The organism is Pseudoalteromonas sp. T1lg88 (genome assembly GCF_002964765.1).
Taxonomy (GTDB): Bacteria; Pseudomonadota; Gammaproteobacteria; order Enterobacterales; family Alteromonadaceae; genus Pseudoalteromonas.
This window is the reverse complement of record NZ_PQCF01000007.1, coordinates 1-55881: the sequence shown is the minus strand read 5'-3', so window position 1 is coordinate 55881 and position 55881 is coordinate 1. Positions and strand designations below refer to the sequence as shown.

Below are 55881 nucleotides of genomic sequence, written 5' to 3'. Positions count from 1 at the left end.
AATGAGGATTAAACTAAAATTTCTCACTTTTATCGTCCTCCATTAAAGCGGTCTTTAGCGAAACGGTCATTACCTGAATTCACCTGGCTGTTTTGCGATGAATTGGTGCCTAGCTTGTTACGTAAATCCTGGATGGTATTGGCATTTGGTAAAGTTACTTTTTTACCTGACGAATGCTGCTCCATGATTTTATCCAAAGGCAGATACATCATGTTGTTGCCGCCTTTCACGTCAACCAAGACTTTAGAGCTGCTGCCAAGCACCTGCTCCATGGCATCAATATACAAACGCTGGCGTGTTACCTGCTTAGCACTTTGATACTCAGGTAGCAGCTTTTCAAAACGCGCCACCTCACCCTGAGCTTCCAAAGTTACACGCTCACGGTAGGCTTCCGCTTCCTGGGTCATACGCGTAACGCGACCACGGGCACGAGGCTCGATTTCACGGGCATAGGCTTCCGCTTCACGGATAAAGCGCTCTTCATCTTCTTGCGCGGCAATGGCGTCATCGAAGGCGTCTTTTACTTCCGAAGGCGGGCGAGAGTCTTTAAAGTTCACGTCGGTAACAACCAGACCCAATTTATAAGGCTCGATAATACCGTTCAACTCTTCCCAAGTCTGCTGACGTACCACCTCACGGCCAGTGGTCAGTACCTGATCCATCTTCGCATGACCAACCACATAACGCAGGGCGCTATCCAGGGCTTGCTGAAGACTGTGATCCGCATCGGTAACACTGTACTTGTAAAGATAAGGGTCAAGCACACGATACTGAACTTCAAACTCAACGCTAACCACGTTCTCGTCTTCGGTCAGCATAAAGCCAGACGCCGACAGTGAACGTACCGCTTCGATATCCACGGGAATAACGTTTTCGATAAAGGTGGCTTTCCAACGCAGACCTGGCTCGGCGATACGGGCAAACTTACCAAACTGTAAGACCACACCACGTTCCGCTTCTTTTACGGTGTAAAAACCGCTCAAGGCCCAAATGATCAGCGCGATGATCACCACGATAAAGATGCCGGCGCCACCGACACCACCGCCTTTATTTCCGCCCTTGTTGCCGCCAAACAGACCGCCAAATTTATCGGAATACTTTTTCAGTACCTCGTCTAAATCAGGTGGGCCTTGGTCGCGACCGCCTTTATTGTCCCAAGGGTCTTTGCCGTTGCCATTGTTACCCGGCTCGTTCCAGGCCATAGCTCTACTCCATAGTTATCAATATTCGTTATTCGGGGTAATGCTAGCTTAGCATTACCTGCGTTGTCACAACGAGGCGTTAAACGCCCAGCTGTAAACAAAGAAAATCTTTAATGGTGCTACTTTAGCGTATTTTCCCATGCTAAGTAAGGTAGCTATCGATTTGTTCACCGATTTCCTTTTTCAACTTATTCCACTCGCTCATGGGTACATTCACCTGCAGCAACCAGTTGCCATCTTCGTCATGGTCTTCCTTGTTGATGCTGTTGAGGTTGTACAAGGCACCACGTAAACGCCCCTGACTCGGCGGCACACACAACAAGGTGTTGAGCATTTGCTTAGCCAGCAATTCGCTGATCGCCTGCTTTAGCAGTTCAACCCCTTGACCCTGCTGCGCCGACAACCACACTCGACGTGGCTTGCCTTCGTCGTCTCTGTCAATACGCGGCTCAACATCTTCGAGTTGGTCAATTTTGTTGTACACCAGCAATTGCGGGATCTCGTTGGCCTCAATCTCCTCCAGCACTTCCTGTACCTGCTCGATGTTTTCTTTACGGCGAGGATCTGCCGCATCGATCACATGTAACTGAAGGTCCGCTTCACGGGTCTCGGTCAGTGTGGCTTTAAAGGCCGCCACCAGGTCATGGGGCAAATGGCGAATAAAGCCCACGGTATCGGCGAGGATCACACTGCCAATATCCGGCACTTCAAGCTTACGCAAAGTGGGGTCCAGGGTCGCAAACAGCTGATCCGCTGCATACACATCCGACTCGGTCAGGCGATTAAACAGGGTCGACTTTCCGGCGTTGGTATAGCCCACCAGAGAAACACCGGGAATTTCATTTCGATTTCGCGCACGACGCCCTTGTTCACGTTGTTTCGCTACTTTATCAAGACGTTTAAGGATGTTTTTAATACGTGCACGTAATAAACGGCGGTCGGTCTCAAGCTGGGTCTCACCAGGACCCCGTAAACCTATACCACCTTTTTGTCGCTCCAAGTGTGTCCAACCGCGGATCAAACGGGTGGAAATATGGCGTAGCTGCGCCAGTTCAACCTGGAGTTTACCTTCATGGGTACGCGCCCTTTGGGCGAAAATATCTAAAATCAACGCGGTTCTATCGAGCACGCGGCATTTGCACACTCGCTCTAGGTTGCGCTCTTGTGATGGGCTTAATTCGTGATTGAATATAATGACATCTGCGTTGTGGGATTGGACAATCTCAGCGATTTCTTCTGCTTTACCCGTGCCGACGAATAGCTTGGGATGTGGTGCCTGACGGCTGCCTTGCACAACCATCAGACTACTAACACCTGCAGAAGACACCAGCATTTCCAACTCTTGAAGGTCTTCTCTATCACCTTCATGGGGAAACTCTATGTGTACTAAGACTGCCTGTTCGCCGGCTTCATAACGGTCAAACAAGCACACTGCTCCTACTGATTAAAATTCCCTTCTTCTGACTCTGGCGCGTCTGTTCCTTGCGCACCGTGGAAATTAACTGAACGGGCCGGCACTACGGTCGAAATCGCGTGCTTATACACCATTTGGTTTACTGTGTTTTCAAGCAAGATCACAAATTGGTCAAATGACTGAATTTTACCTTGCAGTTTAATGCCGTTAACTAAAAAGATAGAAACAGGAACACGTTCACGACGTAACGCATTCAAAAATGGGTCTTGTAACGATTGGCCTTTTGCCATTGTTATTTTCCTTAGTTTATAGATGTTATTATGTAACTATATCTGGAACATACTTAAAACAAAAATCGTTCCAATAATACTAGCTTAGCGAACTTACTATACGTTGCAAGTTTTCACTATCCCCACTTTCAAGCCAGGTGAGGTCCGACCAACCGCGTAACCAGGTCAGCTGACGTTTTGCTAACTGACGGGTTGCCGCAATGCCGCGAAAAACCATCTCATCATAGTCAATTTCACCGGCGATGTAATCCCACATTTGTCTATAGCCGACACAACGTATCGATGGCAAATCTGGATGCAAATCATCCCTGTTATATAAGGACAAAACTTCATTTTCAAACCCCTGCTCCAGCATTATTTTGAATCTTTTCTCAATACGCTGGTGCAGCACCTTGCGATCGCTTGGCGCAATGGCAAACTGATAAACAGGAAAATCAAGAGCTTGTGCCTTGTTTTGCTGTAACTCCGTCATGGTCTTGCCGCTAATGCGATACACCTCTAGGGCACGGTTAATACGCTGCGAATCATTGGCATTGATTTTCGCCGCGGCCTGCGGGTCTATCTGCTGCAGCTTCTGATGCAAGGCTGGCCAACCTTGCTCCTTGGCTTCTTTTTCCAACTCGGCCCGCACCGCTTCATCCGCCTCGGGCAAAGGCGACAAGCCCTCAAGCAAGCCTTTGAAATACATCATGGTACCACCCACCAACAGGGGCACCTTGCCCTGAGCGTGCAGCTCCTTGATATGCGCCAGAGCATCGCTGCGAAAATCCGCCATGGAGTAACTTTCGGCCGGGTCGATAATATCGATTAATCGATGCGGCGCTTTTGCCAGCTCTTCGGCATTAGGTTTGGCCGTACCTATGTCCATGCCCTTATATACCAGGGCCGAGTCGACACTGATCACTTCGGTATCGAAGTGCTTGCAGAGCTCAATGGCTAGATCGGTTTTACCCGAGGCCGTTGGCCCCATTAAAAATATAACTGGCAGTGTACTCACGGAACTTTAGACGCTTATTTGGTTGAGGTACTGGGATACGTCTATTTTAACGGCTTTTTGCTGTAAGTGCTGCATAATCTCGGGGCATTTTTGCAGCTGCAAGCGCCAGTTAAGAAAGTCCTGACCGTCAAAGTAAGTCTCCGGCACCTGACTTGCCAGCCATTGCAGCCAGGGCTGTTCGCCATCTTTTTCACTGAGCGGCGCCGCCAATACACACTCGATCACCTGTTTGGCGTCCACACTGTACAAACAGCTGGGTAAACGTTTGACCATCACATGCTGTTTTACCAGCTCCAGATCAAAGCCCAGCACCGCCAGCCAGGACTGGCTTGCCTCCAGCCAGATAAACTCTTCGCTATTGATAGCCACCCGCACCGGCAGTAACAGAGCCCTTCCAGGCAACTGTGCATCTTCTTCAAGCCCTTGCTGCCAAGCCGGTAATAACACACTGCGCCAATGGCCCAGGTAAAGCTCCCCTTCCTGGCTTAGGGCGCAGCGCCCCTGATTTAAAGGGAGAATGTCGACGTTTTGCCCTAAAGCTGTCGCTCCTGCCACTGGCGCGACCTGCTGCGCGGCCTGAGTAAAGCTATGCGCCTGCACCTCGCTAATGCCCTGATAATAGCGATTAGCCTGTTCAATTTGTGCCGCTTTGGGCGCTGAGCCGGGTGCTTTAGCACCATAGCCCGCACTCGCATTGCCGCCACCCGATGACGCCCTAGCTGAAGCTGATAAAGCGCTTGCCCAAGTTTGAGATTCATTCTGCGGCTGCATAAGCTGGGGCTGTAAATGGGATTTCGGATAATCACCATACTCAATCGGCGTCGCGGCTTGTGTTGGCAGCTGCGCTTCCTGGTGACCAAACAGACTTTGCTCTGTGGTGATTAACTGCTGTACCGCCTGCAAAATAAAGTCATGCACCAGGCGCGCCTGATGAAAACGCACCTCGTGTTTAGCCGGATGCACATTCACATCCACCTGGCGCGGGTCGATTTCCAAATACAGTACAAAGGCCGGCACATGGGTGGCGCCCACATGCTCTTCAAAGGCCTGGCGAATTGCATGCAAGATCAGCTTATCGCGCATCATGCGGCCATTTACATAGGTGTATTGCGGCTCGGTTTGGGTTTCCTGAGGCATGATCCAGCCGTGCAAATACAGGCCCTGTTCGCCACTTTGCAGGTGCATGCCCTGCTCGGCAAAGCCCTTTCCGGCGACCTGCGCAATACGCTTCACCGCCTGCTGTTCGGACACAGGGCGATACTGACGTACCACCTTGCCGTTGTGCGTTAAGGTCAGAGCGATATCGAGGCGGCTGAGGGCTATACGCTTAAGCAGTTCATCGATATGGCTAAACTCGGTCTTTTCGGTACGTAAAAATTTGCGCCGCGCCGGGGTATTAAAAAACAAATCTTTTACTTCGATACTGGTGCCGTCCGGATGCGCCGTCGGCTGTACCTGCACCGCCATATCCCGCCCCTCGGCAAAGGCCTGCCAGGCTTCTGCTTGCGCTGCGGGCTTGGATTTAAGCGTCAGTCGAGAGACCGAGCTAATCGACGCCAGGGCTTCACCACGAAAGCCCAAAGAGCAAATATTTTCCAGATCATCGAGACTTTTCAGCTTACTGGTGGCATGACGCGATAGCGCCAGGGTGAGCTCGTCTTTGGCAATACCGCTGCCATTATCACTAATACGAATAAGCTTATGGCCGCCGCGCTCAATGTCGACGCGAATGCGGGTAGCACCAGCATCCAGGCTGTTTTCAACCAGCTCTTTAACCACGGATGCAGGACGCTCAACAACCTCACCGGCGGCGATTTGGTTAGCCAAACGCGCCGGTAATATCTCTATACTCATAAGCTCACTTAGGTGCTGGGAATGGTCAGTACCTGGCCGATATAGACCCGATCTGATTTGAGTTTGTTAGCCCGCTTCAGGTCGCTCACCGACACACCGTAACGGCTGGCAACCACGCTTAACGACTCACCACGGGAGATCTTGTGGCGGGTTGGATTCTGCGCCTTAAGGGTGGCGAACAGGGAATCATCCGGCGGATTTTGCTGATAATAGCCGCGGATCGATTTAAACACAGCCTGCGCCAGCTTTTCCTGATGCCCCGCCGAAAGTAATAAACGCTCTTCCTGTGGGTTGGAAATAAAGCCGGTTTCAACCAGGATGGATGGAATATCCGGTGATTTCAATACCCCAAAACTCGCCGCTTGAGGCTGGCGCTTATGCATTTTCGCGACCTTGCTCAACTCTTTAACCGCTGCCTCGGCAATCTTAAATCCGGTTTTCATGGAATGATCCATGGACATATCGAGCAGCGTCTGCGCCAGGTATTTTTCACTGGCGGTATCGCGAATCACATCCGCAGCACCACCAAGAAGTTCGGAATGCTTTTCCCTGTCTTCCAGCCATTTACCGATTTCCGAGTTAGCCCGACGCAGCGACAACACCCACACCGAAGCCCCTCTTGGCTGCGGACTGGTGAAAGCATCCGCGTGAATGGAAACCAGGAAGTCAGCCTTGCTTTCACGGGCCTTGGCGCTACGTGAGTTGACCTTGATAAAGTAATCGCCACTGCGCACCAAATGCGCCTTCATGCCACGCTCGGCATTAATCAAACGCTCCAGGCGCTTGGCGATTTTCAAGGTGATGTCTTTTTCAAAGGTGCCGCTGGGGCCGACAGAACCGGGATCTTCACCGCCATGACCGGCATCTATGGCAATCACTATGTCACGATTGGTTTCAAGCAGGCGATTCTTAGGTGTTTTCTCGGCGCTTTGGTTATCGCTTTTATCGTACAGGTCGATCACCAAGCGGTCTTTATAGGGACCGGTTGGCGCCAGTGCAAAGAGCACGGGCTTTGTCGGTTTAAGTAATTCAAACACCACTCGGGTAGAGCCGGCTTTTTTTGGCTTGCTGGCGCGGATCACATCAACGAGTTGATGCTTTTTTTCTATGTTCGGAAAGTCGCTGTGTCGGGCGGTGTTATTAATATCCACCACCAGGCGCCGCGGATTACTGAGCATAAAAAAGCTGTAATCCGGCTTTTCGGCCATATCGAATACGATGCGGGTACTATCCGGCGACGGCCAAACCCGCACCCCTTCAATTTTATTCTGTGCCGATGCGGCCGCAGCCCACAGCACTAGTATGCAACTTAAGGTAATCTTGCTCGCGGTTATAATTGTTTTAAGCATTGCCTTTTAACTTCGTTACTATGTCAGCGCCTCGCTCGGTGTCGGCAAGAATGCTGATCTCACGCGCTTCGCCGTTATACTCTAAGGTGATTTTTAAATCGGCGCGAGGGACCATCCCGGCACCCTTACTTGGCCACTCTAGAATACATACGGCACTATTATCAAAATAATCCCGGATCCCCATAAACTCCAGTTCTTCGGGATCGGCTAATCGATATAAATCAAAATGATATATATTGACCTCGGGCAGTTCGTAAGGTTCCACCAAGGTATAGGTGGGACTCTTAACCTTGCCTTTATGGCCCAGCCCTTGCACTAGACCGCGACTCAAGGTGGTTTTACCCGCCCCCAGATCGCCATAAAGATAAATCACCACACCGCCCGCCACAAATTTGGCGAGAGTGTTGCCAAAGGCCACGGTGGCCGCTTCATCGGCTAAATACTGGTGAAATTCATGACTCATCTATTGCTTATCCTACTAATGCTCTTAAAACTGGGAATAAATCGCTGGCTAATAGCCCCTTGCCGCCTTGTGCCGCCGCCTGCTCGGCAGCAAACCCATGCAAGTAGGCACCAAGGCATGTCGCATCCTGAGCACTCAGGCCCTGGGCTAATAAAGCAGCTATAATACCAGATAATACATCACCCATCCCAGCACTCGCTAGTACCTCGCTGCCACTGCTGTTGATCCACAGCCTTTGCTCACAAGCAATCAAGGTACCCGGCCCTTTTAACAGCGCGGTTGCCCGATAATGCTTTACCAGCTCGGTTAGCGCCGCAAAGCGGTTGGCTTCAACTTCAACCACCGAGATATTCAATAGCCTGGCCGCCTCTTTTGGGTGCGGCGTCAGCACGGCTTTCTCTAATTCCTGAGGGTTTTGCGCCAGCAGGTTAAGGGCATCGGCATCAAGCACCTTTACTTTATCCTTCCCCTGCTTTAGCACCTGCTGCAGTAAGGTTTGAGCCCATTGGCACTGCCCCAGTCCGGGCCCTACCACCAGCACCGACGCCTTGTCGATCAGTGGCATCAATTGCTCCTGCGTCTCAACCCCATGCACCATGAGTTCAAAACGCCCCTGCAAAACCGCCATGACATTTTCCGGGTGAGTCGCCACGCTGACCAGGCCGGCACCGCAACGAAGCGCTGCCTCACTGGCCAGACGCGCGGCTCCGGCCATGCCTGGGCCACCACCTATCACCAGCACATGGCCGGCATTATTTTTATGGGCACAGGGCTGGCGCTGCGGGCGTTTTCTCATCATCTCATCATGAATTAGGCGACGCGCCTTGGGCATACAGATATGAGCAAAGGCCTGATCTACGCCCAAAGGCGCGAACCAGAGTAAGCCACATTGCGCCTTGGCTCGCCCGGTGAGCATCCCCTGTTTTAAGCCGATAAAGGTCAAGGTATGGTGCGCGGCAAAAGCGCCGGGGTAAACCTCACCGCTTGTGGCATTTACGCCGCTGGGAACATCGATGGCAATACGCACCGCACGCAATTCATTAAGATGTGTAAAGGTGTCTTGCAGCTCCGGGCTCAAAGGGCGATCCAGACCAATGCCAAAGACACCGTCTATGATCAACTCAAACTGGTGCAAATTGGGCTTGGCCACGCACTCACCACCGCCATTTTTATAGCGCTGCATCATTTCTTTGGCGTCGCTTCCCAAGTGAGCTAAGGATAACAGGGGCCACACCTGCACAGAGTAACCGGCACGTCTTAGTTGCTCGGCAACAACGAAACCATCGCCGCCATTATTGCCGCTGCCCACCAGCACCAACACTCGCTGGTTATTGGCATAATGGGCCTGCACCCAGGCGGCTACAGCGCCACCAGCGGTTGCCATCAGCTCCGTCATGCTAATGCCGCAGTGCTTGGCCGCATGCGCCTCGTTTTCTCTTAACTGTTGGGGGCTATAAGCCTGCTGTGGTAAATTAGTACTGTAGTTAAGATACATGGTTGTTTACTTTTGCCTCAAGACACTATCAATTATCCTGAACTAGCCCAGCAAATTAAGCAATGGGCAAGCGAACTGGGTTTTGCCGACGCAGCGATCTGCGATATCGATTTGCGTCAGCATGAAGCTCAGCTGCAACGCTGGCTCGATTTAGGGTATCACGGCGAAATGAACTTTATGGCCGAGCATGGCACCAAACGCTCTCGCCCGGACGAGCTGGTACCGGGCACGCAGCGGGTGATCTCCCTGAAAATGCATTATCTGCCCCCCGATGCAGGCTTTGCCAAAACCTTAAAGGACCCAAATCTGGCTTATATCAGTCGCTACGCCCTGGGACGCGATTACCATAAGCTTATGCGCAACCGCATTAAGAAACTAGGAGAGCGCATCAGCGAGCAGGTAGAAAGTCTTGGCTTTCGCCCCTTTGTCGACTCGGCTCCTGTATTAGAGCGCCAGCTGGCCGCCAAGGCCGGGCTTGGTTTTACCGGCAAACACAGCTTAATTATCGATAAGCAGGCCGGCTCCTGGTTCTTCTTGGGGGAATTGTTTGTCGATATTCCCCTGCCCGTGGATGACCCCACCGAGCGCTTAGCCAGCCAAGGGGACTGTGGCAACTGCGTGGCCTGCATGACCATGTGCCCTACCGGCGCCATAGTAGAACCTTTTGTGGTCGATGCCCGCAAATGTATTTCCTACCTGACCATAGAGCTTAAAGGCGCTATCCCCGAGCAGTACCGTCAGGCCATGGGCAACCGTATTTATGGCTGTGATGATTGCCAGCTGATCTGCCCCTGGAATCGCTATGGCCAAATCACCGCCGAGCAAGACTTTCATGCCCGAGCGCAATTACGTGACAAAAGTCTGCTTGACCTCTTTGCTTGGGACGAAGCCACCTTTTTAAAGAATACCGAAGGCAGCCCGATACGCCGCATCGGCCATCAACGCTGGCTTCGCAATATTGCCGTAGCTCTGGGTAACGCCCCTTATGATCAAGCCATAGTGCAAACCCTTGAGGAGCAGCTAGATGAAGTCGATGATTTGGTCGGCGAGCATATTCAATGGGCATTAGCGCAGCAACAACGAAAAGCACAAGCCATAGAGGTCAAGGTAATTAGCACACAAAAGAAAACTCAGCGACTTGTTCGCGCCGTTGAAAAAGGCTTAGTTCGGGACGCGTAGTTCGAGACGCTTAGTTCGGGACCTCTAGCTAGGACGAGCAATTAAGGATTCGAAGTTATAAATACCACGCACGACAAGGCATTGGTAAATTTTTGCTGTTAAAAAGAGGGATTTTTATTTAATGGGGAAAATTGGAGCGGCACACGAGGTTCGAACTCGTGACCTCAACCTTGGCAAGGTTGCGCTCTACCAGCTGAGCTAGTGCCGCTTCATAGGTCTGAAGCAAAAATATGCTGCTTCATAAGTGCTCTGAGTGAGATTCAAACGTTGAGCTAAACGAGTGAAAATTTGGAGCGGCACACGAGGTTCGAACTCGTGACCTCAACCTTGGCAAGGTTGCGCTCTACCAGCTGAGCTAGTGCCGCTTCATAGGTTGCTCTTTGTTTTATCGCTGGTCGCAACCTGAGGTTGCGGCTTTGCAATTTAGCAGCTGAGCTAGTGCCGCTTCATAAGTGCTCTGAGTGAGATTCAAACGTTGAGCTAAACGAGTGAAAATTTGGAGCGGCACACGAGGTTCGAACTCGTGACCTCAACCTTGGCAAGGTTGCGCTCTACCAGCTGAGCTAGTGCCGCTTCATATATAGCTCAAAATTAACACATTCATGTTCGTCTTAAGCGGGGCAGGATTCTACAAGATTGCCCCTTCTTTGCAAGCCCTTTTTTGGGATTTTTTTAAATTTTGAAGATTTCTGTACGATAAACCTGCAATTCCATGATCGAGTCCTTGATATCGTCCAGTGCCAGGTGCGATCCCTGCTTTTTTACCTTATCAAGTACTTCCGGTTGCCAGCGTCGCGCCAACTCTTTGATGGTACTGACATCAATGCTGCGGTAATGGAAGTAATTATCAAGCTCGGGCATATAACGCACAAGAAAACGGCGGTCCTGGCCGATGGAATTGCCACACAAGGGCGAAGCTCCTTTGGGTACCCACTGCTCTAAAAATGCCAGGGTATCAGCCATGGCCTCTTGCTCAGTTACCTCACTGGCCTTGCATCGCGCCGTTAAACCCGACTTGCCATGTTGGTTGGTGCACCACTGGTCCATGCCATCAAGTAACTCATCACTTTGCTTTATTGCTATAACCGGGCCCTGAGCCAGGATATTGAGTTCGCTGTCGGTGATTATGGTGGCAATTTCCAGGATCCTATCCTGCTCTGGGTCCAACCCCGTCATTTCCAAATCCAACCACACTAAATTCTTATCATTCACAGCCATATCAACCTAACCCTGCTTTACTTTCGGTTTAACGCAATAAGATATATCATATTAGCTTAACTCATAGACCTAAAGCTTTTTTAAAAAGGTTTAGCCCAGCTAAGTACAGAGACCGCGTGGCAAAAAAGCAAAAACTGTCCAAAGGCCAGGCTCGACGCATTCGAGCCAATCATCAAAAGCGCTTACAACGCGCTAAAGAAAGCTCAGCCGACACCCAAACAAGCGAATTCGATAGCGATAACCTCGGCGCTCAGGAGCCCGGGGTTGTGGTCAGTCGTTTTGGCCAACATGCCGACATAGAAACGCCCGACGGCGATGTACTTCGCTGTAATATTCGCCGCACAGTAACCAGCCTAGTCTGTGGCGATGAGGTGCTGTTTCGCCGCGCCAACGTCAGCGACGGCGATATTGCCGGCGTGGTGGAACTGGTTGAAGAGCGCCGCTCTCAGCTTACCCGCCCGGACTTTTATGATGGCGTTAAGGTGGTGGCCGCCAACATCGACCAGATCCTTATGGTATCGGCCGTGGTGCCCGAGTTCAGCACGCAAATTATCGACCGTTATATCGTTGCCTGCGAAGACATGGGCATAGCCCCTGTATTGCTGTTAAATAAGGTCGACATGCTTGAGGATGAAGACCGCGATATGTTTATGGAAATACTCGCCGAATATCATGAGCTGGGCTACGACATTCATCTGGTCAGTAGCCACAGCGGTGAAGGCATAGAGCACCTTAAAGCCGAGCTGGTCGATAAAAACAGTATTTTCGTGGGGCAAAGTGGCGTCGGTAAATCAAGCCTAGTTAATACCCTGCTGCCCGATGCCGAGATCCTCACTCAGGAAGTCTCCTCTAACAGCGGCCTAGGACAACATACCACCACTGTCTCGCGCCTGCATCACCTGCCCAGCGGCGGTAATCTAATTGACTCACCGGGAATTCGTGAATTCGGTTTATGGCATTTAGAGCCTGAGCGTGTGGCTTGGTGTTTTAAAGAGTTTCGCCAGTTCTTAGGCGGCTGTAAGTTCAGGGACTGCAAACATCTGGACGATCCGGGCTGTTTATTACGCGAAGCCGTGGAAAATGGTGATATTGCCGAGTTTCGTTTTGAGAACTACCACAGGATTATCGAATCCATGGCAGATGGCCGCGCCGGGGCACGTAATCCAAGAGTGTAAGCCGAGCGCTAACCCGCGGCGGCAAGAAACGGCCGCCAACGCCTTGCCTGTTTATTAGGCTATGGTTTTTACTCCTTGATTTAGCTACCATTCGTAAAAATATTTTGAGAATTAAACAGTGAACTTAGATAAAGTAAAAATTGCTTTTCAATATGCATTGCCAAAACACGGCGTATCCCGTTTGGTTGGTAAACTGGCTGCTGCCAAAGCGGGTAAACTAACCACAGCCCTTATCAAGTTGTTTATTAAACAATATAAAATTGATATGAGCGAAGCATTGCATGAAGCTCCCGAGCATTACCAAACCTTTAATGAGTTCTTCACCCGTCCTCTTAAGCCGGGTATTCGCCCCTTGGCTGAAGATGCAAACATTGTCGCCCACCCGGTGGACGGCGCCATTAGCCAACTCGGTGATATTCTTGATGGTCAATTAGTGCAGGCCAAGGGCCACTACTACAGCCTTGAAGCCCTGCTTGGCGGTAAGGCCGAGGATGCCCAGCCGTTTTTAGGCGGTAAGTTTGCTACCATCTACCTGGCGCCCAAGGATTATCACCGTATTCATATGCCTGTCGATGGTACGCTAAAACGCATGATTTACGTGCCGGGCGATTTATTCTCGGTTAACCCGTTAACGGCGCAAAACGTGCCTAACCTGTTCGCCCGTAACGAGCGTGTGGTAGCCATATTCGACACCGAGATCGGCCCCCTTGCCATGGTCTTGGTCGGCGCCACCATAGTCGCCAGCATAGAAACCATTTGGGCCGGCACGGTAACACCACCAGCAGGTAAAGACGTGTTCAGTTGGGATTACCCGAGCACAGGAGACCGCGCCGTGCACCTGAAAAAAGGTGAAGAAATGGGCCGCTTTAAACTGGGCTCCACAGTAGTAATGGCTTGGGGTGCTAATCAGGCCGACTTTATCAGCACTCAAGTGCCTGAAGCCGTCACCCGCATGGGCACGCCTTTTGCGAAATTAGTCGACTAGACACTTCCCCAGGATGGTCAGGTTGTAACTCTGACCATCCATAATCGCCACCTTAGGCAACTCGCCCCACTGGCTAAAACCAGCCTGTTTAAACAAGCGCATGCTCGGTATGTTATGGCTGAATATAAAGGCCAACAAATTGGTCACCCCCAAACGATGCGCCTGCTGCTCGGCAAATGCCAGGCTCAGTTTGCCTAATCCGCGACCGCGCACCGATTCACAAAGGTAAATTGCGATCTCCACGGTTTGCTCGTAGGCAGGACGACCATAGAAGGATTTAAAGCTCAACCAGCCCACCACCTTATCACCTTCTTTGTAAACATAGATGGGGCGTTTATCGTTATGGGATAGAAACCACTCTCGACGCGACTCAACGCTCACCAACTCGGTGTCGGCGGTCACCATGCGACTGGGGATGGTTTGATTATAAATGGCGACTATACTGGGTAAGTCTTCAATCTGTGCAGGTACAAACATATTTCAGCCACAAGCTGGGTGATCTAATGTGCCGATACTAACCTATATATTAAAACTAACAATAACTTGAGAACGAACATGTTTAAATTATTTCTCGCCAGCTTATTCTTATTGGCTACGAGCCTGGCTTATGCCAGTGACAACCAGGAATGTGGCGACTTTACCGATATCCAAGTGCGCAAACTGCGCTCCGAGCAAAGCATCAACCTTTGTGAGTTTAAAGACTCGCCCTTGCTGATAGTCAACACCGCCAGTAATTGCGGCTTTACGCCCCAATTTAAAGAGCTCGAACAGCTGCATCAAAAATACAAAGACCAGGGGCTGGTGATTTTGGGTTTCCCTTCCGATGATTTTTTCCAAGAAGAAGATGAGGAAAAAGACACTGCCAAGGTCTGCTTTATCAATTATGGCGTGACCTTTACCATGATGGCGCCGGTGTCGGTGCGTGGCTCAGATGCCCATCCGGTATTTCAATACCTCAACAAGAAAACCAGCTCGCCCAATTGGAACTTTTACAAATATCTGGTGAGCAAGGATAGACAGCAGGTACAACGCTTTAACAGCCGTACCAAGCCGCTGTCGAGCGAACTTACCAAGGCAATTGAACAAGCTCTCGCTCACAAAGACTAAACTTTAACACAATTACGGTGGCCAACTCAGGGCTAGCGAGCTAGTCTTGTCTCATTGATTATAAAGAAGATATGGAGAGTAAATATGACATTGGCAAGTGCGCGTCACATACTGGTAGACAACGAGGCCCTGTGTCTTGATCTGAAGGAACAAATTGAGCAAGGCGCTGATTTTGCAGAATTAGCAAAGTTGCATTCCATGTGTCCAAGTTCGCAAGATGGCGGTGCCCTCGGTGAATTTGGCCCGGGTATGATGGTGCCAGAATTTGATAAAGTGGTATTTTCGGCCCCTCTTAATGTAGTTCAGGGCCCGGTGCAAACCCAGTTCGGCTATCACCTTCTTGAGGTTACCAGTCGTAGCGATTAATTCCTTTAAATTTCAGTTGCATTGACCGCCAAGCCTGTTATGTTTGAGCTCTCGAACACAGACTCACGCTTACGGCAGGTTTGGCAATGCAACTGTATGGCTCCAACACGTCTCCTTTCGCTCGTCGCTTACGCATCTGGTGTAAACAGCACAATCTAGCGGTTTCTTTTCAACACCTTGATATTTTTTCGCCCGATGGCAGAAAATTCCTTTTGGCTCACAGTCCAGTGGCTAAAATTCCCTTTTTGGTCGATGGCGAACAGGTCATTTACGACTCCAATGTGGTGTACGAATACCTAAGTGCGCACTTTAAACTGCCCAGCATGAGTTGGGATGAGCGCAATCAACTCACGGTTATCAATGCCGCCAATGACTCGGCCATAGAGCTGCTGTTAAGCCAGCGCTCCGGCTTTGACACCAATGAAGAACACTTATTTTTCGACTTGCAAAAACAGCGTATCGCCCTGTGCCTTGATGCCCTAGAGCAACAGGTAGCGGCTATACAGCATAGCTACGTATGCGCCAGCCTGTTTTGTCTACTTGATTGGCTACAATTTAGAGAGCTGCATGATGTAACGCCTTACCCGGCACTCATGGCTTTTTGGCAAGCCCAGAAAACATCACCACACGCACAAGCAACCGATCCAAGACAGGGGTAATTAAGATGGCACATGACGACATTGAAATTGAATCGCAGTGGGAATTATTCTGCGACCAAGTGCAACAAAGTAAAGAGATCTGGTTGCTCGGCAGTGATGACGGCGGTATCGCCTCGGTCAGCTCCGCCTATGACGACAACCAGGATGTATTGCTTATGTGGCACAGCGAAGAGCTGGCTCAGGCGCAATGCACAGGTGACTGGCAAGGGTTTAGCCCTTTCTCATTGCCCCTCGAGGAAGTGCTTGAGGACTTCGCCCCTCAGTTAATCGATGATAATGTCATGGTGGGTATCAACTGGGATAATCAGGTCTGCACCGAGCTGTCGGCCAAGTCCTTGGTGAGCGCGCTAACCGATTAATACCTAGTGAAGAGCCATTTAGGCCGGCGGCCATTTACCAGTATGGAGTTGCATACCCTGTTTTCCGGGTATGTTTATGGTGATGACAAACAAGCGCGCGAACAGCCCAAGCATTGGCATTTTTGGCTGCCGCTGCTGGCCTATTACAGCGGTGGTTTTAGCGATGAACTCGCTTCCTTAGAACTGGGTGATGTCGATATCACCAGCACCATCCCCGTGCTACACCTGCACACCCATGGCAAGATCAAGGCCCGTAAAATTCCCATCCACCCGCATTTGTTTGCCTGTGGTCTGAGTGAATATGTCGATTTCGTCAAAACGCAACAGCACAGCCGCTTATTATTCGACTTACCATCAAAGTCAGGGCGTTACAGTGAAAAGGCCCGTATTTGGTTCTCTGGTGAAGGCGAGCGCACCGGGTATATGCAAAAATGCCATCTGCCGACCGTGGATCAACAAGGTCATAAAACCGCGCTCAGCAGTTTGCGCCTTAACTTTGAGCAAAGCATTCGCATCAGCGCCATGCAGCTTGGCTGCAAACCCGGCTTTTATTATCTGATGGGGCTAAAAGACTACCCCGAAGATGATTTTACCGATCTGCGCACCCTGCAAAAGATTGTCCGCGGGGTACGCATAGTTAATGCTCATAGCCATTGGCAGCGCTTCTGCGCCCGCAGCTAACTAGGGCGCCTTATCCTCACAGACAAAAGCCAGCTTATCGCCCTCGGGCAAATAGCTCAGTCGAGTGATATTTCCTGCACAGTATTCGCTTAAATCATGCCACAGGCTGGCCGCTTTGGCGCTCTGTAACTGCTTTTGATATACCCGCCCGCCGTAGGCATAAGCTATGCTCTTATCCGTCACCCAAGTATAGTCCTGCACTCCTTGTGGCAAACGAAACAGCTGGGTCACGGTTTTCGTGTCCGCAGCAAAGGTGCTAAACCAGTTTTGCAGGTCCTGTTGCTGGGTAAAGGTGAAGACACCCAGCGCCGCGTTATAGCTAAAGCCACGACCCGGATTATCCGCCACATGATGAATTTTTTCCGGCTCGGCCAGATTAAAGTATTTGGCGCTGTGCGGCTCACCAAGGGCAAAAACCAGCAAGTCCTGTTGAGGACCCCAGGCGTGATAACCTATGGTCAGGCTGTTATCCAGGATGCGCTCGCTGGACGCCGATTCAGCCAAGGGGTAATACCAGAGTTTTTGGCTGGCATCGGGTTCAACCACCACGGCCGATAAGGCGTTTAAACCCGGCACCAAGGTTGGTGAATATTCGCTGTAAGCCGGGGTGTTACTGATATTACGGCGGCCTTGGGTGGCGAAGTCGTAAAAGAAGATCTCCTTCTGTGCCTGCTTATCGGTGCCGATTTCATAACTGTAGTAGACGCCAGCCTTACTTATCGCAGGTTGATTACTGTAAGTTCCTCGTTCGCTTACCGCCAGCACTTCGGGTTGTCCCTGCTCATCGTGTTGCAACAGCAGGATTTGGCTCTGGGCCAAGGCCAGCGGGCTGCAACACAGCAAGCTTAATACCTTTAAAGTCGTTAATTTCATTATTGTTTTCGTTCTTATTTTTGCTCTTAAATTTGCCCTTCTATACTAGCGTGAAATCCCTTTAGGGCAAACCGCGCCTTGATTTAACATGGAAGCCCCTTTATAAAGGGTATTTGAGTTAACAAACGATTAATCTTATGTCGGCCAAACATCCCATTGTCGCGATTACCGGTTCTTCAGGTGCGGGCACTACCACCACCACCAATGCCATTAAGCATATTTTCCGCAGCCTGGACGTCAACGCCGCGTTTATCGAAGGCGATAGCTTCCACCGCTATACCCGCCCCGAGATGGATAAGAAAATACGCGAAGCAGAGCAACAAGGTCGTCATATCAGTTATTTTGGTCGTGAAGCCAATGATTTTGCCGCCCTAGAACAGCTGTTTACCAACTATGGCGAAACCGGCAGCGGCAAGGTGCGTCGTTATCTACATACCTTTGATGAAGCCGTGCCCTACAACCAACTTCCGGGTACCTTCACACCCTGGCAGGATTTAGAAAGCGGTACAGATTTGATGTTCTACGAAGGCTTACACGGTGGTGTGGTTGACGAAGAGCATGATGTGGCCAAGCATGTCGACCTCCTGATTGGCATGGTGCCCATCATCAACCTTGAGTGGATACAAAAACTGATCCGCGATACCTCGGAGCGTGGACACTCCCGAGAGGCGGTGATGGACTCCATACTGCGCAGCATGGATGATTACGTAAACCATATCACCCCGCAGTTCTCGCGCACTCATATTAACTTTCAGCGCGTGCCTACTGTGGATACTTCCAACCCTTTTAGTGCCAAGGACATTCCCTCACTGGACGAAAGCTTTGTGGTGATCCGTTTTCGTGGCATCGACAGCGTCGACTTCCCCTACTTTTTGCAGATGATAGATGGCAGCTTTATGTCGCGAATGAACACACTTGTGGTGCCCGGCGGTAAAATGGGTTTGGCAATGGAGTTGTTGTTAACGCCGCTGATCAAAGAATTATTAGTGAAAAAGCGGGCTTTAGAACATTTAGCGCCAGCAGATTTACCCATCTAGCCGGCGCTAATAAAGCTTAAAGGATTAAGCTTCTGGTAGGTTGCGACCGTAGAAGATCTCTTGGATCTCGCGGTTTAAACGCTCACGGATTTCTTCCTGCTCGCTTTCTTCAAGCTCATCGGTGGTTACACCGAACAGGTAAGTATTTAAATCCGTTTCTTTAAGCATCATCTTGGTGTGGAACAGGTTCTCCTGGTACACATTCACGTCCATCATCTGATACAGCTCTTTGGTATCATCAGTCATGTAATTCTGAATCGAATTAATAGCATGGTCGATATAATGCTTAACACCGTTAACGTCACGGGTAAAACCACGCACACGGTAGTCAATAGTTACCACGTCCGATTCCAACGAGTGGATCAGGAAGTTCAACGCTTTTAGTGGCGAAATAATGCCACAGGTTGATACTTCGATATCGGCACGGAAGGTACAAATACCATCATGCGGGTGCGACTCTGGGTAGGTGTGCACACAAATATGGCTTTTATCCAGGTGCGCAACCACAGACTCGGGTAATGGCCCCGGCGTTTCTTCGCTGTCAAAGCTCTGTTCGTCTACCGGCTCTTCCGAGATCAGAATAGTTACACTGGCCCCTTGAGGGTCATAATCCTGACGGGCAACATTAAGGATATTGGCGCCAATAATGTCAACGACTTCACCAAGAATGTCCGTAAGACGATCAGCACTGTATTGCTCATCAATATATTCAATGTATTCTTTACGTTGTTGCTCTGTTTTCGCATAGCAAATATCGTAAATACTAAAACTTAAGCTTTTGGTTAAGTTATTGAAACCATGAAGCTTAATTTTATCAAAGGGCTTGTTCACTATAAACCAACCTCAAACCTAGTCACAAAAGTCACTCAGGGACTCAAAAAAGAGGGCGGATTTTAGCCCAATTTGGCTCCCTTAAAAAGTACTTTTTAAACGATTTCTTGTACTTCAAAACTATGGGTTATTTGCACCGACTTTTCCAGCATAATCGCCACCGAGCAATATTTATCCGCAGACAGGGCTACGGCACGCTCAACATGCTTCTCGCTCACCTCGGTACCGGTAACGATAAAGTGCAAATTAATCTTTGTAAACACGCGAGGTGTTGTCTCGGCACGCTCACCGCTTAGCTGCACCTGCACACCACTTACCTGCTGACGCGCCTTTTTTAGAATGCTAACCACGTCCACCGATGAACATGCACCCGCCGACATTAACACCATTTCCATCGGCGACGGCGCCTTAGGATCACTGCCAGTATCAAACACCACGTTATGGCCAGAATGTGAAGTACCGATAAAGGTGTCGCCCTCAACCCACTTTACGTTTGCTTGCATGTAAACCTCGTTGTTTAAATTAAAATCTCAGCGATTGTAAAGCAGCACGCCGATGATGCAAACCTGCATTTATCCCCGCTGCGATAATTGCGCTCATGCGCAGGACGAGCTGTTATTGAGCCACTGATGCCATGGCGTTATCGAATAGTTTTTTACCAAACTGGCAACTTCATCGATAAAAATGCGCAGCTCCTCAGTCACCTAAAGACAAAAAGCAGCCTAAGCTGCTTTTTTATCCACAAGAGCTGATCAGTCCAGGCTTAAGCCTGGGCTAAGCGTGTCCGGCAGGGTCAGCTGCTCCAGCTCTACCGAGGCTACCGGGTAAGCGCAATAGTCCGCGGCATAGTAGGCGCTGGCTCTGTGGTTACCAGAGGCGCCAATACCACCAAATGGCGCCGCACTTGACGCACCTGTGATAGGACGGTTCCAGTTGACGATACCGGCACGAATACGACGCAGGAAGTATTCATAGTCCGCTTCGTTATCACCCAGTAGGCCGGCAGACAGACCATAAGCGGTTTCATTGGCTTTCTCGATGGCGCTATCGAAGTCGCTGTAACGGAATACCTTAAGCAGCGGGCCAAAATGCTCGTCATCCGGGAAGTCTTGTACCGAGGTACACTCGATAATACCCGGAGTAACAAAACCTGTGCCTGCAGTGTGCGTCAGTTCCAGCAATGGCTGAGCACCTAGCTCAACAAGCTGTTGCTGCGCCGCCACCATGCCCTTGGCTGCTGCTTCGGAGATCATAGAACCCATAAACGGCTGCTCGGCGGCATCATAGTCGCCAACCTTGATGTTTTTAGTGGCCGTTAGCAGTTGCGCCAAAATAGCATCACCCAACTCGCCTTCAGGCAAGAAAAGCTTACGCGCACAGGTACAACGCTGGCCGCTGGAAATAAAGGCCGACTGAATAATATCGTGCACCGCCGCCTTGATATCGCTGACATCTTTAACGATAAGCGGGTTGTTACCACCCATTTCCAAAGCCAGGATTTTACCCGGCTGACCGGCAAACTGCTCATGCAGGATATGACCTGTGCGTGATGAACCGGTAAAGAATAGACCGTCGATACCCGGGTGTGAGGCCAAAGCCTTACCGGTTTCAACTTCACCCTGAACCAGGTTAAGCACACCATCAGGCAGACCCGCTTGTTGCCATAGTTTCAAAGTAAACTCGGCTACTGCCGGAGTCAGCTCAGAAGGTTTAAACACCACGGTATTACCCGCTAAAAGCGCCGGTACTATGTGACCGTTAGGCAGGTGACCTGGGAAGTTATAAGGACCAAACACAGCTACTACACCGTGGGCACGGTGACGAATAACGGCTTTACCCACTGGCATGGCATTTTCTACCGTGCCGGTACGCTCTTGGTAAGCTTTTTCTGAAATCGCTACCTTGCCCACCATGGCGGCGGCTTCAGTGCGCGTTTCCCATAAAGGTTTACCGGTTTCCTGGGCGATAATTACCGCCATTTCTTCGCTGTTCGCCTTCAGTTGCTCGGCGAAGGCCTGAACTACAGCCAGACGCTCGGCAAAGGTTTTATCCGACCAAGGGATAAAAGCGTTGCGCGCCGCTACAACGGCGTCATTTACCTGCTCGGCGGTGGCGCTGCTGGCCTGCCAAAGCTGTTCGTTGTTAGCAGGGTTTACCGAGCTAACTGCATGGCCCTGACCTGCAAGCCATTGACCATTAATAAATTGTGCTGGATGAGACATAAATATGACTCCTTATAATGCTGCCACGCACACCTGGTCGCCGCTCTGTACTTTGAGCGCATCGGCGGTGCTTTGCGTTAAAATAATTTCGGCGTCATCGCCACCATCTAGATCCACCTCAACCACCAGGGCACGGTAATCTTCAATGTTCTGATTGGCCACCATCACCGCGTTGTCGCCCTGGCTCTCACCTATCACTACGGTGCGCAGGCCACTGTTGATAACGGTGCGGATATTGTCGACCTTGGCTTCCACCGTAGGACCGGCATCGAAAATATCGACATAGCCGTTAAAGGTGAAGCCTTCGCTTTTAAGCAATTCAATGGCTGGACGCGTATTGGTATGAACCTGGCCCACAACCTGCTGCGCTTCTTTGCTCAACAGGTTTACGTAAATCGGGTATTTCGGCATCAATTCGGCGATAAAGACCTTCTGGCCTATGCCGGTCAGGTAATCCGCGGTGGGGAAGTCCATGCTGAAAAAGTGCTCTTCAAGCCACTGCCAAAACGGACTGCTGCCCTGCTCGTCGGATACACCACGCATTTCGGCGATCACTGTGTCAGCAAAACGCTCACGGTGCTGGTTAATAAACAAGAAACGCGATTTAGACAGTAACTTGCCATTAAATTTTTGCCGATATTTTTCCTTCAGGAACAGCGTACAAAGTTCGGTGGCGCCGGTGTAATCGTTACACAGGGTAAGAATATCAACCGCCTTGTACACACCTAAGGTGCGAGACGAGTGGATCACTTTGGAAAGGTGGTAGTGATAAAATGCATCATCTAAACCCACCGCAGCTTCAATGCCACAGGTACCGGCGATTTCACCGGTTTCGCTATCTTCAAGAACAAACAAGTAGCCTTCATCACCGGCTTTTGCAGTCGGCTTGGCGAAGGATTCAATAGAACGGGTAATCTTATTCTGCAACAACTCTTCATTCAGTGGCAGCGAGGTAAAACCATGCCCCGACTCCTCGGCGATAACGAGCAGCTCTTGATAATCTTGTTGTCGGATTGGGCGAAGAACCATCATAGATCCGCTTACTCCCTAAAGGTTAAACCATAACAAGCCTGGCGCCGCGCCATGCAGCGCCAAACTTCAAATTGACCGGCGTTCTAGTAGTTAGACAGAACGCCGCGGTGAAGTGCTTAAACTAGGCTGGCAACCGCTTTTTCAAAGCGTGCCATGCCTTCACGAATCTCTTCTTCGCTGATCACCAATGACGGTGTAAAACGTACCACATCGGCACCGGCCACAAGCGACATCAAACCTTGTTCCATGCTGGCAACCAGGAATTCACGGGCACGACCCTTGAACTTATCGTTCACTACTGCACCGATAAGCAAGCCTTTACCACGCACATCACGAAAACATCGTACTTAGCATTGATGTCATTTAGAAGTTGCTTAAATAGCGCTTCTTTTTCTTTTACGCCAGCTAATACCGCAGGGTCATTGATAGTGTCGAAAGCCGCTTCGGCTACCGCACACGCCAGCGGGTTACCGCCGTAGGTTGAACCGTGCGTACCCGGCTTAAGGTGCTTGGCAATCTCTTTAGTGGTCAGCATGGCACCGATAGGGAAGCCGCCGCCCAAGGCTTTAGCCGAGCTCATGATATCTGGAGTTACACCCAGACCCTGATAAGCATAAAGCTCACCGGTACGGCCAACACCTGTTTGTACTTCATCGAAAATAAGCAGTGCATTGTGCTTATCGCACAACTCACGTACGCCCTTAACGAAATCAGCTTCAGGAGCAATGATGCCGCCTTCACCTTGCAGTGGCTCCATCATAACCGCACAGGTGTTGTCATCGATCAATGACTTGAATGCTTCCAAGTCGTTGTAATCACAATGCACGATATCACCCGGCTTAGGACCGAAACCGTCTGAATAAGCAGCCTGGCCACCCACGGTTACGGTAAAGAAGGTACGACCGTGGAAGCCTTGGTTAAAGGCGATGATTTTTGATTTTTGTGCACCGAAGTTATCTAGGGCCCAGCGACGAGCAAGCTTTAGTGCCGCTTCGTTAGCTTCCGCACCCGAGTTGGCAAAATAAACCTGCTCGGCAAAGGTCGCGTCGGTCATTTTCTTCGCCAGGCGCAGTGCCGGCTCATTGGTCCAGATATTCGACAGGTGCCAAAGTTTCTCGCCCTGCTCTTTTAATGCCGTAACTAGCGCTGGATGACAATGACCCAAACAGTTAACCGCAATACCACCGGCAAAGTCGATAAACTCACGGCCTTGCTGGTCCCATACACGAGCACCTTCGCCGCGTACCGGGATCACATCCGATGGGTTGTAGTTAGGAACCATTACTTCATCAAATAAAGCGCGATTAACTGTCATTTTCTTTCCTCATTGAGTCTGGCGTTAAAAGTGGGTACCAAGTACAGGTCTGGGGACCTTAAAGCTAGTGCAACACTCTTAACAAGGCTATGAAATCCGCCATTAAGGCGACGGACAAAGCACTACATGAATAACATCATTATTTCAGAAAAAACCTGTAAAGTCTCATGCAAAGCTTTCATGCAGACCCCGTAAACACAGGCATTGAGGGTAGATTTTCACCTTGAGTGAATAACTATTTTAGCGTCATTAATAAAGAAGCCATATGGCATGAGTTGCCGCCGTCAAAGCACATACTGAACAGTATTTGAATGAATATACGTAAAAAATTTACAAAATATTTTCAGCAACGGCTTATTTTGCATCAGTTTGCTGGGTGAAAGTACCTGAATCGATACCAGATAAAGGGGTAAGTTGAGGATTTTGCACATCAAGATAGCCACAGCATAACCGCCGTTCATCTGCTACAACCAATGGTTCTGACAAGAGCCATTGGCCAGCACCAAAATCTTGGCCACGCCGCTGAACTATGACGGCTTACCTAAGCGAAGTAATAAAGCACAGGCTTAAGCTTCAATGTCTTCTTTAATAAAGAGATGTAAGTTAGTACTCACATTAGCGCTAATAATCTACGCCTTTAGACTTGGACCAAGTGCGCCTGCTGAGGTGCTATATTCTGAGCGTTAATTTCGCTCGATAAAGTGCTTTAGCATGTCCAACCCGTGCTGGGTAAGAATGGCTTCCGGGTGAAACTGAATCCCTTCTAAGGCCTTATCGGTATGCAATATGCCCATGATTTCATCCATCTCACCCTGCTCATTCTCGGTCCAAGCGGTAATTTTCAGCTCGGCTGGTAAGGTTTCCGGGGCCACCACCAAGGAATGATAACGACACACCTCAATGCGCTCGTCTAATCCGGCAAAAACGCCCTGCTGTGTAGTACGTATCACAGAAGTTTTACCATGCATAACCTCTCTGGCACGCACCACTTGAGCGCCTAAGGCCTGGGCTATGGTTTGATGTCCCAAGCAAACACCAAGAATAGGAACACTGCCCTGAAAACGGCGCACCAGATCAAGGGAAATACCCGCCTCATTGGGACTGCATGGTCCGGGCGACAGCACTATATGCTCGGGTTTAAGCGCTTGAATATCGGCCAGGGTCAATTCATCGTTGCGCTTAACCAAGACTTCCTGGTCAAGACGCTGGAAATACTGCACCAAGTTAAAGGTAAATGAGTCGTAGTTGTCGATCATTAATAACATGGAATCTTCCACTAAAAAGCCAAGCATTTACACGCTTGGCTTTGGATTAGTCTATTTCTGCCCTAACGCTTAAGGACGCGGAATAAAGCCAAGTGCGTCGTACACTGCTTTTAATGTCGGCGCTGCCTTCGCTCTGGCTTTCTCAGCGCCGCTGCGCATGATCTGATCCAGCAACGCCTGATCCGCACGGATCTCTTTAAAGCGCTGTTGAATAGGCTCAATCATGGCTACCACGGCATCGGCGGTGTCCTTCTTCAGGTGACCATACATCTTGTCTTCGTACTCAGGCACTAGATCATCGATAGAACGCTTGGTTGCTACCGACAGTAAGGTCAACAAGTTTGATACGCCCGGCTTTTCCTGACGATCAAAGTAAATACGTGCCTGCTCGTCAGAGTCGGTCACCGCTTTTTTCAGCTTTTTCTCGATCTTCTTTGGCTCGTCCAGAAGCATGATGTAACCATTTGGGTTTTCATCCGACTTGGACATCTTCTTCAATGGATCCTGCAAGCTCATTACACGGGCGCCAAACTCAGGAATATAAGGCTCTGGCAGCTTAAACACTTCACCATAAAGGTTGTTAAAGCGCGTGGCGATATCTCGGGTCAGCTCCAGGTGTTGCTTTTGGTCTTCACCTACCGGCACCTGATCCGCCTGATACAGGAGGATATCGGCCGCCTGTAACACAGGATAGGCAAATAGGCCGACATTGACGTTGTTGGCGTGCTTGGCCGACTTATCCTTGAACTGTGTCATGCGGTTAAGTTCGCCCATTTGCGCGTAGCAGTTCAACACCCAGGCCAGCTGCGCATGCTCAGGCACCTGAGATTGCACGAATAACGCTGCTTTTTCCGGGTCGATACCACAAGCAGCATAAAGAGCCACACCATCAAGCACACGCGAGCGCAGTACTTCCGGCTCTTGGCGAATGGTGATGGCATGCAGGTCAACCAGCATAAAGTAACTTTCATGATGCTCTTGCAAGCTAAGCCACTGGTTAATGGCGCCAACATAATTGCCGATTGTCATACCACCTGTTGGCTGAATGCCGCTTAACACTACTGGTTTACTCATGATGTTCCTTTATTGCTTATCGATTAATGGCGGTGATTATATCTAAGAATTGGTCACAGAGGTACTCTGGATTGTACTGGCGCAGGTCTTCACCCTGGTGATAACCGCCGCTCAATGCCAGGGCATCCATGGCCGCTGCTTGTGCCGCCAGCAGATCCGATTTCGAGTCGCCGATCATCAAGGCTTGAGCCGGTTCGACACCAAGCTGCTGGCAAGCCTTTAGCAAGGGCTCGGGCGAAGGTTTTTTCTTGCCATCATCGCCACACACAATCACCTGAAAATGACTGGCAATACCCAGCTGTTGCAATAAAGCCTCGGTAAAACATCGGGCCTTGTTGGTGACCAAAGCCTTGGGCGTAGCCGCAAAGGCCGCCAATACAGTTTCAACATGGGGGTAAAGCTGCGAATACTGGCCCAACACCGCAAGATAATGGTGGCAGAACAGCTCGTTGGCACGGCCAATCTCCTGCTCCGTTAGCAACGGATTGGGCTCCATATCACCACTAAGCGCACGCACCACTAGCTGCTCTATGCCATTACCGACAAACTGGCTGACCATGGCGTGAGAGATCACCGGTCGAGCCAGATCGGTAAGCATCAGGTTCACCGCTATGTACATATCCGGCACGCTGTCGACCAGGGTGCCATCAAGATCAAATATCAGCGCCTGGTATTTCACTGAGCAACCTTGGCGAGTTCGCTGCGCATCTGCTCGATGACTACCTGATAGTCGGGTTGACTAAAAATAGCCGAACCGGCTACAAACATATCGGCACCGGCGGCCGCCACTTCGGCAATATTATCCACCTTCACACCACCGTCGACCTCAAGTCGAATATCACGACCACTGGCATCTATGATGGCACGTACCTGCTTAAGCTTTTCCAAGGTATGAGCAATAAAGCTCTGGCCGCCAAACCCAGGGTTAACTGACATTAATAAGATAACATCCAGCTTATCAATAACATGCTCAATAATATGCAGCGGTGTCGCCGGGTTAAATACCAGACCTGCCTGACAACCATGCTCCTTGATCAGAGCCAGGGTACGATCCACATGCTCGCTGGCCTCAGGGTGGAAGGTAATAATGCTGGCACCAGCCTTGGCAAATTCAGGGATCAGGCTGTCGACCGGCTTCACCATCAGGTGCACATCAATAGGTGCCGTGATGCCATAATCTCTAAGCGCCTTACACACCATGGGACCAAACGTCAGGTTCGGCACATAGTGATTATCCATCACATCAAAATGCACCACATCGGCGCCGGCGGAAATAACTCGCTCTACGTCTTCACCAAGACGGGCAAAGTCGGCGGAAAGGATCGAGGGCGCGATCAGGTAGTCTTTCATAATACTGCTCCTTTGAACGGGGCCTATACTTTAACGAAAAATACGCATAGTTGTTAGCGTATGTTTATTTTTGCGAGGTTTTTCATCGATCCCGACGAATTATTTAGAAACAAAACGTTAAAGCCCAACCGTTAACATAAATTAAACATTACGCCCTTGTTTTTAAAGTAAAAAGTTTAATTATTTTTTAAAGTTCAGTTGTTTTTTTAAACAACTTTGCGTAAGCTCTAGTGACTAGTTAAGGATCGGAGAGGGATATGTTGTTAGTGCTGAAAAAACATGCGTTGTTAGCAGGCGTTGCAACTACTGCTATGATTGTTGGCACTTTTGCTATCCAATCTGGCTCATCTCTTAACTCTGAAACCTATAGTCAATGCGTTTGTGATACCAATGCGTACGGCGAACAAACTCAAGACTGTGCTAATCCTGATGGTGAACAATCCTGGTTTGCCTGGTTTGCCGGCGACAGCCGCAGTGCCCAATTTCATTATTTAGACTTGTTGGAATTGCTTAGCCGTAACGACAACAAGGAAAACGCCCGACAATTCTCTAATACCTCCTACTAGGCAGGAATTCTTATGTGGTCACAAATTCAAACTGTGGTCGCGGCCTTTTTTGGTGTACAAAGCGATGCCAAACGTCAACAAGACTTCAGCAATCATAATCCCAAGATCATTATTGCCCTCGCCATTGCCCTGTTTGTTATTTTTGTCCTAGCCGTGTTTGGCCTGGTTCAACTGGTATTGGCGACCGGATAAATACATAGCCATCAATTCATTGACCTTATTGCGACCATTCCCCTTAGGGCTGATGGTGCGCTTTACCTTGAGCACATCAATATCCGCCTGCTCATAGATCTTTCTGGTCCATAAGGTATCGTGGTTAGAGATCAGTACCGAAGTTTGCTGTTCACCCGCGGCCTGCTCGGCCAAGTTGGCCAGGTTCGCTTGGTCGTCCAGGTTAAAACCGCCTTTGGCGTAGCTGGTAAAGGATGCGGTTTTACTCAGCGGCACATAGGGAGGATCGCAATAAACCACGGCATCTTGCGGTAATGAAGCAAAGACATCGCGATAGCTTAAACAGGTAAAGGTGGCTTGCTGTGCCTTTTCAGCAAAGAAATACATTTCCGCTTCGGGGAAATAAGGCTTTTTATATTTTCCAAAAGGCACATTAAAAATGCCTTTAAGATTATAACGGCACAAGCCATTGTAACCATGACGATTCATATAGAGGAATAGGATGGCGCGTTCGTAGGCATCGCGACTTTCGTTAAAGCGAGCCCGCAAGCCATAATAGACATCGGCGTCATTATTAAGCTCGCAAAACAGCTTACGCGCATCACTGATAAACTCATCAGGCGCATGGGCTAATTCTTTATAGAGGTTGATTAGATCCGCATTGATATCGTTAAGCACGTAATGCTTAAAATTGGTATTTAGAAACACCGAGCCGGCGCCAACAAAGGGTTCAACGAGCGTAGATGCAGAGCTGCCGGTGAGCTCCTGAGCTTGATCTAAACGTTTGGCGATATCTTCGACCAAACTGTATTTGCCGCCCGCCCATTTCAGGAAAGCACGGGTTTTCTTTTGCATCTATTCTACTAGCTCATCTTTAATTATTATCTCACTCCCGGTGCACCACAAGGGTAAATGTAAATACCGGGGTCAACGCCAAATTCTACCGCAATTCAGGGGACTGTTGCGAGTTTATCTCCCCTTTTATCTGCGCTATTTGTTTACCTTAGCGCTGGGCCTCGCCAATTAGTATGCGTATCGCCGCCAACTAAGAGGTTAGTTCATTCTTAGACACGGCCTGAGCCCAGGTAAGCACATGCCGGCCTTTAACGGCACTATGATAAGGCGCACTGCACCTTCTTATTGGTGCTGACCATTATAGGCCACAGGCAGGAGGAGCGATTGTATTAGCGTGTGAGCAGGGTTTCTAGCTCGGCGTCGCTGACATCATCAACCAATTCACAACGTCCAAATTGGCTAGGCAGAATAAAGCGAATGCGTCCCGCTTTGTTTTTTTTGTCCTTGCGCATATGGGCAAGAAACTGCGCTGGGGTCATTTCATCTGGGATTTGCACTGGTAGATCATAGGCTTTGAGCAAGGCAATAATACGCTCAACCTCGGCACTACTTAGCTTGCCTCGGCTGTGTGCCAGTTGTGCTGCCAGCACCATACCGACCGCGACCGCTTCTCCGTGAAGCCAGGCGCCGTAGCCCATTTCAGCTTCGATAGCATGACCAAAAGTATGACCTAAATTAAGCAAGGCCCTAAGCCCGGCTTCTTTTTCGTCCGCCGCTACTATCTCCGCCTTAATGGCACAGCAACGCTGTATCACCCTTGGCAATAGCTGAGCATCCAAGGCCTTGATCTCTTCAACATTACGCTCAAGTAACTCGAACAAATCAAGGTCGTAGATCAAGCCGTATTTAATCACCTCGGCCATACCGGCGGCAAATTCCTTGGCCGGTAAGGTGGCCAGCGCAGCGGTATCGATAAACACTGCCTGAGGCTGATAAAAGGCACCGATCATATTCTTGCCCAAGGGGTGGTTAACCGCGGTTTTACCGCCTACGGATGAATCCACTTGCGACAACAAGGTGGTAGGGATCTGCACAAAAGGTACGCCGCGCTGATAACAGGCAGCAACAAAACCGGTCAGGTCACCAATAACCCCGCCACCCAAGGCCAGCAAAATGGTATCGCGGCCACAGTTGTGCTCTAACAAAAAGGCATTGAGGCGCTCAAACCATTCCAATGTTTTGTATTGCTCACCGTCGGGCATTACGAAGACAAGAAGATCCTTATCTGCCAAGCTGGCAATCAGGGTGTCCAGGTAGAGAGGTGCTATGGTTTCATTGGTAACGATTACCGCGCGTCGCTCGCCTACATATTGCTGCAGGCGCGCACCGTCTTGTATTAACTCGTTACCAATAAAGATGGGATAACTGCGCTCACCGAGTTCAACATTGAGTTCCAGCATGCGCAATTCTCCTTGGGATATTTAGAAGTTAAGCTTCTCGATGATTTGGTTAGCCACAACTTTCGCACTCTGCTCATCGGTACGCACAACAAAGTCGGCGATTTCTTGATACAGCGGGTTGCGCTCTTCGGCTAGACGCTCCAACACATGCTGCGGCGCTTCTTCTGTTTGCAGTAGCGGACGTCGTTTATCACGCTGGGTGCGGGCAACCTGTTTTTCGATTGGGGTCTCAAGGTATACCACAATACCGCGAGCAGACAGTTTGTTGCGTACTTCTTTACTGACTACTGAGCCACCACCTGTTGCCAATACGATACCCTGAAGCTCGGTTAGATCTGTGATCACCGCTTCTTCACGACGACGGAAACCATCTTCGCCTTCGATATCAAATACCCAAGCAATGTCGGCACCGGTGCGGCGCTCGATTTCGTTATCCGAGTCATAAAACTCAAGGTGCAGTTGGTCTGCAATGTGGCGACCAATTGTGCTCTTTCCGGCCCCCATGGGACCTACTAGAAATATATTACGTTTCTCAGCCATATCTTTTAGTACAAACGAACTCTAAAATTTGAAATAAAACCCCGCCTCGCGACTGGCCCCAAAATTCAAGGGGGAGATTATCTCAGTAATTTATGCCTGTTTTCAAGCATAATACTGCAAATAATCACAGTGGGCGGTGGGTCGATTAGAGAAATCCAGCGCACTTTTAGAACTTAGCCCTGCTTACGATGGATTTCTACTTAAGCCGAATCTGAGTAGGCTACTTAATCACTTTTAAGTGATTAGCTTTTTTGCCTTTGCCGTCGTCCTGACTGTTCTCACGGCTTGCTTGTGGGTTTGGATTGTCAATTGCCTCGAACCCGGCCTGCGGTTGTTGCGGCTCAGACTCGGCAGTTGATTGTACTGATTCAGAACGATCCTGCTCTTCGTATAACTCTTCTTGAGTAAATACCGTGCCTTCGCCATTTTCTCGGGCATAGATGGCCAATACAGCTCCCATGGGTACATAAACCTGCATGGGCTGACCACCAAAGCGAGCATTAAAGGTCAATGCTCGGTTATCCATTGAAAATTGCATTACAGCGCTCGGGCTGATGTTCAACACAATTTGTCCGTCTTGAACAAACTGAGTCGGTACCTGTACCTGAGCAAACTCGGCATCGACAACCAAGTGCGGTGTGCACTGGTTGTCGACTATCCAGTCGTAAAAGGCACGTAACAGATAAGGTCTGTTAGGTGTCATTAGAGACGAATCTCACGTTCTGCTTCAGTCAATGACGCTTGGAACGATTCACGCTCAAACAAGCGAATCATGTACTCTTTCAGCTCTTTGCTGCCAGCACCCGCAAGCTCGATACCAAGCTCAGGTAAACGCCATAATAGCGGCGCCAGGTAGCAATCAACTAGGCTGAACTCTTCGCTCATAAAGTATGGTGCTTCATTGAAAATAGGTGCTACCGCAAGCAGTGCTTCGGTCAGCTCTTTGCGTGCTTGCTCAGCATCGCTGCCACCGGCTAGGATCTTCGAAGCAAGCGAATACCAATCGGTGTCAATACGGTGCATCATCAAGCGGCTGCGACCACGCATTACCGGGTACACAGGCATTAATGGAGGGTGCGGGAAGCGCTCATCCAAATATTCCATGATGATGTTTGCTTGGTAAAGACCTAGCTCACGATCGATCAAAGTAGGAACCGTACCGTACGGGTTAATTTCGTGTAATGCTTCTGGCAGGTTATCTTTCTCCGCCAAATGGATATCCACGCTCACGCCTTTCTCAGCCAAGACAATACGAACTTGATGGCTGTACATACAATTCGCGCCGGAAAACAGCGTCATTACAGGGCGTTTATTGGCAGCAACGGCCATGCCTACCTCCATTAAAAAATCACAAAGTACAACATACTTTTTGCGTCATCACAGTGCCTAGCCTGACTAAATTCACAGCAATGATTTTAAACGGCAATAGGGGCATACGCCCCTATTGAGTTAACTGGTTGATTATTCTAATTAATGAACATCACGCCAGTATTCTTTCTTCAGTAAGAAAGCAAAGATAAAGAGGATAAATAGGAAACCAATAACCTTGATACCTAAAGACTCCGAATCTAAACGTGAAGGCTCACCTACATAGGCTAGGAAGTTAGCAATGTCGCGAGCAGCATGATCATACTCGTCAACACTCATTTCACCCTGGCCGTCGGTTTCAACCGCTACCACTTTCTTAACTGTTTTTCCGTGCTCTTCCACTTCCTCGAATACAGGATTTGGTAGACCTTGTAGTTCTTGAAGAACGTGCGGCATACCTACAGAAGGGAACACAATGTTGTTTACGCCAAATGGACGCGACTCATCTTTATAGAACGACTTTAAGTAGGTGTAGATGTAGTCAGGTGATTTAACACGTGAAATCAGTGTTAAATCCGGTGGCGCAGCACCGAACCATTTTGCAGCATCGTCTTTTTCCATCGCATTGGTGATGTGGCTACCTACTTTCGAACCATCGAAAATAAGCGTTTCCTGGCCGATATCGGTAGGAATACCGATATCGCGGAAAGTACGCTCATAACGCTGGTACTGCATTTGGTGACAACCAAGGCAGTAGTTCATAAATAGCTTAGCACCGCGTTGTAATGATGCTTGATCCGTTAGGTCGATGTTTGCTTCTTGCAAAGGCATCGAAGGACCCGCTGCCATTGATAGCGTTGGCAGCAATGCGAATAAACCGATTACTAGTTTTTTCATCACTTAGTCAACCTCTCTGGCAATGGCTTGGTCTTCTCGTTCTTAGAGTAGAAGAACAGTAGCACGAAGAACATAAAGTAAGTAACTGTACAAATCTGCGACAAAATCGTTTTGAAGTCAGTTTGTGGAGTTGCACCTACCCAGCCAAGGATAACGAAGGTTACAACGAACTGAGCAATGTTCAGCTTGTGGAAACCACAACGGTAGCGGATTGATTTAACTTTACCACGGTCAATCCAAGGTAGCAGCGCTAGCACTACAATTGACGCACCCATGGCGATTACACCCATTAGCTTGTCTGGAATCGCACGCAAAATCGCATAGAAAGGCGTGAAGTACCAAACAGGGAAGATGTGCTCAGGCGTTTTCAGCGGGTTTGCCGCTTCAAAGTTTGGCGCTTCTAGGAAGAAACCACCCATAGCCGGCGCAAAGAACACCACGTAGCAGAATAGGATTAAGAAGCCCACAACACCCACAATATCTTTTACCGTGTAGTAAGGGTGGAAAGGAATCGCATCAACGATGTCTTTCTTGTTTGTATAGTATTCGTGGAACTTGAATTTTGGCTTGTCTTCTTCGGCAACCGTGCCTTTCTTACGCTTGATTTCAACACCGTCTGGATTGTTTGAACCCACTTCGTGAAGAGCAACAATGTGCAAGAACACTAGGATAACAAGTACCAGCGGCAGTGCGATTACGTGTAGGGCGAAGAAGCGGTTAAGCGTTGCACCTGAAATTACGTAGTCACCACGGATCCACAGGGTAAGGTCATCACCAATCACCGGAATAGCACCGAATAGTGAGATAATTACCTGAGCACCCCAGAATGACATCTGACCCCAAGGTAGTAGATAACCCATGAAGGCTTCAGCCATTAGCGCTAGGAAGATAAACATACCGAATAGCCACAGTAGTTCACGCGGCTTCTGGTATGAACCGTAGATCATGCCACGGAACATGTGCAAATAAACCACTACGAAGAACGCCGAGGCGCCAGTAGAGTGGAGATAACGCAGCAACCAGCCGTATTCTACGTCACGCATGATGTATTCAACGGAAGCAAACGCACCTTCGGCCGAAGGAACGAAGTTCATGGTTAACCAAATACCAGTAACGATCTGGTTTACTAGTACTAGCATGGCTAGTGAGCCAAAGAAGTACCAGAAGTTAAAGTTTTTCGGTGCGGGATATTGTGCGATGTGCATATTCCAGACGCGAGTCATAGGAATACGTTCATCAATCCAGTTGATAATATTACCAAACATTATGCTACCCCTTCGCCTTGCTCAGCACCAACTAAAATAGTTGTGTCGTCAATGAAGTAATAAGGAGGGATCTCTAGGTTTAGAGGAGCTGGAACCGACTGGAATACTCGACCGGCCATATCAAATTTAGAACCATGACATGGACAGAAGAAACCATCGTCTGTGCCTTCCACTTTCTCACCAAAGCCACCTTGTAGGAAGCTAGGAGAACAACCCAGGTGAGTACAAATACCCACGGCCACAAAGATAGTTTCTTTGATTGAACGGAATTCGTTCTTGGCAAACCCAGGCTGTTGCGGTTCATCAGACTGAGGATCACGGAGTTGATCTTCGTGTGCTTTAAGTTGTTCTAGCATTTCCGGCGTACGCGAGATTACCCAAACAGGTTTGCCTCGCCATTCAACACGGATTAATTGTCCAGGCTCTAGTTTAGAGATATCCACTTCTACGGGAGCACCCGCAGATTTAGCTCTCTCACTAGGGTTCCAAGACGCAATAAAAGGAACAGCAGCTCCAACCGCACCCACACCACCTACAACAGAGGTAGCAATGGTCAAAAAGCGGCGTCGGCTGTTGTCTACAGGCGCATTGCTCATCCACTTATCTCCACTATGATTCTCAACACTTGCTATATTGAGAACATCAGTTACAGCAGGTTAATTTTTGAAGTTACAAAATAGAAGCGATCATAAATAAAAGCCTTGATTAAAACAAGGTTATTCACTGTTTCACAGTCGAATAAGCACCCTCTCAGCGACTGAGTCTGGGTTCAAAAAGCGTATTCGATTATCAAGCAGTGCTGTTTATGTTATCGCAAACACTCGCCGCCGACGCTGATAAAGATCAAGGTCTAGTCAAGCAAAGTAGTTTAAAATCACTTCGTTAGTTTATTTGCCCGGCAATTGTAGCAAAAAATTCTCAAAATTATCGGCTTGATTTGCATTAAATCGGGGAAATTATGAAATATTCTCGGCGAAAGAGACCTAAGCCGTCCCCGCGTCGAAAACAGGCAATAAAAAACCCGGTTTGCCAAAGGCAAAGCCGGGTTTTGAAATTCTGGATACGTAATAAATTAACGCTTCGAGAACTGTGTTTTCTTACGTGCTTTCTTAAGACCCACTTTCTTACGCTCAACTTTACGAGCGTCGCGAGTAACAAAGCCAGCTTTACGAAGTGAAGGACGAAGTGATTCATCGAACTCCATAAGCGCACGAGTGATACCGTGACGGATAGCACCAGCTTGACCAGTAGTACCACCACCTTCAACAGTGATGTAAAGGTCAAACTTTTCAGTCATTTCAACTAGCTCTAGAGGCTGACGAACAACCATGCGAGCAGTTTCACGACCGAAATATTCTTCGATAGAACGTTGATTGATTACGATGTTGCCAGTGCCTGGGCGTAGGAAAACGCGAGCACTTGAACTTTTACGACGACCTGTACCGTAGTATTGATTTGCCATGAGTTAGTGCTCCTTAAATGTCTAGAACCTGAGGCTGTTGTGCAGCGTGGTTATGCTCGGTACCTGCGTAAACTTTAAGTTTACGGTACATTGCACGGCCAAGAGGACCGCGTGGAAGCATGCCTTTAACAGCTTTTTCGATGATCATTTCAGGCTTTTTAGCTTGAAGTTTCTCGAAGTTGATAGACTTAAGGCCACCTGGGAAGCCAGTGTGCGCGTAGTACATTTTGTCCTGAGTCTTGTTACCAGTTACGGTTACTTTTTCCGCGTTGATAACGATGATGTAATCACCAGTGTCAACATGAGGAGTGTACTCAGCTTTATGCTTACCGCGTAGGCGACGAGCGATCTCAGTAGCGATACGACCTAAAGTTTTACCTTCAGCGTCAACTACGTACCAGTCACGTTTTACTGATTCTGGCTTAGCAACAAACGTTTTCATTTATAAAAATCCAATGTTTACAATTATAAAACCACAAGCAGAAATTTTTCTGCTGCTCTATTAAATATGCTTCAACCCCTTCGAGTTTAAGACTTAACCCTCAGTAGTGGCTAAACGAACCGAGGTAGAACGGCAAGTGGTAGGCGCGGGAGTATAGCAAAGAAAATAGGGAATTACTACTGCTTAGCTGTTTTTTTGCGCGCCTTTAAGGGGTCGAAGTGGCGGCACCAAAACGCGCCGCTAAGATCAGGCCAAATGAGGGCGTTTTAGGTATTCGTGCGACTGCATTTCCTGCAAACGACTAACACAACGCTTAAACTCAAAGTTCAACCGACCACTGCTGTAAAGCTGCTCTATTGGCGCTTCGGCAGAGATGATCAAGGTTACATTACGTTCATAGAATTCATCGACCAGAGCGATAAAACGGCGCGCCGCATCATCATTATGCTGGCCCATCTGCTTAACATTGGCCAACAAAACAGTGTTATAAAGACGGGAGATTTCCATATAGTCGACCTGAGACCGTGCACTTTCGCAAAGCTGCTCAAAATCAAACATCACGATACAGTCGCTGACCATACGGGTGCCTATCATTCGCCCTTCGATTTCAATCTCTTCATTGGCGCGCCCGGGCTCTGGAGAGAGCTGCTCAAAATAAGCAAAGAGGTTTTTATCCGCCTGCTCATCTAGAGGACTGTGGAAGATCTCCGCCTGCTCGAGCGTACGCAAACGATAATCAACACCTGAGTCTACATTCACCACCTCGGTATTAGCCTTAACCAACTCAATAGCGGGTAAAAAGCGCGCTCGTTGCAGGCCATTTTTATATAACTCATCTGGCACTATATTCGAGGTTGCCACCAAGATGATGCCACGCTCGAACAAGGCCTCCATTAAGCCCCCCAAAAGCATGGCATCGGTGATATCTTGGACGAAAAACTCATCAAAACAGATGATATCCGTTTCACTTTTAAGCTTATCGGCCACCACCAAAAGAGGGTTCTTAACCTCTTGTAATTGCTTTAATTCATGATGCACCCGGTGCATAAAACGGTGGAAGTGCACACGCATTTTACGTTCCGTTGGCAAAGCCTCATAAAAGGTATCTACCAGGTAGGTCTTACCACGACCAACACCACCCCAAAAATAAAGCCCTTTAATGGTCTTCGTGCTATCCTTAGAAAAGAGTCTTGCGAATAAACCGGCCGGCTTGGGTGGTTGCGCGACCATATCATCGAATAGCCTTTGCAGGTGCCTAACGGCATTTTCCTGAGCGGCATCATAGAGAAAGTCGTCACGCAGTAAGTCTTGTTGGTATTTTTGCCAAGGAGTCATGATAGTAACGGCGTACAAAGAGGTAAATTTTCGCGCTATCTTAACACGGCTCATAACAAAGCGTATATTTGGCTAAGAAAGTTTTCAGAAGGGGAAATCTATGTCCACTATTACTTGGATTGGAGTTGTAATCATTATTGCCATTGGCAGCTTCTTTGTTGGTGGCTTGTTTACAAAAAAACGCTTTAAGCAGGAAGAATTAGAGCAACAAGCTGAAAAAGCACAAAACGAGCTGGAACAATATCGCCAGGACGTCGCTGACCACTTGGATAGCACTAATAGACTGATCAATAAATTAAAAGACAACTATGAGCAGTTGGCTCATCATGTGCAGCAAAGCGACCATTTATTGCTGAGCAAAAAGGACCTGGGTGAGAGCCAGCCGTTTTTCTCTAAAGAAACCACGGAACAACTGCAGGCATCATTAAGTCAGCGTCCAGAGCGCCACTCCAGCAACATAGTCCATGACAGCCAGCCGGCCGACTATGCCGCCGGTGAATCCGGACTGTTTCGAGGCGAGAAAAAGGATGTTGAACAAAGACAATCTGCTTGATAAATAAGCAGTCGTTCTACCCTTGAGGAACTAATTTAGCATCCCCATAGTCAGTATAGAAAATAGCTTTATAGGTACCGGGCTGCTTCGCGGCCCTCTCTTTTGGAGTTTGTCTATACTATGAAAATGAAGTTATCAGTTCTCAGTGCCGCAATTTTATCGGCCACATTTTTTATGCAGCCCGGCCTTGCCGAGGCAAAATTACCCGTTGCCGTTGATGGTCAACAACTTCCCACCCTAGCGCCTATGCTAGAGCGCGTAACGCCTGGCGTTGTTAGTATTCGCGTTTCAGGTTCCAAGGAAGTCCGTGGTCGTGTCGACCCATTCGACTTCTTCTTTGGTCGCCCTCAGCCTCGCTCGCAAAAGCGCCCTTTTAGCGGCTTAGGCTCAGGCGTGATCATAGATGCCGATGACGGTTATATAGTTACCAACAACCATGTTATCGACGATGCCGAAGAAATGCTGGTGACCTTAGAAGACGGCCGTGAATTTGCCGCCAAGTTGATTGGCGCCGATAAAGAGTCGGATATCGCCCTGTTGCAAATCGAAGGCAAAGACCTGACCGAAATTAAACTGGCCGACTCAGACAAGCTGCGCGTCGGCGACTTCTCCGTGGCCATAGGCAACCCCTTTGGTTTAAGTCACACGGTCACCTCGGGCATTGTCAGTGCTCTTGGCCGTAGCGGCCTCAATATTGAAGGATACGAAGACTTTATTCAAACCGATGCCGCCATCAACCAGGGTAACTCTGGTGGTGCCTTGGTGAACCTTAAGGGCGAGCTGATCGGCATCAACACCGCCATCCTCGGCGCCTCAGGTGGCAACGTGGGCATCGGCTTTGCCATTCCTTCAAATATGATGAAGAACTTGGTCGATCAGATCATTGAGTTTGGCCAGGTACGCCGTGGCTCGCTGGGGATCTCCGGACGCACGCTGGATGCCGGTTACGCCGAAGCCCTGGATCTTGATGTGAAGCGCGGCGCCATGGTTGAGCGCGTGGTCGAAGACTCGGCCGCTGAAAAGGCCGGTATCAAGGCGGGCGATGTGATCATCAGCGTCAATGGCAATGATATACGCAGCTTCCAGGAGCTACAGGGTAAAATAGCGACCCTGGGCGAAGGTAAGAAAGTGGAAATCGGCCTCTATCGTGACGGCGATGAAATCGAAGTGGACGTCACCCTGGCCGCCGCCGGTGATATCGCCAAAGAAGCGGCGGAAGTGCACCCGGCACTGGCCGGTGCCGAGCTTGAGTCGGGCAAACGCAACGGCGTCAAAGGCGTGATAGTCAATAGCGTCGATCCCCGCTCGGTTGCCGCCCGTATCGGCTTAGAGGAAGGCGATATCATCACTCAGGTGAATCGCCAGCGCGTAGAAACAGTGCGAGAGCTGTCCAGCACCATAGCCGATATTAAAGGCAATATAGTGCTTGTAGTGCGCCGCGGTAACAGCACCTTCTTCGCTCCGATTCAGTAAGCACCACCTCGACTTGCAACAATTCAACAGCGGCGCCCTTGCCGCTGTTGTTACTTCTGTGCCATCATTGTTAGCTCAACAAACTAATAATAATTATTAATTTCGTGCTAAAACAAATCAGATTTGTGCTCGTGCCGCTGCTGAGCGGTTTGGGGCTCGCCTTTATTATGGTGCTGGCCACACCCTCGCTGCGGGATGCCTTACTGCCAATGTTGGCAAGCGACGGCTTTAGCGGCTCACATATGAGCTATGCCACTGCCGTAAAACGCGCCGCACCCGCCGTGGTCACGGTTTATTCCGAACGCATTTCTACTCAACCCCGTTACATGCAGCAACAAAGCACGGTATCGGAAATTGGCTCCGGCGTAGTAATGAGCGCAGATGGTTATATTCTTACCAACTACCATGTTATCAATAGCGCCGATGTGATCATGGTGATGCTCAGCGATGGCCGCCACTTTAGTGATGTGCAACTGGTGGGTTTTGATACCGTCACCGATCTGGCCCTGTTAAAGATAAACGCACAAAGCCTGCCTACCATTCCCATTGATGAAACCTTTTCCCCCCAGGTTGGCGATGTGGTCCTGGCTATAGGTAACCCCTTAAATCTCGGGCAAACCATTACCCAGGGCATTATCAGTGCCACGGGTAAGCAGCGACTCACCGACAGCTCACACTCAAGCCTGTTACAAATGGATGCCGCCATCAACGTCGGTAACTCGGGGGGCGCCCTGGTTAATTCCCATGGCGATCTGGTGGGTATTACCTCGGCCCAGTTTAAAACCCGTAGCAACCTGGATATTCAAGGGATCTTTTTTGCTGTGCCCTACTCCTTGGCCAAAGACGTGATGGATAAGTTGATCCGCTACGGCCGTGTGGTGCGCGGTTATATGGGTATGGATGTCACAGCCGTAGATAAACAAGGGCGCGATGTCACCAATAATAAGATGGCCATAGCTGGCATGCGCATTAATAAGCTCGACCCCCTTGGGCCGGCTTGGCAGGCGGGTATAAAAGAAGGCGATATAGTTATTCGTATGGGTGGCCACTCGGTCAGCAATATACAGCAAAGCCTAGAGCGTATTGCCAATACCAACCCGGGCACCGAGCTGGAGGTTGAACTCTACCGCGATGGCGAACTACATAAGCTTACGGTTACCGTGGCCGAGCTGGAAACTCGCATGTAATGCTATTGATATAAAAAAAAAGCTGCCATCAGGCAGCTTTTTTTATGTTCGCAGTTAGTCGCTTACGCGCTTGATGTTAGCGCCTAACGCGGTCAGCTTATCCTCGATATGCTCATAGCCTCTATCAACGTGATAGATGCGATCCACACGAGTTTCGCCCTCGGCGATAATACCGGTAAGAATCAAACTGGCCGAGGCACGCAAGTCCGTGGCCATCACTCGCGCACCGCTTAATTTAGGGGTATCACCACAAATGGCGGTATTGCCCTCAAGGCGGATGTCTGCACCCATGCGCTGCAGCTCAGGTACGTGCATAAAGCGGTTTTCAAAGATGGTCTCTGTAATAGTCGCGCTGCCCTTGGCTACCACGTTTAGGGCGGTAAACTGGGCCTGCATATCGGTCGGGAAACCCGGGTGCGGTAAGGTTTTAATGTTGACCGCTTTAAGTTCACGATCGCGCATATCCAGATAAATGCTATTCTCAGTGACCTCAATATGGGCATTGGCTTCGCGTAACTTTTCAATTACTGGCTCCAGGCTCAAATGATCCGTGTTCTTACACAGGATATCGCCTTTAGCCATGGCCGCAGCAACCAAGAAGGTGCCGGTTTCGATACGGTCAGGCAAGATGGAATGCTCGCAACCGCCTAAACGCTCAACCCCTTCAATCTCGATGCGGCTGCTGCCGGCACCGCTGATCTTGGCACCCATATTATTCAGGTACTTAGCAAGATCGCTGATTTCAGGTTCGCGGGCGGCATTTTCCAGTATGGTTTTACCTTCCGCCAGGGTTGCTGCCATCAGCAAGTTTTCCGTAGCGCCTACACTCACTGTATCCATAAAGATTTCCGCACCTTTAAGACGACCATCAACCTGAGCGTGAATATAGCCGTTTTCCACTTCAATCTGTGCACCCATGCGGCGCATGCCTTGAATATGGATATCGACCGGACGGGCGCCTATGGCACAACCGCCTGGCAAAGAAACCTGGGCCTTACCAAAGCGGGCCAATAAAGGGCCTAGGGCCAAGACCGAGGCGCGCATTTGCTTTACCAATTCATACGGCGCCAGGATGTTGTCGACCGTAGCGCCATCGACGATAAGCTTGTCGTCTTGCCAATACACCTCGGCACCCAGCTCTTTTAGCAGGGCTTCCGTGGTAGTGATATCGCGTAATTTGGGAACATTGCTAAAGCAGCTTTTAGAATCAGCTAAAAGGGCTGCAAATAGTATGGGCAGGGCGGCATTTTTCGCCCCGGAAATGGTCACCTCACCGCTTAACGGGGTGCCACCTTGAATAATAAAATGATCCATTACTGTGCCTGTTATTGCGGAAGGATAAATTTGCGTTCACGCTGCCACTGTTCTGGCGTAAAGGCACGAATAGTCACAGCATGTATGGTGCCATCTGAGATTTGCTCCATCAGTGGCTTATACACCAACTGCTGTTTTTTGACCGGGGTTAACCCGTCAAAGCAGTCACCCACGGCGATCACCTGATAGTGGGTACCTTCAACTTTAACTATTACTTCTTCGAGCCCTAGCTCGTCTTTCAATAAAGCTTCAACTTGACTGCTTTGCATTACTCTCACTCAAAAATTTTGTCGACCTGACCCAGTTGCATCAACTTTTGCAGCTGTTCAGGGATATGCTGTAATCGCAACTCTTTACCTTGCTTATGAAGCTGCGACAAGCTGTCTAATAACCAGGCCAACCCAGCGGTATCAACGTGACTAACGTCATTTAAATCCAGTGCTACCTTTGTACTGCCACTGGCGAGCAGCTGCTGTACCAAGGTCTTATCGGCAACACTATATCGGGTTAATTCACCGCTAAGTGTAAATTGGTCATCACTTTGTTGTGATAAGGTCAGGCTACTCATTGCCACCTTCACCACGAAACTGAACTGGCAGTTTACTTTTCTTCTCTAGTAAATCAATGACATGTTCAATGCCTTCCTGGCGTAAAATACCATGCAGCTCACTTTGTTTGGCATCAAGCAAACTAATGCCTTCGGCTATCATGTCATAAGGCGCCACTGATTGCTATTATCCTTACGCACTTTAAAGCCAATATCAATGTCTGGCTTACCCGGATCTTTAATCGTGGTTTTTACCACTACCACAGTATCGCTACCGAACTCTTTCGCACTGTCGAATTCCACGGTTTGGTTAGTGTATTGGGTAAATACACCGGCATAAGTGGCTACCAGATAATCCTTAAACACATCCATAAAGCGCTTAATATTTTCGATGGCCTGCTTTTTCTCCTCAGGGTCTTCGATATTACGCGCCTTTTGAATATAGCTCGCCAGCACGCGATAAGAGGCATACTTATAATCGACATAAGGAAGAAGCTCTTCTTCCACTATCACCTTTAGATGCTCTTTATCGGCGGCAATCTTGCTTTGGTCATGTTCGATACGCTTAAAGGTTTGATCTGCAACCTGGCGCACCATTTTATATGGGTCGCTTAAATCAACTTCCACCGCCTGCGCCTGAGGGGCTAGCAGCAAAACTAATCCTGCTACGAAACTGAAAACCTTATCCATAACTACCTACTCGCTACCTTGATTGAATAGAAACTGGCCGATTAGCTCTTCCAACACCAAGGCAGACTTGGTATCGGTGATCATATCGCCGTCCTTTAACGCTTTTGACTGCACGCCAAAGATGGCGTCAATTGATAACTCATCATCTTGTTGCGACTCGGCCACAGCATTACCCAAACAGGCCTGCTGCGCTTGGTTGCTGGCAATAACCGGGTTAAGGCCCAAGTATTGCTCACCTAAGATTCCCGAGGTCAAAATCGATACCGAAGTGGCATCGGAAAACTTACATTCATAGGCGTTATCTATGGCCATATAGACCACAGGCACAAACTCACTCGGGTGCACCTGAATGGTTTCGACACGGCCGATAACCACCCCGCCCACCTTGATAGGTGCACGAGATTTTAGTGATCCTATATTTTCAAACTTAGCCTGCAATGAATAAGTGCCATTGCTGCCGCTTAAACCCGCATTGGCTACCTTGAGCGCCAGCATAACAAGCGCGGCAATGCCCAGAGAGACAAACAAGCCGACCAAAATTTCAATTTTTCTCGAATTCATGGTGTTAATCCTTTAGCCGCCAAACATCACGGCGGTCAAAATAAAATCGAAGCCAAGCACGGCCAGTGAAGAATGGACAACGGTTTCCGTTGTCGCTTTGCTGATCCCTTCCGATGTGGGGACGCAGTCATAACCCTTGTACAAGGCTATCCAGGTCACCACTAAGGCAAATACACAGCTTTTAATGATGCCGTTGAGTATGTCTTTCTCGAACGACACCTGCGATTGCATAATTGACCAGAAACTACCGCGGTCAACGCCAAGCCAATCAACGCCGACTAAATGCGCCCCTAAAATGGCCACCGCAGAGAAGATGAGTGCCAGCGCTGGCATGCTGATCATGCCCGCCCAAAAGCGCGGTGCAATAACCCGTTTCAAAGGGTCCACCGCCATCATTTCCAGACTCGTAAGCTGTTCGGTGGCCTTCATTAATCCAATTTCTGCAGTTAACGCACTGCCGGCACGCCCGGCGAACAATAGCGCTGTAACCACAGGGCCTAATTCACGCAATAAGCTCAGTGCCACCAAGGGCCCCAAACTGTCTTCGGCGCCATAATCCACCAACACGGTATGACCTTGCAACGCTAATACCATGCCGATAAACAAGCCGGATACCACAATAATAATCAGAGATAAGAAACCCACCATGTAAAGCTGGCGGATCAGCAGCGGCGTGCCCTTACGAAAGTTAGGCATGCTTATTAAAGCACCTAACAACATATAGGTAGCACGGCCCATAGAGGCGAAGCGGCTCAGGGTTTTATGCCCCAGGCGCTGCCAAAACTCGAGCAAGGCTGACATTATGACATTAACTCCTGTTCATAAGGCTGAGCATCAAAATGAAATGGCACAGGACCATCGGATAAGCCCTGTAAAAATTGCTGCACCAGAGGCGACTCATGCTTGCGCAGCTCATCCGGGCTGCCACAACCTATCACCCCTTTTTCAGCGATGATAATCACGTGATCGGCGATGCTCATTACCTCGGGCACATCATGAGTAACGATTAAGGACGACAGCCCAAGAACATTGTTAAGCGAGCGGATCAACTTCACCAGCACGCCCATGGAAATAGGGTCTTGCCCAGCGAACGGCTCGTCGTACATGATGAATTCCGGGTCCAGGGCGATAGCGCGCGCTAGTGCGGCACGACGGGCCATGCCACCAGAGAGCTCTGCGGGCATTAAGTCTTTAGCACCACGTAAACCCACGGCTTGCAGCTTCATTAAGACAATAAGACGGATTAATTCTTCGCTTAGCTGGGTATGCTCGCGCAGTGGAAAGGCGATATTGTCGTACACCGACATATCGGTAAATAAGGCGCCGCTTTGGAACAGCATGCTCATTTTCGTGCGCGCCTTGTATAACGCTGCGCGATTCATGCTGGGAATGCTTTGACCTTGAAAAAGAATATCGCCACTATTTGGCTTGAGCTGACCGCCGATCAGCCGCAGCAAGGTGGTTTTACCTATACCACTGGGACCCATAATGGCAGTGATCTTCCCCTTGGGAATGGTTAGGCTCATATTCTGATAGATAACACGCTCCGCGCGTTTGAAGGTAACATCCTTGATTTCAACGATTGGTTGCGACAAGTCGCTCTCCCACTATTCTTCTATCATGTGACCCGACATTTTAAAGTTTTTTTGCGCCGAGGGAAAAAAGAATCTGTAAAAATTTGTAAGATCATTCAACAAAGCTGTAATGACGACAAATTAGGTGCGTTTTTTTACACAATTACAACGGCTTTTGATACTATTTGCGCCAGTATTTTTTCTAACTCATTGGCTTTGCACTCATGCTCACTTCTTTTGCCATTCTCGTCGCCGGTTTTGTCGCTCTCGTTTGGAGTGCTGACCGTTTTGTCTTTGGCGCCGCGGCTTTGGCACGCAACCTTGGCGTACCCGCTTTAATCATAGGTTTAACCGTAGTCGCTATGGGCTCTTCCGCCCCGGAAATGATGGTGTCGGCGTCAGCGGCGCTGGCGGATAAAACCGATACTGCGGTCGGTAATGCTGTGGGCTCAAATATAACCAATATTCTGCTGGTGCTGGGTATCACCGCCCTGTTGCGCCCGCTGTCAGTGTCCTCGGTAACACTTAAACGGGAAATGCCCTTGGTTTTTGTGGTCTCTGTGGCCGCCTGGTACATGTTTACCGACAACTATTTCTCCAGTGTAGAAGGCTGGTTGCTACTGGCCGGCTTTGTCGCCTTTATCGCTTTTCTTATCGTTATTTCACGCCAGCACAAGAATACTGAAGACGACCCCTTTGTCAGCGAAGCCTGTGATGAAATCCCTAAAGACGTAAGCACCAAAACCGCCTCACTGTGGCTGGTTGTGGGCCTGATACTACTGCCGGTCAGTTCGCATTTTATCGTTTCTTCGGCGGTGGAAATCGCTCAATTCTTTGGTCTTAGCGACCTGGTAATCGGCCTCACCATTATCGCCATTGGCACCAGTTTGCCAGAGCTTGCCGCCTGTGTGGCCGGGGTGTTAAAAAACGAAGACGACCTGGCCCTGGGTAATATCGTCGGTTCAAACCTATTCAATATCCTTGCCGTGCTTTCTCTTGCTGGCATTCTTAACCCTGCTGTGATTGACCCGGCTGCAGCCAACCGCGACGCCCTGGTGATGATAGCCGCGACCATAGTATTAATTGCCATGAGTTTGAACTTTCGTGGTGCCAGACGCATCAACAGGTTAGAAGGAGGCATGTTGCTGGTCGCATTTTTTGCCTACCAAGGATATATTTTTAGTCAGATAGCATAGAGTAAGCGTATATGACACAAAGCTACATCGCTTCCGCCCAGCGGGTGATAGAGACAGAAGTTCTTGCCCTTCAAGAACAGCTACAACATCTGGACGAGCAGTTTATTCAGGCCTGTGAGCTAATGAAGGCCTGCGCCGGACGCATTATCGTGGTCGGCATGGGCAAGTCAGGTCATATCGGCAACAAGATAGCCGCCACCCTGGCCAGTACAGGCACCCCGGCCTTTTTTGTGCACCCGGGAGAAGCCAGTCACGGAGATTTAGGCATGATCACCGCCCAGGATGTGGTGTTATTGATCTCTAACTCCGGCGAGACTCATGAGATTGTCAGCATCATCCCCGTGATTAAGCGCATTGGCGCAACCTTGGTGGCCATGACAGGCAACGCCCAGTCAAGCATGGCTACCCTGGCGGATCTGCATATCTGCATCGGCGTTTCTCAGGAAGCCTGCCCCTTGGGCCTGGCTCCCACCGCCAGTACCACGGCCACTTTAGCCATGGGCGATGCCATCGCCGTTGCCCTGCTCGAAGCCAAGGGCTTTACCGCCGATGACTTTGCCCTGTCCCACCCCGGCGGCAGCCTGGGTAAACGTTTATTGCTAACGCTTAACGACGTTATGCACAGCGGCGATAGCGTACCGCGTTCGCATCAATCACAAAGCATTAAAGAAGCCTTGTTGGAAATTTCCAGCAAGGGCCTGGGCATGACGGCTGTTATAAACGATGAGCAACAACTGGTTGGACTCTTTACCGATGGCGACCTGCGCCGAGTGCTAGAGCAACGCATCGATATCCATAGCACCGCCCTGCTCGAGGTAATGACACCAAATTGCACTACGGCCACCGCTAATATGCTGGCCGCCGAGGCACTTAATATCATGGAACAAAAGCGTATCAACGGTCTGATCGTCATCGATCAGGATAGTCGCCCGATTGGCGCCCTGAATATGCAAGACCTACTGCGTGCGGGAGTGCTCTAATGCAATTTTCCGATTTGTATCAGCCCATAGAGCAAGATGCCTGGCAAAGAGCGCAGGCGGTAAAATTGCTTATCTGCGATATCGACGGCGTGTTTTCCGACGGCCGTATTTATTTGGGCAATCAGGGTGAAGAGCTCAAAGCCTTTAACACCAAAGACGGCTTTGGCATTAAGGCGCTGCTTAATAGCGGTACTCAGGTGGCGGTGATCACCGGCCGCCAGTCACAAATAGTGCAAACCCGCATGGAAAGCCTGGGCGTCCCTTATATTTATCAGGGCCGTGAGCATAAACTCGATGCCTATGCCGAACTCAAGCAAACCCTTAATCTGAGTGATGAGCAGGTTGCCTATATAGGTGACGATGGCCCGGATTTGCCGGTAATGGAAAAAGTAGGTTTTGCCGTGGCCGTTAATGACGCGCACCCCCTGGTGAAACGTGTTGCCCATTACACCACTATGCTGCCAGGTGGCTTTGGTGCGGTACGCGAACTCACTGACCTGCTGATACTGGCCAAGGGCGGCAGCCTAGGCACTGAGGGCACCAGCTCATGAATATGGCGCGGGTGCTGATATCCATCGTTTTTATTGCGCTTATGGCCTGGCTATGGGCACCCTATTATATGCAATCGGAAAAAACGGTAAAAAGCAGCAGCGATGCCATTTCTATCCCGGATTATATTGCCACCGGACTAAGACAAAGCAGCTATAACGATCAGGGGACGTTAAGCCACACCGTCTATGCTGAACATATGGAGCTCTTCGACGAGCTGGGTTTTACCCACTTCAAGAAGCCGGTATTTACCCTCTATAACGACGGTGAACGTTGGCGTGTAACCGCCGATGAGGCGACGCTCTACAATAATAATATTTTGATCTTGGAAACCAACGTCATCGCCACCAATTTAATACCAGGGGCAATGATCGAAAAGGTCCAAGCAGCAGCTATCCAAATAGACATTGATGCCCAACGTATGGAATCGGAACAAAGTGTTGAGCTCAGGGGGCCGGATCTACTGATCACAGGTCAGGGCTTGAAAGCGGATATCAATACAGAGATAGTGGAACTAATAAAACATACGCGAACGGTATATTATGACCAGTAAATTCAAAGCATTAATCATAGGTTTGGGGTTCGGACTAGGCGCTGTAAATGCCTGGGCAGAGCAACCAGCCACGGTGACGGAAGTACAGATCGACGCCGATAAACAGCAGGCGCTGATCAAAGAAAACATCACCATTTTTGATAAAAATGTGCACATTGTTCATGGTCAACGAGAAATCAAGGCGGATCGCCTTGAGGCCCACCGTCGCCCTGAGTTAGGTGATAACAAGCAGCTGCTTATTGCCACCGGCAACCCGGCCATCTACAGCGAAACCATGGACGATGGTACGCAAATCACCGCTTCAGCTAAGGAAATCCGCTACGATGTAGCCACGCAAATGCTACAGATTTCCGGCACCGCCAAAATTGCCATGGCCGATCAACAGATCGTCGCCGAGACGATCAGCTATGATATAAACAAGCAGCTGATCAGTGCCGAAAAAGATAAAGATTCGAGCACCCGTGTAAGAACCACGCTCACACCGCAAAATGACGAGCAAAAAGAGAAGGGACAACCATGACCACGCTGAAGGCGCAAAAGCTGGCAAAAAGCTATAAAGGCCGTGAAGTGGTCAAGGATGTGGGCCTAGAAGTCAAAGCCGGCAGCATAGTCGGCTTGCTTGGCCCAAACGGCGCCGGTAAAACCACTACCTTCTATATGATTGTGGGTCTGGTACCAAGCGACAAGGGTGTGATCAGCATCGATGAGCAGGATATCACCCTGCTGCCCATGCATTCACGCGCCCGTTTAGGCATAGGTTATTTGCCGCAAGAGTCTTCTATTTTCCGTAAATTGACCGTCTATCAGAACCTGATGGCTATTTTGGAAACCCGTAAGGACCTGGATAAAAGCGGCCGTGAAAGCGAGCTCGAAGGTCTGCTGGACGAATTTAATATTCAGCATATTCGTGAGTCATTAGGCATGGCCCTGTCCGGCGGCGAACGCCGTCGTGTGGAGATTGCCCGCGCCCTCGCTGCTAACCCGAAATTTATTCTGCTCGACGAACCTTTTGCTGGTGTTGACCCTATTTCGGTGCTAGATATTAAGAAAATCATTGAACACCTCCGCAACCGTGGTATTGGCGTTCTTATTACCGATCACAATGTGCGCGAAACATTAGATGTATGTGAAACTGCCTATATCGTCTCCCATGGCGAGCTAATCGCATCTGGAACTCCCCAGCAGGTATTAGCAGATCAAACAGTACGCGATGTGTATTTAGGTGAGCAGTTTAGGCTTTAATCACAAAAGGATTGTTAGAGTACATGAGGCAATCATTACAGCTGCGTCTAGGCCAGCAATTAACAATGACCCCACAATTGCAGCAGGCTATCCGCCTGTTGCAGCTCAGTACTTTGGATCTCCAACAAGAAATTCAAGAAGCGCTTGATGCCAACCCCTTGCTCGAAATCGAAGAAGAGCATTACGGCGATAGTGACCTGCCACGCGATAAAAATTCGGCGGCCGACAGCGATAGCGACATTCAAAGCAATAACAGCACAAGCAATCAGGACGAAGTTGAAAGCGGCGACGCCCTTAACAATGACTCGATCAGCGATGAGCTACCCATGGACGTATCTTGGGACGAGTACATCAGTGCCGCCCCGGTTGCATCTGGGCCCATGCCCGATGACGAGTCTATTTACCAAGGCGAAACCACAGAAACCCTGCACGATTACCTGATGTGGCAATTACGCCTCACCCCGTTTAGCGCCATAGATGAAGCCATTGCCACCGCGATTATCGAAGCCATCGACGACAACGGCTTACTTACCGTTAGCACCGAGGACTTGCTCGAAAGCATCAACCATGATGAGCTGGAAGAAGAGATTGAACTCGACGAAATAGAGGCCGTTCTTAAGCGAGTTCAAATGTTTGATCCCATTGGTATTGGCGCCCGCTCACTACAAGAGTGCTTGTTGATCCAGCTCAAGCAATTTTCGCCTCAAACCCCTTGGCTTAACGAGACGAAAGAGGTAGTTTGTAATTATATTGATTTGCTTGGTAACCGTGACTACCGCACCTTAATGAAAAAGACTAAGCTTAAAGAAGCCCAGTTGAAAGAGGTGATGACACTGATACACAGCCTGAATCCCAAGCCCGCCGCGACCATAGTGCGCGAAGAGTCGGAGTATGTGATCCCGGATGTATCGGTGAAGAAGGTCAAGGGTCGCTGGAAGGTGGAATTAAACCCCGACAGCATGCCGAAGATACGTGTCAACGATCACTACGCATCCCTGGGTCGCAACTGCAAATCACAAAGTGACAGCCAATTTATTCGCTCTCACTTGCAAGAGGCAAAATGGTTTATAAAGAGCCTGGAGCAACGCAATGACACCTTACTTAAAGTAACTAATTGCATTGTTCAGCAACAACAGGCATTCTTTGAACATGGCGAAGAAGCAATGAAGCCAATGGTCCTTAACGACGTTGCAGAAATGGTGGAAATGCACGAGTCAACAATCTCTCGTGTTACCACACAAAAATACATGCACACGCCACGTGGGATCTTTGAGTTAAAGTACTTTTTCTCCAGCCATGTGAATACCGAGAATGGAGGTGAATGCTCATCCACAGCGATTAGAGCATTGATCAAAAAGCTAGTAGCCGCGGAAAATCCTGTAAAACCGTTAAGCGATAGCAAGATTACCGACATACTAGCAGAGCAAGGAATCAAAGTGGCTCGACGAACGATTGCAAAATATCGTGAATCGTTGGCCATACCACCGTCAAATCAACGTAAAAGCTTGATATAGACGTTAGACAAGAAGGAAAATGCTTATGCAATTAAATCTTACCGGTCGTCATGTAGAAATCACAGACTCTCTTCGCAACTATGTAAATAGTAAATTTGCCAAATTAGAGCGTCACTTTGACCACATTAATAATGTGCATGTTATTCTTGATATCGAGAAACTCACACAAAAAGCAGAAGCAACACTTCATGTAAACGGCGGCGAACTGTTTGCCACCGCAGAGCATCAGGATATGTACGCGGCGATCGATGGCTTAATTGACAAATTAGACCGCCAGGTAATCAAACATAAAGAGAAATTGTCTCGTCATTAAAATGAGCTTAGATTTACTTTTTTCCAAGGACTGCAGCAAGGCTGCGGTCCTTTTTAATAGCAAAAAAAGAATGTTGGAATACCTCTCTCAGGTAGCACACCAACATATCCCCCACCTCAGTGAGCAAGCCATACTGGATTCCCTTCTGGCTCGTGAAAAGCTTGGCAGCACTGGCATAGGGAAAGGGGTTGCCATTCCACACGGTCGCCTTGAAGGCATAGAGAATACCCTGGCCATTATCGTCACCAACCGTGAAGCCATCAATTTTGACGCCATCGACAATCGCCCCGTAGATATTTTTGTGGCGCTGCTTGTACCAGGCGATCAATGCGATCAACATCTCAAGACCTTGGCGAAAATTGCTGATAAACTTAAAGATAAACAATTCTGTAAGCAGCTAAGATCGGTCACCAGTGACCAGGAACTGTACCAGTTAATGGTTGCCTAAGGCACCACATGGGCAGTGCGACTGAGAAGTTCGATTGATAAGTTCGAGTGTTTAACTTTAATGCCAGCATGTGGCTCGGCAAGGGGTGGATAAATGGATTTGATTATTGTCAGTGGGCGCTCCGGTTCCGGTAAATCCGTCGCCCTGCATGTACTTGAAGATCTCGGCTACTATTGTGTCGATAATATCCCGGTCAACCTATTGCCCGCCCTGGTGCGCAGCGTTTCCGACAATTACGATAAAATTGCCGTCAGCATAGACGTTCGTAACCTTCCCAAAGAAGAACAAGAATTCAGCGATATCTTAGGTTACCTACCAGAATTTTCACAACCGACACTGTTTTACCTCGACAGTGACGAGCAGACCCTGATCAAACGCTTTTCAGAAACCCGACGCCTGCACCCGCTGTCGATGCAAAACCTGCCTCTGGACTTGGCCATCCGCGAAGAAAAACAACTACTGGATGTGTTGATCACTCACGCCAACTTTATCATTGATACCAGTGAGTTAAGTGTTCACCAGTTGGCCGAGATGATACGAGAAAAGGTACTGGGTAAAAAAGATAAGCAACTGCTTATCACCTTTGAATCCTTCGGTTTTAAACACGGCATCCCAAAAAATGCCGACTATGTGTTCGACGCCCGCTTTTTACCTAACCCACATTGGGAGCCGGAACTTAAGCCCTTAACCGGCCTAGACCAACCGGTCAAAGACTACCTTGCCAGCCATAGCATAGTGCAAAAATTTACCTGGCAAATTCAAACCTTCGTGCAAACCTGGTTACCTCATTTAGAGCGTAATAACCGCAGCTATCTGACCATAGCCATAGGCTGTACCGGTGGCCAGCACCGCTCTGTGTATCTGGCGCAAACTTTGGGCGAGCGCTTTATGGACTCTCACCCTAACGTGAAAATCCGCCATCGCGAGCAGGAGGGCTAGACTTGATGGAAGCCACCTTTGTTATTCAAAACAAGCTGGGGTTGCACGCCCGTGCCGCCTCACAGCTGGCACAATTGGCAATGAACTTTGATGCCAAGATCACCCTGTATCAGGGTGAGAAAAGCGCCGAGGCCGACAGCGTCCTCGCCTTACTCTTGCTCGAAAGCGGCCAAGGCAAGGAAGTCAAAGTGGTGTGCGAGGGCAACGACGAAGAAGGTGCTCTGGCTGCCATTGGGCAGTTAATCGCAGAAAAGTTTCACGAACAAGAATAGCTCCCTCATTTACCTTTGGTATCTTAGTCTGAGTTAAGGTAAACTTACTAAGCGCTTGTAAGTGCTCGCTTATCGGTGCGTTTCTTCCATTTTTATCGACAAGGGAAGCCTATGCCTGAAGCCTATGAACAAGAAAATCCGCTGCAACCACTTCAAGAGATCACTGAAGCACTCAATAGCGGCCAATTTGTTCATGTACGTCGGCTTCTAGCAAAAACAGCGCCCTGTGACACCGCCCTTTTACTCGAATCATCGCCGCATAAAACCCGTTCCAAGCTTTGGGCCTTAGTCGACCCCGACGTTCAGGGTGACGTGCTCGAAGAGCTGTCTGAAGACGTGCGTCTTAGCATTATTGCGCGCATGGAGCCGGAGCACATTGCCGCGGCGACCGAGGACATGGACGACGATGATCTCGGTGAAGTACTGCGAAGCCTGCCGGAGCCCGTTTATAAAGACGTAATCGAGGCGATGGACAGCCAAGATCGAGACAGGGCAACCACGGCGCTGTCTTATCAGGAGCGCTCGGCCGGGGCCTTGATGAACACGGATACCGTGACCATACGCCCGGACGTATCCATCGATGTCGTGTTGCGTTACCTGCGCCTTAAAGGCGAATTACCCGAGGGCACGGATGAGCTCTACGTGGTCGACAAAGACAACTGCTTTTTGGGCTCACTGCCACTTACCGCCTTGTTAACCAATATGCCCGACGCCATAGTGCGCGAGGTAATGGACGAGGAATGCGAAGTCATTCCCATTAGCATGGACGAGTCGGAAGTGGCTCAACTGTTCGAACGTCATAACTGGATCTCAGCCCCGGTAGTGGATGATCAAGCCCATCTGCTCGGTCGTATTACCATCGATGATATCGTTGACGTTATCCGTGAAAGTGCCGAGCACAGCATGTTAAGCCTGGCCGGTCTTGATGATGAAGAAGATACCTTTGCGCCGGTTGTGAAAAGTACCAAGCGACGCTCTATCTGGCTGGGTGTAAACCTGCTTACCGCCATGTTGGCGGCCTTTGTGGCCAGCTTTTTCGAAACCACCCTGGGTATTTTACCCTTCTTAGCCGTGCTTAACGGCATAGTGCCGTCCATGGGTGGCGTTGCCGGCTCGCAGACCCTGACCCTGGTTATTCGTGGTATGGCCCTAGGCCATGTCAATGAGACCAACCAAAAGTTCCTACTGACCAAGGAGCTGGCCATCGGTGCCTTGAACGGCGTGTTGTGGGCGATACTCATAGGCAGTGCTATTGCCCTGTGGAAATGGGACATCACCATAGGTCTGGTGATTGCCTTTGCCATGTTTATGAACCTGCTGGCCGCCGGTATCGCCGGTGCGGTGGTCCCGCTTATTCTCAAGCGCATGAATATCGACCCGGCCCTGGCGGGTAATGTGGTATTAACTACGGTCACGGATATAGTCGGTATATTCGCCTTCCTCGGCACCGCGACCTGGTTCTTGATTTAGTTCATTGAACCTTATAGAAAACCAAAAAAGCCCAGACAACCTGGGCTTTTTTGTGCGAGTTCAAGGCGTAGTAACCATGGTATGCCACCTTTAACTCATCTACAGAAATTGAAATCTAACTTTGCTGAAAATTGTACTTAATAGATAACTACTAAGCACAATCACAGTAATTATAGTGCTCCCATCCAAGTTGTTACATCGTATCGTTCCAGTGCAATGTATCATTTAACGTAATGGGTGTGTCACCAGCACTTGAATAACTCTCACCACCGAAAGTAGTGAGCGATTGTGCAAGCGATTCGTAGCCAGACTCTTGAATACTTACTCCCGAAATTATTGCTTTGATGGTATCCACATCCCATTGCGTACCATCAGCAAACTGGATGCCATCTAACGCATACACACTTACGCCATCATTGATAAAGAAGTTGGCTACAGTAATAACTTCATTGCCTATCTGCAGCAATAAGTTG

The 55881-nt window shown here is 49.3% G+C and carries 64 protein-coding genes, 3 tRNA genes and 2 pseudogenes (1 of these 69 only partly in view); 26 read left to right on the top strand and 43 right to left on the bottom strand.

The annotated features are described in order from the left end of the window. The 9 genes from hflC to C2M34_RS04190 all read right to left on the bottom strand — a co-directional run. Window positions 1–27, bottom strand: the 5' end (the start) of a protein-coding gene (gene hflC, locus C2M34_RS04230; protein WP_105200100.1) for a protease modulator HflC. The gene continues 852 nt to the left of window position 1, outside the view; the window shows 27 of its 879 coding nt (coding positions 1–27); its start codon is at window positions 25–27; the stop codon falls past the left edge of the window. 2 nt (window positions 28–29) lie between these two features. Then, entirely contained in the window at window positions 30–1202 is a 1173-nt protein-coding gene (hflK, locus tag C2M34_RS04225) for an FtsH protease activity modulator HflK (RefSeq protein ID WP_105200099.1), read from the bottom strand. 142 nt (window positions 1203–1344) lie between these two features. Next, a complete protein-coding gene (gene hflX / locus C2M34_RS04220; RefSeq protein WP_105200098.1) occupies window positions 1345–2628 on the bottom strand; it encodes a ribosome rescue GTPase HflX in 1284 nt (427 codons plus the stop codon). Between the two features lie 11 nt (window positions 2629–2639). Further along, window positions 2640–2906, bottom strand: coding sequence for an RNA chaperone Hfq (gene hfq / locus C2M34_RS04215; protein ID WP_105187956.1), 267 nt, complete (start codon window positions 2904–2906; stop codon window positions 2640–2642). Window positions 2907–2985: 79 nt separating this feature from the next. Continuing rightward, window positions 2986–3903: a tRNA (adenosine(37)-N6)-dimethylallyltransferase MiaA gene (gene miaA, locus C2M34_RS04210; RefSeq protein WP_105258149.1), complete on the bottom strand. Its 918-nt coding sequence runs from the start codon at window positions 3901–3903 to the stop codon at window positions 2986–2988. A gap of 6 nt (window positions 3904–3909) precedes the next feature. Next, the gene (gene mutL / locus C2M34_RS04205) at window positions 3910–5757 is read right to left on the bottom strand and encodes a DNA mismatch repair endonuclease MutL (protein ID WP_105258148.1); all 1848 of its coding nucleotides are present in this window, start codon (window positions 5755–5757) and stop codon (window positions 3910–3912) included. An 8-nt stretch (window positions 5758–5765) separates the two neighbouring features. Then, on the bottom strand, window positions 5766–7106 hold the full coding sequence (locus C2M34_RS04200; protein WP_105258147.1) for an N-acetylmuramoyl-L-alanine amidase: 1341 nt from the start codon (window positions 7104–7106) through the stop codon (window positions 5766–5768). Then, window positions 7099–7569 carry a tRNA (adenosine(37)-N6)-threonylcarbamoyltransferase complex ATPase subunit type 1 TsaE gene (tsaE, locus tag C2M34_RS04195; protein WP_105258146.1) on the bottom strand — a complete coding sequence of 157 codons (471 nt, stop codon included), beginning with the start codon at window positions 7567–7569 and terminating at the stop codon, window positions 7099–7101. The genes C2M34_RS04200 and tsaE overlap by 8 nt, the downstream gene beginning before the upstream one ends. 7 nt (window positions 7570–7576) lie before the next feature. After that, window positions 7577–9064, bottom strand: a complete 1488-nt coding sequence (locus C2M34_RS04190; RefSeq protein WP_105258145.1) for an NAD(P)H-hydrate dehydratase — start codon at window positions 9062–9064, stop codon at window positions 7577–7579. Between the two features lie 12 nt (window positions 9065–9076). Between C2M34_RS04190 and queG the strand changes: the two genes are divergently transcribed. Next, a complete protein-coding gene (gene queG, locus C2M34_RS04185; RefSeq protein ID WP_105258144.1) occupies window positions 9077–10243 on the top strand; it encodes a tRNA epoxyqueuosine(34) reductase QueG in 1167 nt (388 codons plus the stop codon). Between the two features lie 132 nt (window positions 10244–10375). On the opposite strand, the gene C2M34_RS04180 is transcribed toward queG, so the two are convergent. From C2M34_RS04180 to orn, 4 genes are all read right to left on the bottom strand, one after another. After that, window positions 10376–10451 (bottom strand) — tRNA-Gly (locus C2M34_RS04180). An 81-nt stretch (window positions 10452–10532) separates the two neighbouring features. Next, a tRNA-Gly gene (locus tag C2M34_RS04175) sits at window positions 10533–10608 on the bottom strand. A 132-nt stretch (window positions 10609–10740) separates the two neighbouring features. Next, window positions 10741–10816: transfer RNA gene (locus C2M34_RS04170), tRNA-Gly, on the bottom strand. A 99-nt stretch (window positions 10817–10915) separates the two neighbouring features. Further along, the gene (orn, locus tag C2M34_RS04165) at window positions 10916–11461 is read right to left on the bottom strand and encodes an oligoribonuclease (RefSeq protein WP_105200092.1); all 546 of its coding nucleotides are present in this window, start codon (window positions 11459–11461) and stop codon (window positions 10916–10918) included. 116 nt (window positions 11462–11577) lie between these two features. On the opposite strand from orn, the gene rsgA reads away from it, so the two are divergent. Beyond that, window positions 11578–12636: a small ribosomal subunit biogenesis GTPase RsgA gene (rsgA, locus tag C2M34_RS04160; protein ID WP_105200091.1), complete on the top strand. Its 1059-nt coding sequence runs from the start codon at window positions 11578–11580 to the stop codon at window positions 12634–12636. Window positions 12637–12754: 118 nt separating this feature from the next. Next, window positions 12755–13621, top strand: a complete 867-nt coding sequence (gene asd, locus C2M34_RS04155) for an archaetidylserine decarboxylase (RefSeq protein WP_105200090.1) — start codon at window positions 12755–12757, stop codon at window positions 13619–13621. Here the strand turns inward: asd and C2M34_RS04150 are convergent. Beyond that, the gene (locus tag C2M34_RS04150) at window positions 13610–14098 is read right to left on the bottom strand and encodes a GNAT family N-acetyltransferase (RefSeq protein ID WP_105258143.1); all 489 of its coding nucleotides are present in this window, start codon (window positions 14096–14098) and stop codon (window positions 13610–13612) included. The genes asd and C2M34_RS04150 overlap by 12 nt on opposite strands. Window positions 14099–14176: 78 nt before the next feature. Between C2M34_RS04150 and C2M34_RS04145 the strand changes: the two genes are divergently transcribed. From C2M34_RS04145 to C2M34_RS04125, 5 genes are all read left to right on the top strand, one after another. Then, complete coding sequence (locus C2M34_RS04145) at window positions 14177–14728, top strand: glutathione peroxidase (RefSeq protein WP_105200088.1); 552 nt, start codon at window positions 14177–14179, stop codon at window positions 14726–14728. 84 nt (window positions 14729–14812) lie between these two features. After that, complete coding sequence (locus C2M34_RS04140) at window positions 14813–15094, top strand: peptidylprolyl isomerase (RefSeq protein WP_105200087.1); 282 nt, start codon at window positions 14813–14815, stop codon at window positions 15092–15094. An 86-nt stretch (window positions 15095–15180) separates the two neighbouring features. Continuing rightward, window positions 15181–15753, top strand: coding sequence for a glutathione S-transferase family protein (locus C2M34_RS04135; RefSeq protein WP_105200086.1), 573 nt, complete (start codon window positions 15181–15183; stop codon window positions 15751–15753). Between the two features lie 5 nt (window positions 15754–15758). Next, the gene (locus C2M34_RS04130; RefSeq protein WP_105200085.1) at window positions 15759–16112 is read left to right on the top strand and encodes a DUF2750 domain-containing protein; all 354 of its coding nucleotides are present in this window, start codon (window positions 15759–15761) and stop codon (window positions 16110–16112) included. Between the two features lie 6 nt (window positions 16113–16118). Next, window positions 16119–16793, top strand: coding sequence for a hypothetical protein (locus C2M34_RS04125; protein WP_105258142.1), 675 nt, complete (start codon window positions 16119–16121; stop codon window positions 16791–16793). On the opposite strand, the gene C2M34_RS04120 is transcribed toward C2M34_RS04125, so the two are convergent. Next, window positions 16794–17666: a hypothetical protein gene (locus tag C2M34_RS04120; RefSeq protein WP_105258141.1), complete on the bottom strand. Its 873-nt coding sequence runs from the start codon at window positions 17664–17666 to the stop codon at window positions 16794–16796. Window positions 17667–17803: 137 nt separating this feature from the next. Between C2M34_RS04120 and C2M34_RS04115 the strand changes: the two genes are divergently transcribed. Then, complete coding sequence (locus tag C2M34_RS04115; RefSeq protein ID WP_105200082.1) at window positions 17804–18703, top strand: phosphoribulokinase; 900 nt, start codon at window positions 17804–17806, stop codon at window positions 18701–18703. A 24-nt stretch (window positions 18704–18727) separates the two neighbouring features. On the opposite strand, the gene speD is transcribed toward C2M34_RS04115, so the two are convergent. From speD to rpe, 9 genes and pseudogenes are all read right to left on the bottom strand, one after another. Continuing rightward, window positions 18728–19534, bottom strand: a complete 807-nt coding sequence (gene speD / locus C2M34_RS04110) for an adenosylmethionine decarboxylase (RefSeq protein ID WP_105200081.1) — start codon at window positions 19532–19534, stop codon at window positions 18728–18730. A gap of 95 nt (window positions 19535–19629) precedes the next feature. Beyond that, a complete protein-coding gene (locus C2M34_RS04105; protein ID WP_105200080.1) occupies window positions 19630–20037 on the bottom strand; it encodes an OsmC family protein in 408 nt (135 codons plus the stop codon). A gap of 249 nt (window positions 20038–20286) precedes the next feature. Next, window positions 20287–21756 carry a succinylglutamate-semialdehyde dehydrogenase gene (gene astD, locus C2M34_RS04100; protein WP_105258140.1) on the bottom strand — a complete coding sequence of 490 codons (1470 nt, stop codon included), beginning with the start codon at window positions 21754–21756 and terminating at the stop codon, window positions 20287–20289. Between the two features lie 12 nt (window positions 21757–21768). Beyond that, complete coding sequence (gene astA, locus C2M34_RS04095; protein ID WP_105200078.1) at window positions 21769–22788, bottom strand: arginine N-succinyltransferase; 1020 nt, start codon at window positions 22786–22788, stop codon at window positions 21769–21771. A 116-nt stretch (window positions 22789–22904) separates the two neighbouring features. Further along, window positions 22905–24103, bottom strand: a pseudogene (locus C2M34_RS04090) (aspartate aminotransferase family protein). A gap of 683 nt (window positions 24104–24786) precedes the next feature. Next, entirely contained in the window at window positions 24787–25368 is a 582-nt protein-coding gene (locus C2M34_RS04085; RefSeq protein ID WP_105258232.1) for an anthranilate synthase component II, read from the bottom strand. 69 nt (window positions 25369–25437) lie between these two features. Next, window positions 25438–26442, bottom strand: coding sequence for a tryptophan--tRNA ligase (gene trpS, locus C2M34_RS04080; RefSeq protein WP_105200076.1), 1005 nt, complete (start codon window positions 26440–26442; stop codon window positions 25438–25440). Window positions 26443–26458: 16 nt separating this feature from the next. After that, window positions 26459–27121, bottom strand: a complete 663-nt coding sequence (locus tag C2M34_RS04075; protein WP_105258139.1) for an HAD-IA family hydrolase — start codon at window positions 27119–27121, stop codon at window positions 26459–26461. After that, window positions 27118–27792: a ribulose-phosphate 3-epimerase gene (gene rpe / locus C2M34_RS04070; protein WP_105258138.1), complete on the bottom strand. Its 675-nt coding sequence runs from the start codon at window positions 27790–27792 to the stop codon at window positions 27118–27120. The genes C2M34_RS04075 and rpe overlap by 4 nt, the downstream gene beginning before the upstream one ends. Before the next feature lie 257 nt (window positions 27793–28049). Here rpe and C2M34_RS04065 point away from each other — a divergent pair, with 257 nt between their 5' ends. Beyond that, the gene (locus tag C2M34_RS04065; protein WP_105258137.1) at window positions 28050–28358 is read left to right on the top strand and encodes a hypothetical protein; all 309 of its coding nucleotides are present in this window, start codon (window positions 28050–28052) and stop codon (window positions 28356–28358) included. 12 nt (window positions 28359–28370) lie between these two features. Continuing rightward, the gene (locus tag C2M34_RS04060) at window positions 28371–28550 is read left to right on the top strand and encodes a DUF2970 domain-containing protein (protein WP_105200072.1); all 180 of its coding nucleotides are present in this window, start codon (window positions 28371–28373) and stop codon (window positions 28548–28550) included. Here the strand turns inward: C2M34_RS04060 and C2M34_RS04055 are convergent. The 11 genes from C2M34_RS04055 to zapE form a co-directional block, all read right to left on the bottom strand. Next, on the bottom strand, window positions 28506–29384 hold the full coding sequence (locus tag C2M34_RS04055; protein ID WP_105200071.1) for a Dam family site-specific DNA-(adenine-N6)-methyltransferase: 879 nt from the start codon (window positions 29382–29384) through the stop codon (window positions 28506–28508). The genes C2M34_RS04060 and C2M34_RS04055 overlap by 45 nt on opposite strands. A 329-nt stretch (window positions 29385–29713) precedes the next feature. Next, window positions 29714–30784, bottom strand: a complete 1071-nt coding sequence (gene aroB / locus C2M34_RS04050) for a 3-dehydroquinate synthase (protein WP_105258136.1) — start codon at window positions 30782–30784, stop codon at window positions 29714–29716. Window positions 30785–30805: 21 nt separating this feature from the next. Next, a complete protein-coding gene (gene aroK / locus C2M34_RS04045) occupies window positions 30806–31324 on the bottom strand; it encodes a shikimate kinase AroK (protein WP_105187988.1) in 519 nt (172 codons plus the stop codon). A 220-nt stretch (window positions 31325–31544) separates the two neighbouring features. Continuing rightward, window positions 31545–32027 (bottom strand): ClpXP protease specificity-enhancing factor, encoded by a 483-nt coding sequence (locus C2M34_RS04040; protein ID WP_105200069.1) that lies wholly within the window; start codon window positions 32025–32027, stop codon window positions 31545–31547. Continuing rightward, window positions 32027–32653 carry a stringent starvation protein SspA gene (gene sspA, locus C2M34_RS04035; RefSeq protein ID WP_105258135.1) on the bottom strand — a complete coding sequence of 209 codons (627 nt, stop codon included), beginning with the start codon at window positions 32651–32653 and terminating at the stop codon, window positions 32027–32029. Before sspA ends, C2M34_RS04040 begins: the two co-directional genes overlap by 1 nt. Window positions 32654–32794: 141 nt before the next feature. After that, complete coding sequence (locus tag C2M34_RS04030; protein WP_105200067.1) at window positions 32795–33532, bottom strand: cytochrome c1; 738 nt, start codon at window positions 33530–33532, stop codon at window positions 32795–32797. Continuing rightward, complete coding sequence (locus tag C2M34_RS04025) at window positions 33529–34794, bottom strand: cytochrome b (protein ID WP_105200066.1); 1266 nt, start codon at window positions 34792–34794, stop codon at window positions 33529–33531. Before C2M34_RS04025 ends, C2M34_RS04030 begins: the two co-directional genes overlap by 4 nt. Next, window positions 34794–35390, bottom strand: coding sequence for a ubiquinol-cytochrome c reductase iron-sulfur subunit (gene petA / locus C2M34_RS04020; RefSeq protein ID WP_105200065.1), 597 nt, complete (start codon window positions 35388–35390; stop codon window positions 34794–34796). The genes C2M34_RS04025 and petA overlap by 1 nt, the downstream gene beginning before the upstream one ends. Window positions 35391–35866: 476 nt before the next feature. Next, window positions 35867–36256, bottom strand: coding sequence for a 30S ribosomal protein S9 (gene rpsI, locus C2M34_RS04015; protein WP_105200064.1), 390 nt, complete (start codon window positions 36254–36256; stop codon window positions 35867–35869). Window positions 36257–36269: 13 nt separating this feature from the next. After that, window positions 36270–36698 carry a 50S ribosomal protein L13 gene (gene rplM, locus C2M34_RS04010; RefSeq protein ID WP_105187995.1) on the bottom strand — a complete coding sequence of 143 codons (429 nt, stop codon included), beginning with the start codon at window positions 36696–36698 and terminating at the stop codon, window positions 36270–36272. Window positions 36699–36944: 246 nt separating this feature from the next. Then, a complete protein-coding gene (gene zapE, locus C2M34_RS04005) occupies window positions 36945–38033 on the bottom strand; it encodes a cell division protein ZapE (RefSeq protein ID WP_105258134.1) in 1089 nt (362 codons plus the stop codon). A 100-nt stretch (window positions 38034–38133) separates the two neighbouring features. Here zapE and C2M34_RS04000 point away from each other — a divergent pair, with 100 nt between their 5' ends. The 3 genes from C2M34_RS04000 (at window position 38134) to C2M34_RS03990 (ending at window position 41246) form a co-directional block, all read left to right on the top strand. Further along, window positions 38134–38586, top strand: coding sequence for a YhcB family protein (locus tag C2M34_RS04000; protein ID WP_105200063.1), 453 nt, complete (start codon window positions 38134–38136; stop codon window positions 38584–38586). 120 nt (window positions 38587–38706) lie between these two features. Then, window positions 38707–40059 (top strand): DegQ family serine endoprotease, encoded by a 1353-nt coding sequence (locus C2M34_RS03995; RefSeq protein WP_105258133.1) that lies wholly within the window; start codon window positions 38707–38709, stop codon window positions 40057–40059. Window positions 40060–40163: 104 nt separating this feature from the next. Further along, window positions 40164–41246, top strand: a complete 1083-nt coding sequence (locus C2M34_RS03990) for a trypsin-like peptidase domain-containing protein (RefSeq protein ID WP_105200062.1) — start codon at window positions 40164–40166, stop codon at window positions 41244–41246. A gap of 54 nt (window positions 41247–41300) precedes the next feature. Here the strand turns inward: C2M34_RS03990 and murA are convergent, their stop codons facing one another. The 7 genes and pseudogenes from murA to C2M34_RS03955 all read right to left on the bottom strand — a co-directional run bounded on the left by murA (window position 41301) and on the right by C2M34_RS03955 (window position 45953). Next, a complete protein-coding gene (gene murA / locus C2M34_RS03985; RefSeq protein ID WP_105214880.1) occupies window positions 41301–42560 on the bottom strand; it encodes a UDP-N-acetylglucosamine 1-carboxyvinyltransferase in 1260 nt (419 codons plus the stop codon). A gap of 11 nt (window positions 42561–42571) precedes the next feature. Then, on the bottom strand, window positions 42572–42829 hold the full coding sequence (locus C2M34_RS03980; RefSeq protein ID WP_105200060.1) for a BolA family protein: 258 nt from the start codon (window positions 42827–42829) through the stop codon (window positions 42572–42574). A 5-nt stretch (window positions 42830–42834) separates the two neighbouring features. Next, window positions 42835–43128, bottom strand: coding sequence for an STAS domain-containing protein (locus tag C2M34_RS03975; protein WP_105200059.1), 294 nt, complete (start codon window positions 43126–43128; stop codon window positions 42835–42837). Beyond that, window positions 43121–43797: pseudogene (locus C2M34_RS03970) on the bottom strand (MlaC/ttg2D family ABC transporter substrate-binding protein). The gene C2M34_RS03975 and the pseudogene C2M34_RS03970 overlap by 8 nt, the downstream one beginning before the upstream one ends. Window positions 43798–43803: 6 nt before the next feature. Next, window positions 43804–44358 (bottom strand): outer membrane lipid asymmetry maintenance protein MlaD, encoded by a 555-nt coding sequence (gene mlaD, locus C2M34_RS03965; RefSeq protein ID WP_105200057.1) that lies wholly within the window; start codon window positions 44356–44358, stop codon window positions 43804–43806. Window positions 44359–44370: 12 nt separating this feature from the next. Beyond that, on the bottom strand, window positions 44371–45159 hold the full coding sequence (gene mlaE / locus C2M34_RS03960; protein ID WP_442792512.1) for a lipid asymmetry maintenance ABC transporter permease subunit MlaE: 789 nt from the start codon (window positions 45157–45159) through the stop codon (window positions 44371–44373). Continuing rightward, on the bottom strand, window positions 45159–45953 hold the full coding sequence (locus C2M34_RS03955) for an ATP-binding cassette domain-containing protein (RefSeq protein ID WP_105200056.1): 795 nt from the start codon (window positions 45951–45953) through the stop codon (window positions 45159–45161). Before C2M34_RS03955 ends, mlaE begins: the two co-directional genes overlap by 1 nt. A gap of 203 nt (window positions 45954–46156) precedes the next feature. Between C2M34_RS03955 and C2M34_RS03950 the strand changes: the two genes are divergently transcribed. From C2M34_RS03950 to mgtE, 12 genes are all read left to right on the top strand, one after another. Continuing rightward, a complete protein-coding gene (locus tag C2M34_RS03950) occupies window positions 46157–47128 on the top strand; it encodes a calcium/sodium antiporter (RefSeq protein ID WP_105200055.1) in 972 nt (323 codons plus the stop codon). A gap of 11 nt (window positions 47129–47139) precedes the next feature. Next, complete coding sequence (locus tag C2M34_RS03945; RefSeq protein WP_105200054.1) at window positions 47140–48108, top strand: KpsF/GutQ family sugar-phosphate isomerase; 969 nt, start codon at window positions 47140–47142, stop codon at window positions 48106–48108. Then, entirely contained in the window at window positions 48108–48659 is a 552-nt protein-coding gene (gene kdsC / locus C2M34_RS03940; protein WP_105214884.1) for a 3-deoxy-manno-octulosonate-8-phosphatase KdsC, read from the top strand. The genes C2M34_RS03945 and kdsC overlap by 1 nt, the downstream gene beginning before the upstream one ends. After that, entirely contained in the window at window positions 48656–49210 is a 555-nt protein-coding gene (gene lptC, locus C2M34_RS03935; protein WP_105258132.1) for an LPS export ABC transporter periplasmic protein LptC, read from the top strand. Before kdsC ends, lptC begins: the two co-directional genes overlap by 4 nt. Beyond that, window positions 49200–49730, top strand: a complete 531-nt coding sequence (lptA, locus tag C2M34_RS03930) for a lipopolysaccharide transport periplasmic protein LptA (RefSeq protein ID WP_105200051.1) — start codon at window positions 49200–49202, stop codon at window positions 49728–49730. Before lptC ends, lptA begins: the two co-directional genes overlap by 11 nt. Further along, entirely contained in the window at window positions 49727–50452 is a 726-nt protein-coding gene (gene lptB / locus C2M34_RS03925) for an LPS export ABC transporter ATP-binding protein (RefSeq protein WP_105214886.1), read from the top strand. The genes lptA and lptB overlap by 4 nt, the downstream gene beginning before the upstream one ends. Window positions 50453–50475: 23 nt before the next feature. Then, window positions 50476–51966 carry an RNA polymerase factor sigma-54 gene (locus C2M34_RS03920; RefSeq protein WP_105200050.1) on the top strand — a complete coding sequence of 497 codons (1491 nt, stop codon included), beginning with the start codon at window positions 50476–50478 and terminating at the stop codon, window positions 51964–51966. Window positions 51967–51991: 25 nt separating this feature from the next. Further along, on the top strand, window positions 51992–52279 hold the full coding sequence (gene hpf / locus C2M34_RS03915; protein WP_022945550.1) for a ribosome hibernation promoting factor: 288 nt from the start codon (window positions 51992–51994) through the stop codon (window positions 52277–52279). A gap of 1 nt (window position 52280) precedes the next feature. After that, window positions 52281–52727 (top strand): PTS IIA-like nitrogen regulatory protein PtsN, encoded by a 447-nt coding sequence (ptsN, locus tag C2M34_RS03910; RefSeq protein ID WP_105200049.1) that lies wholly within the window; start codon window positions 52281–52283, stop codon window positions 52725–52727. A 93-nt stretch (window positions 52728–52820) separates the two neighbouring features. Further along, window positions 52821–53666, top strand: a complete 846-nt coding sequence (gene rapZ / locus C2M34_RS03905; protein WP_105200048.1) for an RNase adapter RapZ — start codon at window positions 52821–52823, stop codon at window positions 53664–53666. Between the two features lie 5 nt (window positions 53667–53671). After that, a complete protein-coding gene (locus C2M34_RS03900) occupies window positions 53672–53938 on the top strand; it encodes an HPr family phosphocarrier protein (protein WP_105200047.1) in 267 nt (88 codons plus the stop codon). A gap of 111 nt (window positions 53939–54049) precedes the next feature. Continuing rightward, window positions 54050–55408, top strand: a complete 1359-nt coding sequence (gene mgtE, locus C2M34_RS03895; protein WP_105200046.1) for a magnesium transporter — start codon at window positions 54050–54052, stop codon at window positions 55406–55408. 193 nt (window positions 55409–55601) lie between these two features. On the opposite strand, the gene C2M34_RS03890 is transcribed toward mgtE, so the two are convergent. Beyond that, a partial coding sequence (locus C2M34_RS03890) for a calcium-binding protein (RefSeq protein ID WP_158681386.1) occupies window positions 55602–55881 on the bottom strand: 280 nt, incomplete at its 5' end.

What these genes read in the sequence shown, in the direction of transcription:
- C2M34_RS04140 (WP_105200087.1), top strand. Translation starts at nt 14,813, where the DNA reads ATGACATTGGCAAGTGCGCGTCACATACTGGTAGACAACGAGGCCCTG.
- C2M34_RS03950 (WP_105200055.1), top strand. Translation starts at nt 46,157, where the DNA reads ATGCTCACTTCTTTTGCCATTCTCGTCGCCGGTTTTGTCGCTCTCGTT.
- C2M34_RS04025 (WP_105200066.1), bottom strand. Translation starts at nt 34,794, where the DNA reads ATGTTTGGTAATATTATCAACTGGATTGATGAACGTATTCCTATGACT.
- C2M34_RS04190 (WP_105258145.1), bottom strand. Translation starts at nt 9,064, where the DNA reads ATGTATCTTAACTACAGTACTAATTTACCACAGCAGGCTTATAGCCCC.
- orn (WP_105200092.1), bottom strand. Translation starts at nt 11,461, where the DNA reads ATGGCTGTGAATGATAAGAATTTAGTGTGGTTGGATTTGGAAATGACG.
- C2M34_RS04120 (WP_105258141.1), bottom strand. Translation starts at nt 17,666, where the DNA reads ATGAAATTAACGACTTTAAAGGTATTAAGCTTGCTGTGTTGCAGCCCG.
- hfq (WP_105187956.1), bottom strand. Translation starts at nt 2,906, where the DNA reads ATGGCAAAAGGCCAATCGTTACAAGACCCATTTTTGAATGCGTTACGT.
- ptsN (WP_105200049.1), top strand. Translation starts at nt 52,281, where the DNA reads ATGAGCTTAGATTTACTTTTTTCCAAGGACTGCAGCAAGGCTGCGGTC.
- C2M34_RS03995 (WP_105258133.1), top strand. Translation starts at nt 38,707, where the DNA reads ATGAAAATGAAGTTATCAGTTCTCAGTGCCGCAATTTTATCGGCCACA.
- kdsC (WP_105214884.1), top strand. Translation starts at nt 48,108, where the DNA reads ATGCAATTTTCCGATTTGTATCAGCCCATAGAGCAAGATGCCTGGCAA.
- lptC (WP_105258132.1), top strand. Translation starts at nt 48,656, where the DNA reads ATGAATATGGCGCGGGTGCTGATATCCATCGTTTTTATTGCGCTTATG.
- C2M34_RS03900 (WP_105200047.1), top strand. Translation starts at nt 53,672, where the DNA reads ATGGAAGCCACCTTTGTTATTCAAAACAAGCTGGGGTTGCACGCCCGT.
- hpf (WP_022945550.1), top strand. Translation starts at nt 51,992, where the DNA reads ATGCAATTAAATCTTACCGGTCGTCATGTAGAAATCACAGACTCTCTT.
- C2M34_RS04105 (WP_105200080.1), bottom strand. Translation starts at nt 20,037, where the DNA reads ATGCAAGCAAACGTAAAGTGGGTTGAGGGCGACACCTTTATCGGTACT.
- trpS (WP_105200076.1), bottom strand. Translation starts at nt 26,442, where the DNA reads ATGAGTAAACCAGTAGTGTTAAGCGGCATTCAGCCAACAGGTGGTATG.
- astA (WP_105200078.1), bottom strand. Translation starts at nt 22,788, where the DNA reads ATGATGGTTCTTCGCCCAATCCGACAACAAGATTATCAAGAGCTGCTC.
- lptA (WP_105200051.1), top strand. Translation starts at nt 49,200, where the DNA reads ATGACCAGTAAATTCAAAGCATTAATCATAGGTTTGGGGTTCGGACTA.
- mlaD (WP_105200057.1), bottom strand. Translation starts at nt 44,358, where the DNA reads ATGAATTCGAGAAAAATTGAAATTTTGGTCGGCTTGTTTGTCTCTCTG.
- mlaE (WP_442792512.1), bottom strand. Translation starts at nt 45,159, where the DNA reads ATGTCAGCCTTGCTCGAGTTTTGGCAGCGCCTGGGGCATAAAACCCTG.
- C2M34_RS03980 (WP_105200060.1), bottom strand. Translation starts at nt 42,829, where the DNA reads ATGCAAAGCAGTCAAGTTGAAGCTTTATTGAAAGACGAGCTAGGGCTC.
- C2M34_RS03920 (WP_105200050.1), top strand. Translation starts at nt 50,476, where the DNA reads ATGAGGCAATCATTACAGCTGCGTCTAGGCCAGCAATTAACAATGACC.
- rpsI (WP_105200064.1), bottom strand. Translation starts at nt 36,256, where the DNA reads ATGGCAAATCAATACTACGGTACAGGTCGTCGTAAAAGTTCAAGTGCT.
- C2M34_RS03945 (WP_105200054.1), top strand. Translation starts at nt 47,140, where the DNA reads ATGACACAAAGCTACATCGCTTCCGCCCAGCGGGTGATAGAGACAGAA.
- C2M34_RS04085 (WP_105258232.1), bottom strand. Translation starts at nt 25,368, where the DNA reads ATGTTATTAATGATCGACAACTACGACTCATTTACCTTTAACTTGGTG.
- C2M34_RS03975 (WP_105200059.1), bottom strand. Translation starts at nt 43,128, where the DNA reads ATGAGTAGCCTGACCTTATCACAACAAAGTGATGACCAATTTACACTT.
- C2M34_RS04200 (WP_105258147.1), bottom strand. Translation starts at nt 7,106, where the DNA reads ATGCTTAAAACAATTATAACCGCGAGCAAGATTACCTTAAGTTGCATA.
- rapZ (WP_105200048.1), top strand. Translation starts at nt 52,821, where the DNA reads ATGGATTTGATTATTGTCAGTGGGCGCTCCGGTTCCGGTAAATCCGTC.
- C2M34_RS04130 (WP_105200085.1), top strand. Translation starts at nt 15,759, where the DNA reads ATGGCACATGACGACATTGAAATTGAATCGCAGTGGGAATTATTCTGC.
- rpe (WP_105258138.1), bottom strand. Translation starts at nt 27,792, where the DNA reads ATGAAAGACTACCTGATCGCGCCCTCGATCCTTTCCGCCGACTTTGCC.
- C2M34_RS04065 (WP_105258137.1), top strand. Translation starts at nt 28,050, where the DNA reads ATGTTGTTAGTGCTGAAAAAACATGCGTTGTTAGCAGGCGTTGCAACT.
- lptB (WP_105214886.1), top strand. Translation starts at nt 49,727, where the DNA reads ATGACCACGCTGAAGGCGCAAAAGCTGGCAAAAAGCTATAAAGGCCGT.
- petA (WP_105200065.1), bottom strand. Translation starts at nt 35,390, where the DNA reads ATGAGCAATGCGCCTGTAGACAACAGCCGACGCCGCTTTTTGACCATT.
- C2M34_RS04135 (WP_105200086.1), top strand. Translation starts at nt 15,181, where the DNA reads ATGCAACTGTATGGCTCCAACACGTCTCCTTTCGCTCGTCGCTTACGC.
- sspA (WP_105258135.1), bottom strand. Translation starts at nt 32,653, where the DNA reads ATGGCCGTTGCTGCCAATAAACGCCCTGTAATGACGCTGTTTTCCGGC.
- tsaE (WP_105258146.1), bottom strand. Translation starts at nt 7,569, where the DNA reads ATGAGTCATGAATTTCACCAGTATTTAGCCGATGAAGCGGCCACCGTG.
- hflK (WP_105200099.1), bottom strand. Translation starts at nt 1,202, where the DNA reads ATGGCCTGGAACGAGCCGGGTAACAATGGCAACGGCAAAGACCCTTGG.
- C2M34_RS04060 (WP_105200072.1), top strand. Translation starts at nt 28,371, where the DNA reads ATGTGGTCACAAATTCAAACTGTGGTCGCGGCCTTTTTTGGTGTACAA.
- aroB (WP_105258136.1), bottom strand. Translation starts at nt 30,784, where the DNA reads ATGCTGGAACTCAATGTTGAACTCGGTGAGCGCAGTTATCCCATCTTT.
- C2M34_RS04040 (WP_105200069.1), bottom strand. Translation starts at nt 32,027, where the DNA reads ATGACACCTAACAGACCTTATCTGTTACGTGCCTTTTACGACTGGATA.
- C2M34_RS04055 (WP_105200071.1), bottom strand. Translation starts at nt 29,384, where the DNA reads ATGCAAAAGAAAACCCGTGCTTTCCTGAAATGGGCGGGCGGCAAATAC.
- C2M34_RS04145 (WP_105200088.1), top strand. Translation starts at nt 14,177, where the DNA reads ATGTTTAAATTATTTCTCGCCAGCTTATTCTTATTGGCTACGAGCCTG.
- zapE (WP_105258134.1), bottom strand. Translation starts at nt 38,033, where the DNA reads ATGACTCCTTGGCAAAAATACCAACAAGACTTACTGCGTGACGACTTT.
- mgtE (WP_105200046.1), top strand. Translation starts at nt 54,050, where the DNA reads ATGCCTGAAGCCTATGAACAAGAAAATCCGCTGCAACCACTTCAAGAG.
- murA (WP_105214880.1), bottom strand. Translation starts at nt 42,560, where the DNA reads ATGGATCATTTTATTATTCAAGGTGGCACCCCGTTAAGCGGTGAGGTG.
- astD (WP_105258140.1), bottom strand. Translation starts at nt 21,756, where the DNA reads ATGTCTCATCCAGCACAATTTATTAATGGTCAATGGCTTGCAGGTCAG.
- aroK (WP_105187988.1), bottom strand. Translation starts at nt 31,324, where the DNA reads ATGGCTGAGAAACGTAATATATTTCTAGTAGGTCCCATGGGGGCCGGA.
- C2M34_RS04150 (WP_105258143.1), bottom strand. Translation starts at nt 14,098, where the DNA reads ATGTTTGTACCTGCACAGATTGAAGACTTACCCAGTATAGTCGCCATT.
- C2M34_RS04000 (WP_105200063.1), top strand. Translation starts at nt 38,134, where the DNA reads ATGTCCACTATTACTTGGATTGGAGTTGTAATCATTATTGCCATTGGC.
- C2M34_RS04115 (WP_105200082.1), top strand. Translation starts at nt 17,804, where the DNA reads ATGTCGGCCAAACATCCCATTGTCGCGATTACCGGTTCTTCAGGTGCG.
- rplM (WP_105187995.1), bottom strand. Translation starts at nt 36,698, where the DNA reads ATGAAAACGTTTGTTGCTAAGCCAGAATCAGTAAAACGTGACTGGTAC.
- mutL (WP_105258148.1), bottom strand. Translation starts at nt 5,757, where the DNA reads ATGAGTATAGAGATATTACCGGCGCGTTTGGCTAACCAAATCGCCGCC.